This is a genomic window from Janibacter sp. A1S7, from assembly GCF_037198315.1.
In the GTDB taxonomy this organism is placed as follows: Bacteria; Actinomycetota; Actinomycetes; order Actinomycetales; family Dermatophilaceae; genus Janibacter; species Janibacter alittae.
The window spans coordinates 1,707,427-1,763,062 of record NZ_CP144913.1; the positions used below are offsets into that span (position 1 = coordinate 1,707,427).

Here is a 55,636-nt window from a genome sequence, read left to right on the forward strand (position 1 = left end):
GAGCAGTTCAGCCGGGCCAGTGGCCCGGGCGGTCAGGGCGTCAACACGACCGACTCGCGGGTCCAGCTCTCCCTGGACCTGGGGGCCACGAGCGCCCTGACCGAGCGCCAGCGCCAACGGGTCCTGGCCCGCCTGTCGTCCCGACTCGTCGGAACGGTGCTGACCATCGATGCGGCAGAGCACCGTTCCCAGCGTCGCAACCGCGCCGCCGCCAGGGAGCGGATGGCCGACCTCCTGCGCGAGGCGCTGGCCCCTCCTCCCCCACCGCGACGCCCCACCAAGCGCACCCGGGGCTCCCAGCGTCGCCGGCTCGACGCCAAGCGGCGGCGCTCCCGGATCAAGGCCAGACGGGCGCGGCCCACGGACGAGTAGGTCGCAGCCGGCCCGGCGCCCGCGACGGCACAGTTCCTGACGACCCGAGAGACCACGGACAGTGACAACAGCCGATCGGCGCAGGAGGATGGGCCCATGAGGATCGTCGTCGCAGGAGGTACCGGCGTCATCGGATGCCACGTCGTCGCCGCGGCTCGCGACCGTGGTCACGAGACAGTCGTGCTGACCCGGTCCACCGGGACGGACCTGTATGCGGGCACCGGCCTCGACGAACGCCTGACGGGGGCGGAAGCCGTGATCGACGCCACCTCCGTGCAGACCGTCTCGGCCCGCACGTCCGTCGACTTCTTCCGCACGGTCACCCAGCACCTCGTGACCGCGGGTCGTCGCTGCGGCGTCCGCCACCATGTCGTGGTGTCGATCATCGGGGCGCAGGAGGCCCCCTTCTCCTACTACGCCGGCAAGCAGGCCCAGGAGCACCTCGTCCTCGACCAGCCGAGCGGCACCGTCGTGCGGGCGGGACAGTTCCACGAGTTCGTGCGTCAGACGATGGCCCGGACCAAGGCGGGACCGATCTACGCCATCCCCAGAATGCGCTCCCAACCGGTTGCGGCGAGCGAGGTCGCCGGCCTGCTCGTCGACGTGGCGGAGCAGGACCCCCAGGGCCTCGGTCCCGAGATCGCCGGCCCGCAGGAGCTGACGGTGGCGGACATGGCCCGCCGCGTGATCGAGCACGAAGGGGGGCACGCCCGAGTCATCGAGGTCCCCTTTCCCGGTGGCTTCGGCCGGGCGATGCGGGACGGCACGCTGGTGGCCCGCGCCGGGACCCGGCTGGGCCGACTGACCTTCGACGAGTGGTTGGCGGACCAACGCGGCTGGCGCGGGCGGTAGGTTGCGGCCATGACCGCCAACGCCAGCACGTCGACCCGCATCGCCGTGCTCATCGACGCCGACAACGTCTCCAGCAGGTACGCCTCCATGCTTCTGGAGGAGCTGGCCAACTTCGGTACGCCGACCGTCAAGCGGGCCTACGGGGACTGGACCACCACCCAGCTCGGCGGTTGGAAGGGCGAGCTGCAGCGCAACGCGATCCAACCGATCCAGCAGTTCGCCTACACCGTCGGCAAGAACTCCACCGACTCCACCCTGATCATCGACGCGATGGACCTGTTGTGGCAGGGCCATGTCGAGGCTTTCGCGCTCGTCTCCTCGGACTCGGACTTCACCCGCTTGGCCACCCGGTTGCGTGAGTCCGGCAAGACGGTCTACGGACTCGGCATGCGCAAGACACCGCTCTCGCTCCGCAGCGCCGTGGAGAGGTTCATCGAGCTGGAGAACCTCCAGGAGCCCGCCCGGGAGGAGACCACCCAGACACCGAGCACCGGCACCACCACGGGCTCCTCCGCCGACAAGGACGGGCCGGAGTACACCATCAACCTGCAGTCGGCATTGACCAAGGCCGTCAACGCCACCTCCGGGGACGACGGGTGGAGCACGCTGGGCACGCTGGGCCAGCACCTGTCACGGGCGCACGCCGACTTCGACCCGCGAGCCTTCGGTCACCAGAAGCTGTCCACCCTCGTCGAGGAGCAGCCCTACCTCGAGACGAGGAGCGAGTCGTCCATGATCCAGGTGCGGCTGCGGACCAAGCGGGCCGGAGCCAGCGCATCGACGAAGGCCACGGCACCGGCGAAGTCGACTCCCAAGCGATCCGGGACCAAGAAGAGCGCGGCGAAGACGTCTTCGGCAAAGGCCCCGGACAACCCCTGATCCGAGAGCGGGACCACTCCCCCGACGGACACCGCTTGCGCCTGCGGTCAGACCTCTTCCGCAGTACGGGGTGCGCCTCTAGACTACTCGCTGGTACCCACCCCCTCAGGAGATTCAATGCCCCAGCGTCGTCGACGTCCGAACGGCACCGTTCGGACAGTGGTTGCCCTGTGCCTGGCCTCGGGCATCGCCTTCGCACCACCCGCTGCGGCGACGGTTCCGGCGGACGACCCCTCCCCCAGCACCGCGTGGAGCGCCGACAGCGACGCCGGTGAGGGTGACCACGGCACGCCGTTGAGCGAGCAGAGCCTCGAGGAGCAGGTCGCCGAGGCCGAGCGCCTCTCGACGAGCCTGGCCGAGGACAACCAGGAGATCGCGGCCGCGGTCACGGGGCTGAAGGCATACTCCCAGCGCGTCAACACCCTGCTGCAGCGCCAGGCCGAGGCCCGCGAGAGGTACGAGCAGGCCAAGCGTGACGTCGACGAGGCACAGTCGCAGCTCGAGCACTTCCAGGAGCGGCTCGCCGAGGGCGAGGCGGATCTGCGGGACTGGGCCTTCGAGACCTATACGCGGTCCGGGGGGTACGACGACACGTTGGAGCTCGTCGGGACGCTGACCAGGGAGCGGGAGACCGGCGGCAACAGTGCCGGGGACCTGCGCTACCTCACCGACGAGCGGATCCGCTCCGTCGACGTGGTGCAGCAGAAGACCGACATCCAGGCGGCGCTGGCCAAGAAGAAGGAGACGGCCGTGCGCGCGGCCTCCCAGGCCAAGAACGAGGCCAATCAGGCCAAGGAGGACGCCGACGAGGCGTTGCAGGAGCGCAAGGCCTCCCTGGATGAGCTGCGCGAGAAGCACGCCGAGGACCTGCAGGAGGCCGGACCCGTCGTCACCGCCCTCATCGGCCAGCCGAACGACGCCGCACAGGGCGCGAGTGAGCAGCTGGCCGACACGCTCAAGGACCTCGGACAGGACGTCTCCGAGTTCGAGGGCGCCAAGCCCTGCTCCACCAACACCATGGCCTACCCCAACGGCCAGATCCCGCCGGCAGCCCTGTGCCCGCTCCTCGGTGCCCCGGGCGAGTCGCTGCGGCCGGAGGCAGCCGCGGCGTTCAACTCGATGAGCCAGGCCTACCAACGCGACACCGGACACCTGCTCTGCGTCACCGACAGCTACCGCTCGTACGCCAACCAGGTGGTCACCAAGGCCTCACGTGGGCGCTGGGCCGCCGCCCCCGGCACGAGCAACCACGGCGTCGGCATGGCCCTCGACCTGTGCGGCGGGGTCAACAGCTTCGGTCACCCGGCGCACCTGTGGATGCAGCAGAACGCCCCCCTCTACGGCTGGTTCCACCCGTCATGGGCCGCAGCGGGAGGGTCCCTGCCCGAGCCCTGGCACTGGGAGTTCTCCGGCTGACACCGAGGGTCGAGGGGTCGGGCCCGGCGCGTCCCCGGGTGTGACTGGCGGCGCGAGGGCGGTCAGTGCCCCGGGGTCCCCGAGGGTGCCTTCACGGGCAGCATCACGACGAGCCCGGCGACCAGCACCAGGGCTATCCCCAGGATGCCCCAGTACTGCGTGTTGTCCTCTCCGGTGACCAGTGCTCCCACCCAGATGAAGAGCGCGAACGCGGCCGGCGAGAGGAACGAGACGACCCGACCGGTCGTGGCGTACAGACCGAAGATCTCGCCGCTGTGCCCCTCGGGGATCACCCGAGCGAGGAAGCTGCGCGACGCGGCCTGGGCCGGACCCACGAAGGCCGTCATCGCCAGACCGAGTGTCCAGAAGACGATCGTGCCGCCGTCGTGGAGGAGGAACACCCCCATGCCGAGGACGACGAGGGCGCTCAGCGAGATGACGATGACCTGCTTCGGCCCCAGCCGGTCATCGAGCAGGCCGAAGGCCATGGTGCTCACTCCGGCCAGGATGTTGGCCGCGGCGCCGAAGATGATGACGTCACCGGCGGACATGCCGAACGTGCCGGCAGCCAGCACGGCACCGAAGGCGAAGACACCGGCGAGCCCGTCCCGGAAGAGTGCCGAGGCCCCGAGGAAGTAGACGGTGTGCCTGGACCTGACCCACAGCTGGCGCAGGGACGCCCACACGAGCGTGTAGGAGCTGATGATCCCCACTCGGGGTGCCCGCTCGCGCGGGGAGTCCTTGAGCACGAGGAAGGTCGGCCCGGTGAAGAGCAGGATCCACAGGCCGCACACGAGCATCGAGACCCGGATGTCCATCGCTCCGTCGTCCGTGACGCCGAAGAGCCCCACCTCGGGCTGGATGAAGACGAAGAACAGCAGGAGGAGGACGAGGATGCCGCCCAGGTAGCCCATCCCCCAGCCGAAACCGGAGACCCGCCCGACATTGCCCGGGGAGGCGACCTGCTCGATGGAGGCGTTGTAGTTCACCCCGGCGATCTCGGAGACGATCGATCCCGCTCCGAGCAGCAGCAGACCCAGGACGAGGAAGGACGGGTCGGGCTCGACGAGGAAGAGCGAGGCCGACAGTGCGGCCAGGATCCAGGTCTGGATGCGCAGGTTGCGCACGGTCCGGCCCGAGCGGTCGGAGTTCTGCCCCAGCACGGGCGCGAGCAGCGCCACGAGGAGTCCGGAGATCGCCGTGGCGACGGCCAGCGCCGTCGACGTCGTGTTGGTGCTGCCGAAGCTCTCGCTCGTCAGGTACACCGAGAAGACGAAGGTCGTGATCACCGTGTTGAACGGCTGCGCGCCCCAGTCCCACATCGCCCACGCGACGATGCGTCCACGACCGCCCTGGCCCTGTGCTCGAAGGGCACTCGTGGGCTCGGCTTCGGAGGATGTCGAGGCGGTCACGACCCGAGAGTAACCCGGGAGGGCCGCGCGATGTGCGTCATCGGGTGGTTCGCGCTAGCCTGTGGGGTCGCTCCATGGTCAACCACGTATTGACCGCAGTCCGGCCGAAACCGGGCCTGAAGGAGACGGACCTCACCACCGCAACGACGCGTCGGGTGGAACAACCGGTGCCCACCGGGCGTTGACATGGACGTGAAGGTCCGCGCTGCAGGGGCGTGAACATCGCGAGAGACATCAGGAGACTTGCAACATGGCAGAGCGCACGCTGCGCGGCACGCGCATGGTCAGCTTCAGCATGGAGACGACGGACAACGTCGTCCCGAGCGACCGTCAGATCACGGCCTACCTCTGTGAGGACGGCCACCGCACCGAGTTGCCCTTCTCCGTCGAGGCCGACATCCCGGGTACCTGGGAGTGCCGTTGCGGCAAGCTCGGCAAGTTGGTCGACGGCCCGGAGCCGGAGATGAAGCCGACCAAGCATGTGCGCACCCACTGGGACATGCTGCTCGAGCGTCGTTCCATCCCCGAGCTCGAGGAGCTCCTCGACGAGCGGTTGGCGCTGCTGCGCGCCAAGCGTGGCGAGAAGCCGCGCAAGCGCAGCGCCTGATCTCCCCGGTGCATGACGAAGGGGGTCGCCCGCCGATGGCGGACGGCCCCCTTCGTCATGTCCCGACGCTCACTCGTCGTCGATGATCTCGCCCTCGACGACGTCGTCCTCCCCCGCGGGACGCGTGCGGCGCACCCTCACTTCCCCCCCGACACCAGCGGCCAGCAGGCGCCGCGCGACGGCGACCTCCAGACCGATGCGGGCGATGGGCCGGGTGAAGGGCAGGGCGAAGAGCAACCCGACCACTCCCGTGACGAGGCCGGGCACGAAGAGCAACGCTCCCCCGGCCACGACGAGGATGGCATCGGCGATCTCGCGATTGGGCATCCTGCCCGAGCGCAGCGCCTGCTCCAGTGCCCGCCAGGTGCGTCGCCCCTCCCTGCGCACGAGGAAGGCCCCGAGCGTGGAGAGGGTCAGCACGGCGATCACGGTCGGGAGCACGCCGATCAGTCGGGCCACGCCGACGAAGGCCGCGATCTCGAGGATCACGACGAGGACGACGACGAGTGGGATCCAGCGGATCCTGCGTCGCCGCGGGCGGCTGCCGGGTGGAAGGGTCACAGTCGGTGCCACCTCGGCTCGCGGTCGAGGAGCCGGCGAGCCTGGGCCAGCCGGTGCTGCGCGCCCCACACAGTGATCCGCACGATCGACTCCCGCACGACGTCAGCGTCCATCTTCGAGTCGCCGATCTCCCGCTCGACGAAGGTGATCGGGACCTCGACGACGGTCAGCCCGGCACGAACGGTCCGCGCCGTCAGATCCGTCTGGAAGCAGTAGCCCGCGCTCTCCACGTCGTCGAGACCGATGGTGCGCAGGGTGTCGCACCGGTAGACCCGGTAGCCCGCCGTCGCGTCGTTGACGGGCATCCCGAGGAGGGCCCTGATGTAGACGTTGCCGGCCACGCTGATCGCCTTGCGCTCAGCCGGCCAGTTGACCACCCGTCCCCCGGGAACATAGCGCGACCCGATGACGAGGTCGGCCTGCACCGCGGCCTCGAGCATCACCGGCAGGTGCTCGGGACGGTGCGACCCGTCGGCGTCCATCTCGACGACCGCGTCGTAGTCGCGCTCCAGCGCCCAGCGGAACCCGGCGAGATAGGCCGCGCCGAGACCCTCCTTGACCTCACGGTGCAGGACGAGGACGCGCGAGTCCGCCGCGGCCAGCTCGTCGGCCACCCGGCCCGTGCCGTCGGGAGAGTTGTCGTCGAGGACGAGTACGTCGGCCTCCGGCACGGTGTCACGCACCCGCTCGACGATGCCGGGCAGGTTCTCGCGCTCGTTGTACGTGGGGATGAGGACGGCGATCCGCTCGATCGGCGGACGCGGCTCTCTGGGGCGGTCAGGCACCGGTGGTGACATCCTCGGTCTGCGGGGTGGAGGGACGACGACTCCCCAGCCTACCCGCGAGTCGTGTGCCCACACGACTCGCACCGGCACCGATGAGCAGGAATCCGCACACCCACTCGACCCACGGTCCCATGCGATCGGAGACGGTCAGACCGCTGCGCAGCACCACCTCGTCGACGGGCTGTGCCGCGGTGAACAGCTCGGTCGTGGGAGTCGAGGTCCCGTCGGGGTTGATGAAGCCGGAGACCCCGACCGTCGAGACGTGCGCGACGCTGCGTCCGTGCTCGATGGCCCGGATGCGGGAGATCGCGTACTGCTGCGTCGACTCGGCGGTGTAGCCGAAGGTCGCGTTGTTGGTCTGGACCACGAGCAGGCTGGGTCGGTCCTCGTCCTCGGCGTTGCGCACGGCCTCGCGCATCAACCCGTCGTAGGCGACCTCGAAACAGATCGTGGGGATGGCGGAGAAGGCTCCGTCGTCGCCCTCGATGCGAAAGGCCACCGGCTCGTCCCCCTTCGCGAAGCCGACCCGTACGAGGTCGACCTTGTCGCTGAAGAGGCGGTAGAAGTCACGATGCGGCACGTACTCGGCGAAGGGCACCGGGTGCTGCTTGACGTAGCGCTCCGGCTCGTCGCCACCGGGGCGGTAGAGCAGCGAGGCGTTCGAGACCGCCGGGGCCGGCTCGTCGAGGATCGCGCCGACGATCAGCGGCGCGTCCACGGCCTCGACCGCGCGAGCGACCTGCGCCGCGGCGTCGGGATTGCGAAGGGGGTCGATGTCCGAGGCGTTTTCCGGCCAGATCACCAGGTCGAGGTCGCGGTGCTTCGCCGCCAGCTCCGTGGTCCCGGTCACGTGGTTGTCCAGGACCGCGCGACGCTCGGCGTTGAAGTCCAGACCGGGACTGGGGACGTTGCCCTGCACGAGCCCCACCCGGGCGCTGCTGTCGCCGCTGGTGGGCACCGGCACCGCCCACGACCCGAGTCCGACGAGGACGGCGAGGGTCAGAGCCACCTTCGGCAGGCGACGCGTGACGATGAGCAGGACCACCGGCACGGCCACGAGGGCCACGCTGACGGTGATGAGCGGAGCCCCACCGATCGCGGCCCACCGCGACAGGGGGGAGTCCGCCTGGCTGAAGGCGATCCGCGCCCAGGGGAAGCCGCCGTAGGGGACGGTCCCGCGCACCAACTCCTGCAGCACCCAGAGCACGGGGACGAGCAGGGCCGCGGCGAGGGCATGTCCACGGCGGATCAACGGGCGCTGCGCCCACACCAGCACTGCTCCCATCAGGGCCACGTACAGCGACTCGAAGGTGGCCAGGGCGAACCACGGGACGGCGCCGACGTAGATCCCCGACCAGCTGAGGGTGGGCACGAAGCAGGCGAAACCGGCCAGGAGGCCCAGCAGCGCGCCGAGGCGGGGGCGCACGTCCCACATGGCCACACTGATGAGGACCACTCCCCCGATGGCCGCCACCGCGAGGTCGTGGTCGGGGAAGGACAGCCACAGCAGAAGTCCACCGGCGATGGCGAGCAGCAGGCGTACCGGCGTCAGGCGTGCGAGCAGGGGCAGAGCGCTCACTCCCACGGAGTCGTCAGCACGATCGTCGTCCGCGTGGACACGTGTCCGGCGGCCCGCACCGTGGCGAGCAGCTCCTCGAGGGCCTGCGGCGTGCCGACCCGAACCCGCAGCATGTAGTTGGAGTCCCCGGCCACCGAGTAGCAGGCGTCGATCTCCTCGATGCCACGCAGCCGGTCCGGGATGTCGTCTGGGTCGCGCGGGTCGAGTGGCGCGACGGCGACGAAGGCCGTCAGCGGCGTGCCGAGCGCAGCCGGGTCGACCACGGCCGCGTACCCGGAGATCACGCCGCGCTCCTCGAGGCGTCGCACCCGTTGGTGCGCTGCGGACGTGGACAGGCCGACGGCCTTGCCGAGATCGGTAAAACTCATCCGACCGTCCTGGAGCAGGAGGTCGATGATGCGTCGGTCGGCCGCTTCCATGACAGAACCATATGCGACGCACGTATCGTCGGGGCATGTCCACCCCGGCGAACGAACGCCTGCTCCTGCTCGACTCCGCATCCCTGTACTTCCGTGCCTTCTACGGCGTGCCGGCGCGCACCACCGGCCCCTCGGGCACCCCCACCAACGCGGTGGCCGGATTCCTCGACATGATCGCCACCCTCGTCACCCGGTACCGGCCCACCCACCTGGCGGCCTGCTGGGACGATGACTGGCGCCCGCAGTGGCGGGTCGACGCGATCCCGACGTACAAGGAGCACCGCGTCGCCGAGGACGCCGCCGACGGAGAGGCCGTGCCGGATGAGCTCGAGCCGCAGGTCCCGCTCATCGCCGCAGCCCTGGAGGCGATCGGCATCCCGCGCATCGGGGCCGCCGACTACGAGGCGGACGACGTCATCGGCACCCTGGCGATGCGCTACCGCGGGCAGATGCCGGTCGACGTCGTCACCGGCGACCGGGACCTCTTTCAGCTCGTCGATGATGCGTCCGGGACGCGGGTGCTCTACACCGCGCGCGGTGGCGTCCGGCAGCCCGACGTCATCACCCAGTCGTTCCTGGCAGACACGTATGGCGTGCCGACGGGCGAGGCCTACCTGGACATGGCGGCGCTGCGTGGGGACACCAGCGACGGCCTGCCCGGCGTGAAGGGCATCGGTGACAAGACGGCGGCGTCCCTCATCCGCGACTTCGGCTCGCTGGCCGGGGTGCGAGCGGCCGTGGCCTCGGGTGACCCGCGCATCAAGGGCGCCCGGCGCACGAACCTCGAGGCGGCGTCCGGCTACCTCGACGTGGCGCCGCTCGTCGTCCGGGTCGCCCACGACGTGCCGGTCGGCGACCGCGACCTCCACCTGCCGGCCGACATCGCCGACCCCGGCGCGATGAGCCGGCTCGCCCTCGAGCACGCCCTGACCGGGCCCTTCGACCGGGTGGGGACCGCCCTTCGCTCCATCTGACCGGCGAAGGGGGCGTCAGTCCAGCTGGTCGGCGGCGACGACGCCCCGACGGACCGCGTCGACGGCCTTGCGGGCCACGGTCCGCAGGTGTGGCTGCGGGGCCGCGTCCCCCACCTGACCGAGCAGGTCGACGACCTGCTTGCAGCGGCGCACGAAGTCCCCGGCAGTCAGGTCCGACCCGCTGAGGACCTCGTCGAGCCGGCGACCGCTCGCCCACCGGTGCACGGCCCAGGCGATGCCGCCGTCGGGCTCACCGGTCAGTGGCAGCGCGTGCTCGCTCTCCAGGTCCTCCAGCTCGCTCCAGCGCTGCAGCATGTCCTGCCACGCGTCCGACACTCCGTCGGTGGGCAGCCGCGGGAAGGGATCGTGTTCCTCGCGACGCGGCTCGTGGACGAGCATGGAGACGACGGCCGCCAGCTCGGCCGGATCGAGTCTCGACCACGCTCCCCCGCCCAGGCACTCGGCCGCCAGGAGGTCCTTCTCGGTGTAGAGCCGACGCAGTCGCCCGCCGAGGTCGCTCACGCTCTCGCCGTCGTCGTCGAGGTATCCCAGTCTCGTCAGGACGACGCAGATCCGCTCGAACGTCTGCGCGACGGAGTTGGTGCGGTGCTCGACCTTGCGCTGCAGTGACGAGGTCTCCCGCTTCAGCTTCCACCACCGTTGGGCCCACCGGGCGTGCACCTCACGTTCCGGGCACTGGTGGCAGGGGTGCTCCTTCAGCTCCCGCCGCAGCTGCGCGAGGAGCTCGTCCTCCCCCTTCGCCGCCTCCGTGGCCCTGGTGCGCACGCTCGGGGCCTGCTCGTCGGGCGCCCTGGTCCGCAGCAGGGTCGCGAGGTCGGTCCGCTGCTTGACGGACTTGGGGTTGAATCCGCGCGGGATCGTCAGCTTCCCGAAGGCACTGACCGGCCCGTCGAGATCGGCCGGCACGAGCCGCCGCACCTGCTTGTGCTCGGTCAGCACCGTCGGCGCCGACTCCTCACCCTTGTACGAGCGTGGTGGCGCGATGACGAGCGCGAGGCCGGACCGTCGTCCCCCGATGCGGATGATGTCGCCGACGCGCAGCGCTTCGAGGGAGACGGCGATCTCGGCCCGACGGTTGGCACCCCGGCGGCGCTTGCCCTCCTTCTCCACGTCGGTGATCCGCCTGCGCAGCGCGGCGTACTCGCGGAAGTCACCGAGATGGCAGTGCATCGCGTCGGCGTAGGCGTCCAGGGACTCCTGCTGCTCACGGACCTTCGTGGCCAGGCCGACGACCGCCCGGTCGGCCTGGAACTGCGCGAACGAGGTCTCCAGGACCTCCTTGGCCGTCTGGCGCCCCACCTGGGCGACCAGATTGACCGCCATGTTGTACGTCGGCTTGAAGCTGGAGCGAAGGGGGTAGGTCCGGGTCGAGGCGAGGCCGGCCACGGCCATCGGGTCCAGCCCCCGCGACCACACGACGAGCGCGTGGCCCTCGACGTCGATCCCCCGCCGGCCGGCACGACCGGTCAGCTGGGTGTACTCCGCGGGCGTGATCTCCACGTGCGACTCGCCGTTGAACTTCACGAGCTTCTCGAGCACGACCGTGCGGGCGGGCATGTTGATGCCCAGGGCGAGCGTCTCGGTGGCGAAGACGGCTCGGATGCGGCCGGCGGTGAACAGCTCCTCGACGATCTCGCGGAAGAGCGGCAGCATCCCTGCGTGGTGGGCGGCGAAGCCGGCAGCGATACCGGCCACGAACTGGTGGTAACCGAGGACGTCGAGGTCCTCGCCCTCGAGGACGGCAGCGCGCTCCTCGACGGTGCGACGGTTGCGCTCGCCCTCCCGCTCGGAGACCAGACGGACGCCGCCCGCCAGCAACTGGCCCACTGCACCGTCGCACCCTGCTCGGCTGAAGATGAAGGTGATCGCCGGTAGCAGGCCGTCACGATCCAGCTCACGGATGACCTCGGTGCGCGAGGCCGCTCCGCCGAATCGAGCGCCTCCCGCGCGGGGCCGGCCTCCGGGACCGCTGCTGCCACGCCGGTCGCGTCCGCCGCGACGGTCCCGTCCGCCCCGTCCACCACCACGTCGCATCCGCGGGTCGTCCTCGGTGCCGCGCACCTTGTCACGGATGGCGTCGAGCAGCTCGGGGTTGACCTTGGTCGGTGCCCCGGCCGCGGCGCCCTCCTCGTCGACGAAGAGGTCGTGCACGTCCCGGCCGACCTGCATGTGCTGCCACAGCGGCACGGGCCGCTCCTCCGAGACGACCACCTCGGTGCCACCGCGCACCTCGGCGAGCCAGTCGCCGAACTCCTCCGCGTTGCTCACCGTCGCCGACAGGGAGATCACCTGCACCGAGCGGGGCAGGTGGATGATGACCTCCTCCCACACGGCGCCCCGGAAGCGGTCGGCAAGGTAGTGGACCTCGTCCATGACGACGAAGGCGAGGGTATCGAGCGTCCTCGACCCGGCATAGATCATGTTGCGCAGCACCTCGGTCGTCATGACGACGACCGACGCCTCGCCGTTGACGGAGACGTCGCCGGTGAGCAGACCGACGTTGTCATGACCGTGCGTGGCCACGAGCTCGTGGTACTTCTGGTTGCTCAGCGCCTTGATCGGCGTGGTGTAGAAGGCCTTCTGACCGCGGGCGAGTGCCAGGTGGACGGCGAACTCACCGACGACCGTCTTGCCGGCCCCGGTCGGTGCGGCGACGAGGACGCCGTTGCCGGCCTCGATCGCCTCGCACCCATCCAGCTGGAAACGGTCCAGATCGAAGTCGTAGGTGGCGGTGAAGGCCGCCAGCTCCCCTCGGCCCTTGCGGCGGGAAGCGGCATAGCGTTCAGCGGGCGAGGACATGTCCCCACGCTATGCCAGAACGATCAGGTCAGTGGTGAGGCCTCGTCATCGGACAGGTGCGACCAGTCGGGCTCCTCACCGCGGGCGACGCGTCGCCGGTCGATCAGCAGTGCGATCCCGATGGCGATGAAGTACAGCACGCACAACGGGCCGGCGAGCAGGAACATCGTGAACGGGTCCGGGGTCGGGGTGATGATCGCGGAGGCGACGAAGATCAGCAGGACGGCCACTCGCCAGGACCTCAGCAGGGTCCGTCCGGAGATGATGCCGATGGCGACGAGACCCACGAGGAAGACGGGTAGCAGCCAGGCCAGCCCGAAGGCGAGGATGAAACGGGTGACGAAGCTGAAGTAGTCGCTGGCCTGCTGGATGTTGCTGGACTTGCCGTCGTCCGGGGTGAAGCCGAAGAGGATGATCAGGGCCTTCGGCAGGGTGATGTACGCGAAGATGCACCCGGTGAGGAAGAGCGGGATCGCGGTGAAGAAGACACCGAGGGACATCCTCTTCTCACGACGGGTCAGCCCGGGGAGGATGAACGCCCAGATCTGCCACACCCAGATCGGACTGGAGATGATGACGCCGGTGAAGATCGAGATGCCCAGCTGCGTGGTGAACGCCGAGGTGGCGTTGCCGTAGTTGAGCAGGGCGGCGGCGCTCTCCGGGTTCGAGGCCTTGTACTGGTCGAAAGGCTGCGTCAGCTGCTCGTAGACCCCGGCATAGGCGAAGCCGGCGATCGTGACCCCGTCGTAGAGCACCCACCCGACGACCGCCCCGACGACGATCGCGGTCGCTGCGATCATCAGCCGGTTGCGGAACTCCAGCAGGTGCGCCTTGAGCGGCATCCGCCCTTCGGGGTCCTTGGGCGTGCGGTCACGTCGGGCCATGCGGTGCGTGGACGAAGGGGGTGAGTCAGCCAACCGGGCCGGACTCGTTGTCCGTGCGCGGCTTGGCGTCGTCAGCAGGGGCGCTCTCGGTCGTGGTCGACTCCACGGTGCCTGACTCGCGGGCCGACTTCTCCGCCTCGCGCTGGCGGTCCTCTTCCTTCATCTCGCTGACCTCGGCCTTGAAGACGCGGGCCGACTTGCCGAGGCTGCGCGCCGCATCAGGCAGCTTCTTGAAACCGAACAGCAGGAGGATGACCACCAGGATGAGGACGATCTCCATGGGACCCAGGCTGGGCATGACGGCACCTTTCGCGTTGGTACGTTCACTCACCAGTGTACGGGCCGAGGGTCGGCACACCGCACGACTCTCAGTTCCGATAGGCAGCCAGAGCGGCTCGGGCGTGTCCGGCCACGGAGTCCCGCAGCGACGTCGGCTCCACGACCTCGACATCGCCCCCCAGACGCAGCGCGAGCCGACGCATGAAGCCCTCGGTGCTCGCAGGCATGGTGACCAGGAGGTGGTCGCCGTCCGGTCGGCGATCGGTGACCGGGTAGTACTCCGCGACCCAGTGCGCGCCGGGTGCCAGACGCACCAGGACCGCCACGTCCTCGGCGCCACCCTGGTAGACGCCCGTGCGCAGGTCACGGCCGGTGAGCCCCTCGGGAGGGTCGGCAGGCAGGTCGAGCACCTCGACTGCCTCGATCCGGTCGACCCGGAAGAGTCGCACGTCCGTCGCCCGGTGACACCAGCCCTCGAGGTACCAGTGCCCCTCGACCCGCGCCAGGCGCATCGGGTCGACGTCGCGCTCGGTGCGCTCGTCCCGGCTGGGGACGTGGTACCCCAGATGCACCCGACGTCCCGCGGTGAGGGCATCCCGCAGGTCCGCGAGCACCTGACCGCCCTGCGTGTCGTCCTCGACGACGAGGACCCGGTCGACGCCCGGAATGGCTCCGGCCGCACCCTCGAGCTTGGCCAGGGCACGCTCCACGGCGCTGGACTCCCCCGCCCCGGACGTGGCCAGGGACCGCAGGCCCACGATGAGCGAGACGGCCTCGTCGACGGTCAGACGAAGGGGGCGGGAGATCGCGTCCGCGTTGCTGACGAAGACGCGACCGCCCTCGTAGCTGGCCTCGATGAGCTCGTCCGGCATCGGTCCGTACCCGCACATGAAGAGCAGGTCGAGGTCGGCGCGCAGTTGCTTCTCGGTGATGCCCAGTCCCGCTGCCGCTCGCTCGATCTCGATCCCCTGGCGGCTGGCGAGCCAGGGGACCATCGTCAGCAGTCGCTCGACGCGGTTGGTGGCCGACTCCACGGGTTGACGGGTCATGCCGAGACCTCCCGGTGTGCGCTGATGACGGCCTCGAGCCGGTCGATGACGGCCTCGCGCAGGTCCGCGGGCTGCTCGACGACGACGTCGGGGCCGTGGCTGGCGATCTCGGCGGCGAAGTCGGCCGGGTCACCGTGGTCGAGCTCGACCCGGTCCCACTGCTCGTCGATGGAATCCACGGTACGGGCGCGGCGGCGCAGCACGTGCCCGGTCCCGACACGCACGCGCAGCGCGGCCGCGCTGGACTGCGGTTCCCGACCATCGGTGGCGGCGATCATCGAGACGGGGTCGAGGTCCTCGGGCACCGCCTGTGTGGCCGCCTCACCGGTGGTGGTCACCGTGGAGGTGACGCGCGAGAGCCGGAAGACACGCGGCGCCCCCCTGTCGAGGTCGTGACCGACGAGGTACCACCGGCCGTGCCAGGCAGTCAGGTACCAGGGCTCGACGTGCCGGGGACTGGCGGTCCCCTCCCCCGCCCGGGCATAGTCGAAGCGGACGGTGGCCGTCATCAGGACGGCGTCCTTGAGCGGCTCGAAGGCACTCTCACCACTGCCGAGGTGCGGCTCCAGCCCGACGAAGGGGTCCTCGCTCAGCTCGTCACCGGCAGCCACCTTGCGCCACGCCGTCGCAGCCGTCCCGGCCATCGCCGCGTGGGCCCACGCGCGACTCGCCAGGCCCACCACCGCCAGCTCCTGCGCGGTGAGCTCGATCGGCGGCAGGTCGTAGTCGCGACGGTCGATCCGGTAGCCCTGCTCGTCCTCGAAGACCCCGATCTCCTCGGTGACCAGCGGGATCCCCATGGCGCGCAGGTCGTCCTTGTCGCGCTCGAACATCCGGTCGAAGGCCTCGTCGGACTCGACGCTGCGATAGGCCTCGACCAGGTGACGGATCCGGTGCTTGGGCAGGGGGATCCGCGAGGACAGCAGGCTCATCGTCAGGTTCAGCAGGCGCTCGGCCTTGGCCCGGGGTGTGTTGGGTGCCGCCACATCCGCTCCCTTCGTCACGGCGAGGCTAACCTGCCGACGTGCTGGACCACGCGACGGGCCGCGGCCAGGAGCGTGTCCTCCTCGCCGCGGCCCGTCCTCGACCGTCATCCGGCCGGGTGCGCGGGGTCGTCAGCCGGCCTTGACCAGGTCGACGACGAAGATCAGGGTCTCGCCACCCTTGATGACGTTGCCGGCGCCCTGGTCGCCGTACCCGAGGTGGGGCGGGATGGTGATCCTGCGTCGACCGCCCTCCTTCATCCCGATCAGGCCCTGGTCCCAGCCCTGGATGACCTGCCCGACGCCGGCGGTGAAGGCCAGCGGTGCACCACGGTTCCAGGAGGCGTCGAACTCCTCGCCGGTCGAGTGGGCGACGCCGACGTAGTGCGCCTGGATCGGCGAGCCGGGGGTCACCTCGGCGCCGTCACCGACGCTGATGTCCTCGACGACGAGCTCGTTGGGCGGGGTGTCACCGGGGAAGTCGATCTCCGGCTTGGTGGTGTTCGGGTCGAACGGCATGTGGCGGTTCCTTTCGTGGTGGTGCGGGCAGAGCCTGGGAGCGGCGCTCAGGGAGCGCCGAGGATGTCGACGGTGAAGACGAGCGTGGCGCCACCCTTGATCGACCCGTCGGGAGTGCCCTCCTTGCCGTAGCCCTCCTCCGGCGGGACCACCACGAGCAGGCGGTCACCGACCTTCGCGCCCTCCACGGCCTTGTCCCAGCCGGGGATGACGGCGTTCTGGCCGACCGGGAAGGCGAAGGGCCCGCGCCCGTCCTTCATGGACGAGTCGAAGACCTTCCCGTCCTTCCAGGTCACGCCGGTGTAGGAGACGTAGACGTAGTCGTCCTTGGCGATCTTCTCGCCGTCACCCTCGATGAGCTTCTCGACGACGAGCTTCTTCGGCGGGTCCTCGCCCTCGGGGATGGTGATGTCGGCGGGGGCGTCGGCCTTCCAGTCGACCGTCGGCAGACCGTCCTTCGGCTCGACCTCCTTGCCCTGGGCCTTGGCCGGGAGCTCGCCGCGCACGTCGTAGACGAGGACGAGGTTGTCCTTGCCGTCGATCCCCAGCTGCGGAGCGCCCTCCTTGCCGAAGAGGTCCTCGGGCGTGAGCACGGCGACACCACTGGATCCGATGGGCTGGTCCTTGATGGTCTTGACGAGCCCGGGCAGGGACTGCTTGTTACCCAGGTCGAGGACGATCGGTGAGCTGGAGTAGGTCTCCGACCCGTCGATGGCCTTGCCGTCCTTGGCGGAGAACATCGCGAGGTCGACCGTGGCGTAGGCGTCGTCCGGCAGCTCCTTGCCGTCGCCCTCGTCCAGGATGGTGCGGGTGGTCTGGGAGACCTCGAGCGGCTTCTCGGGCAGCTCCACGGAGGGGCCCTTCTTGCCGTCGGCCTGCGTGACCTCGATCTCCTCGACCTTGTCGAGGTCCTCCTCCTTCGGCTCCGCGAGGGTGGGCGTCGCGTCCTGGGAGTCGGACGCCGACTCGCTGGACCCCGTGTCCGACGAGTCGCTCTCGGAGTCGCCGCCACAAGCGGTCAGGAGCATCAGCGATGCGAGCGATGCCGCAACGGCGGTGGTCAAACGGGGACGGGCCTTGGGCACGGTCAACCTCATCGGTGGGGTAGGAAGTGGTTCGCGCACACCCTAACCAGCGATTCTGGGTGTCCGCTGACCCGAGGGCCCCTGGCGAGCGCTATGTGGCGGCCATCATGTCGATGAGGCGCTGCACCCGCTCGTCGACGGAGCGGAAGGGGTCCTTGCACAGCACGGTGCGTTGCGCCTCGTCGTTGACCTTCAGGTGCACCCAGTCGACCGTGACGTCACGCGAGTGCTCGCGCGCGGTACGCACGAAGTCCCCGCGCAGTTTGGCGCGCGTGGTCTGCGGCGGGGTGGCCATCGCCGTGACGATCTCCTCGTCCGTGACGACCCGCGCGATCCGACCGGCCCGCTGGAGCACGTGGTGCACTCCCCGAGCCGGGTCGATGTCGTGGTAGGCGAGATCGAGCTGGGCCAGTCGCGGGTCGTCGAGGTCGAGTCCGTGTCGTGTGGCGTAGGCATCGAGCAGGCGGTACTTGATCACCCAGTCGACCTCCGTGTCGACGAGCGAGAGGTCATCGGTCTCGACGGCCTGCAACGTCCGCCCCCACAGGTCGAGGACCTGTGCGGTCAGATCGTCGTCGATGCCCTCCCGCGCGGCGTAGTCCGTGGCCCGGGCCAGGTACTCGCCCTGGATCTCCAGCGCGCTCATGCGGCGGCCGTCGGCGAGGGCCACCGGAGTGCGCCCGGTCCGGTCCAGGCTGATGTCGCGGATCGCCCGGATCGGGTTGTCCAGCGTCATGTCCGGCATGGCGACGCCGTCCTCGAGCATGCGCAGCACGAGGTGGGCCGAGCCGACCTTGAGCAACGTCGTCGTCTCGGTCATCGTCGAGTCGCCGACGATGACGTGCATGCGGCGGTAGTGCTCGGCATCGGCGTGCGGCTCGTCGCGGGTGTTGATGATCGGCCGCGAGCGGGTGGTTGCCGAGGAGACGCCCTCCCAGATGTGGTCGGCCCGTTGGCTGACCGAGAAGGTGGTTCCGCCGCTGCCCTTCATCAGCTTGCCGGTGCCGGCGATCAACTGGCGGGTGATGAGGAAGGGCAGCAGGCCCTCGGTCACGGCGGCGAAGTTGTCCGTGCGCGCGACGAGGAAGTTCTCGTGGCAGCCATAGGAGTTGCCGGCCGAGTCGACGTTGTTCTTGAAGACGTAGATGTCACCGGCGACGCCCTCCTCCGCCAGGCGCGCCTGGGCGTCCTCGACGAGGTCCTGCACGATGCGCTCCCCCGCCCGGTCGTGGGCGACGAGGGTGCGCAGGTCGTCGCACTCGGCGGTGGCGTACTCGGGGTGGCTACCGACGTCGAGGTAGAGGCGGGAGCCGTTGGGCAGGAAGACGTTGCTCGAGCGTCCCCAGGTGACCACCTTGCGGAAGAGGTAGCGGGCCACCTCGTCCGGCGTCAGTCGTCGGTGCCCGTCGGTGACGGCCGTGATCCCGAACTCGGTCTCGATACCGAAGATGCGTCGCTCCACGTCTGCAGGCTAACCCTCGCCCCGCGGCGGCCCGATGAGCCGGCGGAAGCACCGGCGCGGCCGGTCACGCTCGAGCACGGCGATCTCGAGCGCCTCGGGCGGGACCCGCGGTCCCGGCACCTCCCCTTCGCCGTGGTTGGACAGCACCCCCACGGCCAGGTCGAAGGCCTCGGTCAGGTCCATCCCGCTGCGCCAGCGCGAGCGCAGGGTCTCGTTGAGCTGCTCGCTGGCACCGCCGATGACGACGCACCCGGCCTCGTCGGAGACCGACCCGTCGTAGGTGAGCCGGTAGATGCGGTCGCTCTCGGGCGTGCTCCCGACCTCGGCGACCACGATCTCGACCTCGTAGGGCTTCTGGTCCTCGGTGAAGACCGTGCCCAGGGTCTGGGCATAGGCATTGGCCAGCCCCCGTGCGGTCACGTCGGAGCGGTCGTAGGAGTAGCCACGCAGGTCGGCGTACCGGATGCCGGCGACGCGCAGGTTCTCGAACTCGTTGTACTTGCCGACCGCCGCGAAGCCGATGCGGTCGTAGATCTCACTGACCTTGTTCAGCGACCGGCTGCTCGGGTTGTCGGCGACGAAGAGGATGCCGCCGTCGTAGGCGAGGACCACGACCGAGCGACCGCGGGCGATCCCGGCCCGGGCGAAGTCCGCCCGGTCCTTCATCACCTGCTCGGGTGAGACGTAGAAGGGGGGTTGGGTCACCGGGCACCTCCCGGATTGCCGCGACGGGTCTCCAGCACGGTCGCGACCGCGTCCTCGAGGGCGGCCTCGTCGAGGAAGGTGACCCCGTCGGCACCCACCACGCCGACGGTCGGCCAGATGCGCCGGTGCACGTCGGGCCCGCCGGTCGCGGAGTCGTCGTCGGCGGCGTCGTAGAGCGCCTCGACGGCGACGCGCACCGCCTCGTCCCGGCCCATGTCGGGCCGCCACAGCTTCTTCAACGCACCACGCGCGAAGGCCGCTCCCGAACCGACGCTGTGGTGCCGGTGCTCCTCATAGCATCCGCCGGTCACGTCGTAGGAGAAGATCCGACCGGTGCCGGTGTCGGGGTCGTATCCGCCGAAGGCCGGGACGACGGCCAACCCCTGCATCGCCAGACCGAGATTCCCGCGGAGCATGGCGGCCAGCCGGTTCGCCTTGCCCTCGAGGGACATGTGCGTGCCCTCGATCTTCTCGTAGTGCTCCAGCTCGACCTGGAACAACCGCACCATCTCGATCGCCACCCCGGCCGTGCCGGCGATCCCGACGAGCGAGAGGTCGTCGGCGGCGAAGACCTTGTCCACGTCCCGGTTGGCGATGACATTGCCCATCGTGGCGCGCCGGTCCCCCGCCATCAGGACACCCTCGGGCCAGGCCAGGCTGACGATCGTCGTGCCGTGCGGCGCCTCGATCGCGGGCGTGCCGGGCAGGGAACGACGGCCCGGCAGCAGCTCCGGCTCGTGCTGCCCGAGGAACTGCGTGAATGAGGCCCCGCCGGCGGTCGTGAAGGCCTCCGGCAGCCTCCCGTGGGACAGCGTCCGACTCACTGGCCACCCTTCTGGACGAAGCCCTTGACGAACTCCTCGGCGTTGGACTCCAGGACGCCGTCGATCTCGTCGAGCACCGAGTCGACGTCCTCGTCCCGCGCGGCGTTCTGCGCCGCCACCCGGGTCCCCTCGTCGACGGGACCCTCGTCACCGCCACCGGAACGCTCGGGACGGGTCTGCTCCTGCGCCATGACTGCTCCTTCTCGTCGCGACCGGCAGCTGCCGGCAACCGGTACCTGCGAGCCTATGCCCCGAGCCCGGTCACGAGGTCGTCGACGTCGTCGGTGGCCAGCAGCGACTCCGTCTCGTCGCGACCGTGGGCGAGCGGGTCGAGCATCGAGACGCGAGCGATCCGACCGGCCCGCGGCAGCCGGAGCACCAGGCTGTCCCACGACGCGGACACGACGTGCTGCCCGAGACGCTCGACGACACCCCCGCGCAGCCATGCCCGGGTGTCGGCCGGCGGGGTGGAGACCGCCGCACGGACCTCCTCGTCGTTCGTCAGCCGGGTGATCCGGCCGGCCCTCTCCAGCGTGTGGAAGATGCCCTTCTCGGGGCGCACGTCGGAGAACTGGATGTCGATCGCGGTCAGCCGTGGGTCACCCCACGCCATGCCGTCCCGCTGGCGGTAGCGCTCGAGCAGGTTGAGCTTGGCGACCCAGTCGATGTCGGCCACCGCGTCCATCGGGTCGTTCGCGAGGAGACCGAGGATCCGCTCCCAGTGGGCGAGCACCTCGTCAGTGGCCGGGTCGCTCCCTTCGCGCTCGACGAAGGCGGTGGCCATCTCGAGGTACTCGGTGAGGATCTGCACCGCCGTGAGGTCCCGTCCGTCGCGCATCCGCACCGTCGCCGTGCAGGTGGGGTCGTGGGAGATGACCTTCAGGGCCTCGACCGGGTGGAGCACCTCCAACCCACGATCGATCGCGTCCGCCTCGATGAGGGCGAGCACGAGCGAGGTGGAGCCCGTCTTGACCAGGTTGGCCACGTCCGCCTGGTTGGCGTCGCCGATGATCACGTGCAGCCGGCGCCAGGTGTCCGGATCGGCGTGCGGCTCGTCCCGGGTGTTGATGATCGGACGCTTGAAGGTCGTCTCCAGACCCACCGGGGCCTCGAAGAAGTCACTGCGGGAGGAGATCTGGTACCCGGCGTGCTCGCTCTCCTGACCGATCCCGACCCGTCCCGCACCGCACATGACCTGGCGGGCGACGAAGAAGGGGGTCAGTCCGGCGATGATCCGCTCGAAGGGGGTCCTGCGGGTGACGAGGAAGTTCTCGTGCGTGCCGTACGAGGAACCCTTGCCGTCGGTGTTGTTCTTGTACAGGTTGATGCCGGGCGGGGTGGCGGCCAGTCGCTGCACGACCTCGCGCATGACCAGCTCCCCCGCCCGGTCCCACACGACGGCATCCCGCGGGGAGGTGACCTCCGGACTGGAGTACTCGGGGTGCGCGTGGTCGACGTACAGACGGGCCCCGTTGGCGAGCACGACGTTGGCCAACGTCGGGTCCTCGATGTCCGTCAGCTGGGACAGGTCCGCCCGGGACCGGGGCACCTCGAAGCCGCGGGCGTCGACGAGTGGGTGCTCGTCGCTGTAGTCCCACGCACCGTGGGCGGCGCGCAGCCCGTGCGCCCGCGCATAGGTGGTGACGACCTCGCCGGAGGCGGCCATCGGGTTGGCCTGCGGCTGCCCCGGGACGGAGATCCCGTACTCGGTCTCGACTCCCATGACCCGTCTGACACTCATGGCCACAGGGTAGGCGCCCACCCACCGTGGTCGAGGGGGCAGCGTGTTGAATGGGGGCGTGGACGACCAGACGTGGCTGCCCGTGGGCACGAGGATCCTCGACTTCCTCACCCGTTTCTCGGTCACCGCCGACGAGATGACTGCGGATCGGCTGTCGAGGATGCGCAGCGCGGTGCCGATGCGCCCGCCGTACACGTGGGTCGTCGGGACTCCGCACCGTGGCGTGCGCAGCGAGGACCACCGGATCACCGTGCGCGACGGCCACGAGCTGACGGTGCGCGTGCACCGACCGGCGTCCGCCGAACGGCTGCCGCTCCTCCTGCACTTCCACGGAGGCGGCTTCGTCATCGGGCACGTCGGCATCTACGACCCGTACCTCACCCGGATCGCCGCAGCAGCCCGAGCCGTCGTCGTCACGGTCGCCTACCGGATGGCGCCCGAGTACCGGGCGCCGCAGGCTGCGCTCGACTGCCGGGACGCCTGCACCTGGGCGCTGGACCATGCCGAGGAGATCGGCGCCCGCACCGACGCCGTCGGCGTCACCGGGGACTCGGCCGGCGGCAACCTCGCGGCCGGGATCGCCCAGCACCTGCGGGACGAGGCCTTCGTGGGGCTGCGTCACCAGGCCCTCGTCTACCCGGCTCCGGACCTGACCGAGCGCGAGCTGGACGACCTGCAGACGCTGGACCAGCGCTACCCGATCCTCACCCCGGCCATGCTGCGCAGCTTCCGTGGCCTCTACCTCGGTGACGACGCGGACGACCGTGACCCGGTGCTCTCCCCCGCCCACGGCGACCTGACCGGCCTGCCACCGGCGCTGGTGCAGACGGCCCAGCTGGACCCCCTTCGCCCCGATGGTGCGGCCTACGCCGACGCCCTGCGCGCCGCAGGGGTCGAGGTACGGCAGACGAACTACCGTGGCGCCCCGCACGGATTCCTCAACTTCCCGGGGCTCGCCCCCGCGGCGGAGCCCGCACTCCAGGAGCTCGTGGGCGAGCTGCGGCACCACCTGCACGAGGCGGATCGATGAAGCGCCCCTACCCCGGCCTCGCCCCGATGATGGGCCTGGTGACCGTCTTCCTCGACACCGTCGGACGCGTGTCGATCGTCGATGCCACCCTCGAGGACATCCAGCGGTCCCGGGCGCAGGTCTACCCGACCTCGCCCCCCTTCTCCTGGATCACCGGTCCAGTCCGTTCGGACGTCGCGATCGACGAAGGGAGCGCCCCCGCGCGGGACCGGGCGGCCATCCCCCTTCGCTGGTACACGCCGTCCGGAACCGGCTCGCCGCGACCGCTCGTCGTGTACTTCCACGGTGGGGGCTGGGTGCAGGGGTCCACCCGGATGTACGACCCGCTGTGCAGCCACCTCGCGGCCGAGCTCGACGCCGTCGTCGTCAGCGTCGACTACCGGATGGCGCCGGAGCACCGCGCGCCGACGGCCGCGCACGACGCGATCGACGTCACGCGGTGGTTGCGCGAGAACGCCGACCACGGCGTCGACCGGGACCGGATCGCCCTGTGCGGCGACTCCGCCGGAGGCAACCTCTCGGCCGTCGTCGCCCAGCAGCTGCGCGGTCTGCGCACCGCCGACGGTGAGCCGGTCATCCGCCACCAGGCGCTGATCTACCCGGCGACGGACATGACCATGGCCTCGCCGTCGATCGCGGAGCACTCGCAGGGAGCGGTCCTCACCGAGGCCAAGATCCTCGCCTTCCGCGCCCTCTACATCGGGGACGCCGACGACGCCGTGGAGTTCACCGACCCCCTCGTCTCACCGCTCTTCGGCGACGTGGCGGGCGTCGCGCCGGCTCTGGTGCAGACCGCCGACCTGGACCCGATCCGCGACGACGGCCTGCGCTACGGCGAGGCCCTGCGCCGGGCCGGAGTCCCCGTGCGGGTCACCAACTACGTCGGGCAGCCGCACGGGTTCGCCAGCGTCCCCGGGATCGCACGATCGGGTGCACAGCACCGTGCAGAGCTCGTCTGCGAGCTGCGTCGGCACCTGGTCCAGGAGGACTGACCCGGTGACTCGTCCCGGACCGGCCCTCCCGGCACCCGGCACCCGTGCTGCCGTCGCCCTGGGGCTCGACGTCGTCATCGTCGCGGCGTTCACGCTCGTGGGCCGACGTACCCACGAGGAGCCGCTCGACCCGGCCGGGTGGTGGCACACCGCCTGGCCGTTCCTCGTCGGCCTGCTGATCGGATGGTCGCTCGTCGTGCTCGCCCGACGGGCGTGGCCCACGGGGACGGTGGAGGGGATCCCGGTGTGGACCACGACGGTCATCGTGGGCATGGTGCTGCGGGCGCTGGCGGGCCAGGGCACGGCCCTGCCCTTCGTCATCGTCGCAACGCTCGTCCTCGGCGTCACCCTGCTCGGCTGGCGTCTGGTGGCGGGACGACTCGCACGAGCCTGAGCAGGTGCGACGGCCGCGGCGCTCAGAGGTACTGGCCGGTGCGGTGCCCGGTGTCGATCGAGCGTCCCGGCTCGGCGGCTCCGGACTTGCCACCGATGAGCGTGCGGACGTAGACGATGCGCTCGCCCTTCTTGCCCGAGATCTTCGCCCAGTCGTCCGGGTTCGTCGTGTTGGGCAGGTCCTCGTTCTCCTTGAACTCCGCCACGCAGGCGTCCAGGAGGTGTCCGACGCGCAGGCCTTCGGTCCCGGTGGTGAGGAAGTCCTTGATCGCGGCCTTCTTCGCCCGGTCGACGATGTTCTGGATCATCGCCCCGGAGTTGAAGTCCTTGAAGTAGAGGACCTCCTTGTCGCCACCGGCGTAGGTCACCTCCAGGAACTGGTTCTCGTCGGACTCGGCGTACATCCGCTCGACGACCGCGTCGATCATCTCCGCGACCGTCGCATCCGGGTTGCCGCCGTGCTCCCCGAGGTCCTCCGGGTGCAGCGGCAGGTCGGGGGTGAGGTACTTGCTGAAGATGTCGCGCGCGCCCTCGACGTCGGGACGGTCGATCTTGATCTTCACGTCCAGGCGCCCCGGACGCAGGATGGCCGGGTCGATCATGTCCTCCCGGTTCGTGGCGCCGATGACGATGACGTTGTCCAGTCCCTCGACGCCGTCGATCTCCGCGAGCAGCTGCGGCACGATCGTCGTCTCCACGTCCGAGGAGACCCCCGACCCGCGGGTGCGGAAGAGACTGTCCATCTCGTCGAAGAAGACGACGACCGGGGTCCCGTCGGTCGACTTCTCACGGGCACGGTGGAAGATCAGCCGGATGTGCCGCTCGGTCTCGCCGACGTACTTGTTGAGCAGCTCCGGGCCCTTGATGTTGAGGAAGTAGGCCGTGGCGCTGTCCTGCCCCGTGCGCTCGGCGACCTTGCGGGCGAGCGACGAGGCGACGGCCTTCGCGATCATCGTCTTGCCGTTGCCGGGCGGGCCGTAGAGCAGCACGCCCTTGGGTGCCTTGAGCTGGTGGCGCTCGTACAGGTCGGCGTGCAGGTAGGGCAGCTCCACGCTGTCGCGGATCGCCTCGATCTGCGTCGAGAGGCCACCGATGTCGTCGTAGCCGAGGTCGGGGACCTCCTCGAGGACCAGGTCGGCCACCTCGGCCCGCGGGATGCGCTCGACGGCGATGTTGCTGCGCTGGTCGACGAGCACGGCGTCCCCGACACGCACCTGCTTCTCGGTCACCCGGCTGCCGCGGCGCACCACCCGCTCCTCGTCCTGACGCATGATCACCAGGAGCCGGTCCTCGTCGAGGACCTCCTTGACGACGACGACCTCTCCGGCGACGTCCTCACCATGGACCGAGACGACGTTCATCGCCTCGTTGAGGCGCACCTCGCGGCCGACCCCCAGCTCCTCGACGTCCACGGCCGGGCTGACCGCGACGTGCATCTTGCGTCCACCGCTGAGCACGTCGACGGCCCGGTCCTGCGCGTGCACCTCCACGATGACCGCGTAGGAGGCGGGCGGCTGGGCCAGTCGCTCGAGCTCCTCGCGGAGGGTGACGAGCTGTTGACGCGCGTCCTTGAGGGTGCGCACCAGGCGCTCGTTCTGCGAGGCGACGGTCGCCGACTGCGACTTCTGCCGGGCGAGGTCCGCCCGCAGGTCGCGCAGCTCACGCTCGTGCTGGGGGGTCGGTTCGGTGGTCATCGACGTCTGCTCCCTTCCCGCCGGGTGAGGCGGTGTCCTACCCAGTCTCCCCCGATCGCTCACCTCGGCGAAGGGGGGACCACCCCTCGGGCGAGCTTGCGCATCCTCTTCGCGGAGGCCACCCGCTCGCCGAGGGCCTCGGAGGTCCACTCGGCGTCGTCCGCGCCCGCGGGTGCGTCCGCTGGAGCGGAGTCGCTCCCGTTGCCCGCGGCCTCCTCCTGGGCGGCGTAGCCGCGACCGGGGCGGCGCTTGCGTGGCGGCGGGGTGACGCCCGGAGCGAGCCGTCGCGTCGAGATGAGGAAACCGGTGTGACCGTGCATGCGGTGCTGCGGGCGCACGGCGAGCCCCTCGAGGTGCCAGCCGCGCACGAGCGACTCCCAGGCCTCCGGCTCGGTGAAGGTGCCGAAATCGCGCATGGCCTCGGCGACCTTGCTCAGCTGCGTCGCGGTCGCGACGTAGCAGATGAGCACGCCGCCGGGCGTCAACGCGTCGGCGACGACCTCGAGGCACTCCCACGGGGCGAGCATGTCGAGCACCACCCGGTCGACGCTGCCGGGCTCGACCGCGTCCGGCAGTGACTCCACGAGGTCGCCGACGGTCACGGTCCACGCGGGGTGGTCCTCGCCGAAGAAGGCCTGCGCGTTCGCCCTGGCGATCGTCGCGAAGTCCTCACGACGCTCGAAGGAGTGCACCCGGCCGGTGTCACCGACGGCGCGCAGCAGCGACATCGACAGCGCACCCGAGCCGACACCCGCCTCCACGACGCTCGCGCCGGGGAAGACATCGGCCATCTGGATGACCTGGCCGGCGTCCTTGGGATAGACCACGGCAGCGCCGCGCGGCATCGACATCACGTAGTCGGACAGCAACGGACGCAGGACCAGGTACTGCGTCCCGGCCGTGTTCGTCACCGTCGAGCCGTCCGGCTCGCCGATGAGGTCGTCGTGCTTGACGTGGCCGCGGTGGGTGTGGAACTGCTTCCCCGGGGTGAGCGTGATGGTGTGCATCCGCCCCTTCGGGTCGGTCAGCTGCACCCGGTCCCCCTCACGGAAGGGACCACGGCGATAGGCGGATCCGGTGGCACTCATGACGTCCGAGTCTAGGTGCGGGAGAGGGCGGCATTGACCCGCGCTGCCCGCGCGACCCCGTGCAGTTGTCCGTCCGAGGTCACCGCGACGATCGACGAGCCGGAGGACTGGAAGGCGCGAACGAGGTCCAGGGCCTCGCTCCCCGGTCGCAGCTCGGTGGTCCAGGCCGCCGGCGCAGGGGTGGTCACCGCCGAGACCGGGGTGCTCGCCACGGCGCCCGGGGGAACCGAGCGCAGCGCGTCGTGGTCGATCAGGCCGATCGGCGTCCCCGCGGCGTCGACGACCACGGGCAGGGCGCGAAGGGAGGTCAGCTCGGTCAGGGGCCGGTCGTCCCGGATGGCGGCGGCCGGCTCCAGGACCGTCGCCACGTCCAGGCCACGCAGGGTGCCCAGCGCCTCCCCCTGGGCGATCGCACTCGTCGCCCCGGACCACAGGAAGGCGCCGATGAGAGCGGTCCACAGGGTGATCGACAGGTCCGGTGTCGCGCCGCGCGCCAGGGGCACGCCGATGATCGCCAGGACGATCACCACGACCAGCACCCGGCCGGCCCAGCCGGCGATGACCCGGGCACGCGACTGGTCACCCGTGGCCGCCCAGATCAGCGACTCGACGACCTGGCCACCGTCGAGCGGCAGGCCCGGGAGGAGGTTGAAGAGCGCCAGCGCGCCGTTGACGAAGGCCACACCGCTGAGCAGGGTCACCACGACGTCGGACCCGGAGAGCACGACCCCGCCGAAGGCGAGGGCCGCGATGACGCCGTTGGTCAGTGGACCGACGATGGCGATCGTCGCCGCGCTCCGGGCAGTGCCGTGCGAGGCGTCGAAGGCGGTGTGCCCGCCCCACAGGTCGGCGACCACCCGGTGCACCGTGTGCCCGAAGGCCCGCGCCGCGACCGCGTGCGCCGCCTCGTGGGCCAGCACGCTCAGCAGCAGGGCCAGCGCGTAGACGGCGGCGATCGCGTACCCGGTCACCGCCCCGAACCGGGCGGCGGTGCCCGGTCCGATGATCACGATGATGATCACGCCGAGCAACAGCCACGACCATCCGAGGTAGACGGGGATCGAGCCGATCGTGGCCAGACGGATCCCACGCGGGGGCGGTTCGATCGGCTCGGCCATGACCCTGACCCTAGGCGAGCGTCGCACGTGCGGATAATGGAAGCTCCCGTAGCCCTTCGATGACAGGATCCATCCGGTGACTGACAGCGCCCTTCGTCCCGACGCCACCGAGTCCCTGCAGGAGGCCATGCGCGCGCAGGTCCTGCTCATGGACGGCGGCATGGGGACGATGCTCCAGCAGCAGGGGCTGTCGGAGGCCGAGTTCCGGGGAGAGCGCTTCGCGGACTGGGCCAACGACGTCCGGGGCAACAACGACCTCCTCTCGCTCACCCAGCCGGCGATCGTGAAGGACCTGCACCGTCAGTACCTCGACGCCGGCGCCGACCTGATCGAGACCAACACCTTCAACGCCCAGCGCATCTCCCTCGCCGACTACGGGATGGAGGGGCTGGCCCGGGAGATCAACGTCGCCGCCGCGCGGCTGGCGAGGGCGGCCGCCGACGAGGCGATGGCCGCCGACCCGTCGCGTCCGCGCTACGTGCTCGGGGCGATGGGGCCGACCGTGCGCACTGCCTCGATCTCCCCCGACGTCAACGACCCGGCCCATCGCAACATCACCTTCAGCCAGCTCGTGGAGGCGTACCGGGAGCAGGCCCTGGGTCTCGTCGAGGGCGGCGCCGACGTGCTGCTCATCGAGACGATCTTCGACACGCTCAACGCCAAGGCCGCGATCTTCGCGATCGAGACCCTGTTCGAGGAGCAGGGGCGCCGCTGGCCGGTCATCGTCTCCGGCACGATCACCGACGCGTCGGGGCGCACCCTCACCGGGCAGACCACCGAGGCCTTCTGGAACTCCGTCCGGCACGCGCAGCCGGTGGCCGTCGGCCTCAACTGCGCGCTCGGCGCCGAGGAGATGCGCCAGTACCTCGTCGAGCTGGGCAGGGTCGCCGACACCTTCGTCTCGGCCTACCCCAATGCCGGGTTGCCGAACACCTTCGGCGAGTACGACCAGGACCCGCAGTACATGGCCGAGCTCGTCTCGGAGTTCGCCACGTCCGGGCTGGTCAACATCCTGGGAGGCTGCTGCGGCACCAGCCCGGAGCACATCGCCGCCATCGCTGCCGGGATCGAGGGAGCCGTCCCCCGCGTCCCCGTCGAGGTCGAGCCGGCCCTGCGCCTGTCCGGGCTGGAGGCGTTCAACGTCACCAGCGAGTCGCTCTTCGTCAACGTCGGTGAGCGCACCAACGTCACCGGGTCGGCACGCTTCCGCAAGCTGATCGAGGCCGACGACTACCCGACCGCCCTGTCGGTGGCCCGCCAGCAGGTCGAGAACGGCGCCCAGGCCATCGACATCAACATGGACGAGGGGATGCTCGACGGAGTGGCCGCGATGGGCACCTTCGTCAACCTCGTCTCCTCGGAGCCGGACATCTCGAAGGTTCCGTTGATGATCGACTCCTCGAAGTGGGAGGTCATCGAGACGGGCCTGCAGCGCGCCCAGGGCAAGGCGATCGTCAACTCCATCTCGATGAAGGAGGGCGTCGAGCCCTTCGTCGAGCAGGCGCGCCTGTGCCGCAAGTACGGTGCCGCCGTCGTCGTCATGGGCTTCGACGAGGAGGGGCAGGCGGACAACCTGCAACGCCGCACCGAGATCGCCCAGCGGGCCTACACGATCCTCACGCAGGAGGTCGGGTTCCCCGCCGAGGACATCGTCTTCGACCCCAACATCTTCGCCCTGGCCACCGGTATCGAGGAGCACGCTGCCTACGGCACCGACTTCATCGAGGGTACCCGTTGGATCAAGCAGAACCTGCCGCACGTGCTCGTCTCCGGAGGGGTGTCCAACGTCTCCTTCAGTTTCCGCGGCAACAATGCCGTGCGCGAGGCCATCCACGCGGTCTTCCTGTACCACGCGATCCGCGCCGGCATGGACATGGGAATCGTCAACGCCGGTGCCCTCGTTCCCTACGACACGATCGACGCCGAGCTGCGCGAGCGGATCGAGGACGTCGTCCTCAACCGGCGCGAGGACTCGACGGAGCGCCTGCTGGAGATCGCCGAGGAGTTCCGCGCTGATGGGCAGAAGGCCGAGGAGGCGAGCGAGGAGTGGCGCGGGCTCCCCCTTCGCGAACGCATCACGCACTCCCTCGTCAAGGGGATCGATGACCACGTGGTCGAGGACACCGAGGCCCTGCGCCAGGAGATCGAGGCCGCCGAGGGTGAGCCGATCGAGGTCATCGAGGGGCCGCTCATGGACGGCATGGGGGTCGTCGGGGACCTCTTCGGCGCCGGCAAGATGTTCCTGCCCCAGGTGGTCAAGTCGGCCCGGGTGATGAAGAAGGCCGTGGCCCACCTCATCCCCTACATCGAGGCGTCGAAGAAGCCCGGTGACGCAGACCGCTCCAAGGGGATGGTCATCATGGCCACCGTCAAGGGCGATGTGCACGACATCGGCAAGAACATCGTCGGGGTCGTCCTCCAGTGCAACAACTACGACGTCATCGACCTCGGCGTGATGGTGCCGACGCAGAAGATCCTGGAGACCGCGCGCGAACACGACGCCGACATCATCGGCCTCTCCGGGCTGATCACGCCCTCCCTCGACGAGATGGTGGGCGTCGCCTCGGAGATGCAGCGCCAGGGGTTCGACATCCCGTTGCTCATCGGTGGCGCCACGACCTCGCGGGCGCACACGGCCGTCAAGGTCGACCAGCAGTACGACGGTCCCGTCGTCTGGGTCAAGGATGCCTCCCGCTCCGTCCCGGTGGTCAGCCAGCTGCTCTCACGGACCGGCAAGGAGCCGCTCCTGACGGAGGTCGCGGCCGACTACGACGCCCTGCGCAAGCGGCACGCGGCGAAGAACAACGACCGTCCGAAGCTGACGTACCAGGAGGCCCTGGAGGCACGCACGCCGATCGACTGGGGACAGGAGCAGGCCCACCTGTCCGGCGTCTCCCCCAGCCGCGTGGTCTTCGAGGACTACGACCTGGCCGAGCTGCGCGGGTACTTCGACTGGCAGCCCTTCTTCAACGCCTGGGAGCTCAAGGGCTCCTTCCCGGACATCCTCAACAGCCCCACGACCGGCGAGGTGGCCCGCAAGCTCTACGACGAGGCGCAGGTGATGCTCGACCGGATCATCGAGGAGAAGTGGCTGACCGCGAAGGGGGTCATCGGGCTCTTCCCCGCGAACGCGATCGGCGACGACATCGAGATCTACACCGACGAGTCCCGCTCCGAGGTCGCGCACACGCTGCACATGCTTCGCCAGCAGGGCAAGCACCGACCGGGCGTGCCCAACCGCAGTCTGGCGGACTTCATCGCGCCCAGGCAGACCGGCCTCAAGGACTGGATCGGGGCCTTCGCCGTCACCGGTGGCCTCGGCGCCGCGGACAAGATCGCTGAGTTCAAGGCCGAGCACGACGACTACAACGCGATCCTGCTCGAGGCACTGGCCGACCGCTTCGCCGAGGCCTTCGCGGAGCGTCTCCACGAGCGGGTGCGCACGCAGTACTGGGGCTACGCCGCGGACGAGGACCTGGACAACGCGGCCCTGATCAAGGAGCGGTACGCCGGCATCCGACCGGCGCCGGGCTACCCGGCCTGTCCCGACCACACGGAGAAGAAGACGTTGTGGCAGCTCCTCGACGTCGACGAGATCGGTATCGAGCTGACCGAGGGGATGGCCATGTGGCCGGGTGCAGCGGTCTCCGGCTGGTACTTCGGCCACCCCGATAGCCAGTACTTCGTCGTCGGTCGCATCGCGAAGGACCAGGTCGAGGACTACGCCCGGCGCAAGGGCTGGACCATCCGCGAGGCCGAGCGCTGGCTGGGACCGAATCTCGGTTATTCACCGGAGTGAGGCCGGCGGCCACCCCCCACGCGCAGCAGCCCACTGCGCGGCCGATTCCCGGTGGGGAACCGTCGTGCATGTGCGGGCGCTCGCCCGGGAGGTGGCCTACTCCGGCTCAGTCGTCACCGAACACGTTCCGAAGCGCCTCTTCCTGGTCGCCGGTGAGATTCGTGAAGATGAGTTCGGAAGGCTCATGTCCGGCGAACTCCTCCTTCACCCGGTCCAGGACCGCATCGCTGCTCATCAGGAACAAGGCCGACGTACCCGGTGTGACCTGGTCGCGAACCCTGTCGATGAAGGAGTCGTCGATCCCGACATCCGACAACGAGCCGGCGAGTGCTCCCGTCGCAGCACCCACGGCGGCCCCCAGGAGTGGGACGAAGAAGATGAGGCCGAAGAGCAGGCCCCAGAACGAGCCCCCGAGCGCGCCGGTCCCTGTCGTCGACGTGCCTTGGCGGGTCTTGGGCTTCTTCTTGCCCTCCTCCCAGGAGACAGTGGCGACATCGATAACCGTCAGGAGATTCTTCTTCGTGAGGTCCTCCAGTGTTCGGACTGCGTCCTGGGCACCGTCGGTGTTGTCGAACTTCCAGACAGTGAGGGTGGGCTGGGCCATCGACGTACTCCTACCATCTGGCGTCGCCAACGGCGACGCGGGGCGTGTGCGACCCCAGCCTGCATGAGGAGGTGGAATCCCCTCATCACCCGTTATAGGTGAAATCAGGCTCATTCACGGTCTCGATCAGGCGATGCGCGCGAGGCGATCGCGGCGTCGATCGAGGGGAACATCCGGGGCTCTGCACCCTCCGGATCGGCCTTCGCCAGCACGTCTCGTACCTGCCCGATGTTCGCGGCAAGCGCGAGATCCGCACCCATCCGACGCAGGTCCGTCCTCAGTTGCGCGAGCATCTCAGCAGCGGTGATGTCGATGGAGGGAGTCGTTCGACCGTCGAGCACCACGAGGTCGAGGGCATCGTGGTCACGAGCCAGCTCCCGCACGGCGCTGCGGACATGGTCGGCATTGGCGAAGACGAGTGGCCCCTCGACGCGAATCACCAACACGCCCGGGGGCGCGGCGAAGTCCGGATTCCGGCTGATGTCGACCCACGGGGCATGCTGCGCGGTGTCGGTCGGAGCCAGCTGCGCCAGGTGCGGATCCGACGTACGCGCGAGCAGCAGGACCAACGAGACGGCGATACCGATGGCCAACCCCGGCAGGGTGTCGAACACCAGAACTCCCGCGACCGTGGCAACAGCCGCAGAGAAGTCGGCGCGCGCCGTGAGCGAGTACGTCTTCGCCACCGAACCTGCCCGGAATCGCCACAACCGACGCAGGGAGGCCACGTCCACCAGTTCGATGACCGCCGCGATGACGATGGCCGCGAGACACGCTTCGGGCAGGTTCTCGAAGAGTCCGGTCAGGAACAGCAGAGTCAGCAGCGTCAGCACCGCCGTGGTCACTGTGGACAGCTGGGACTTGGCTCCTGCGGCTCCGTTGACCGCCGTCTTGGACAAGCTTCCGTTGACCACCATGCCGGACGCCATACCGGTTCCCAGGTTGGCGACGCCCAAGCCAAGCAGTTCTCGGTTCGGGTCGATGTCGTAGCCGGCCTTCGCGGCATAGGTCTTGGCCGCACCCAGCCCCTCGGAGAACCCAACCAGCATGACCCCGACCCCGCCGGCCAAGAGGGCCGAGACGTCCGATGCCGTGATGGCGGGCAGGCCGAGTTGCGGCAGGCCCGAGTCGATGTGTCCCACGATCTCGAGCCCATGATCGTCCAGGCCGAACATCGCCACCACACCGATTCCGGCCATCGCCACCAGGAGCGAACCGGGCACCAGCGGCAGGAACCGGCGCAGGAGCAGCAGGGTCACCAGGCTCACTGCACCGACCGCCAGGGCCAGCGGTTCGGTGTCGCCGAGGTGCCGGACCAGGTCCCACAACTTCTCGAAGAAGTTGCCCGACCCCTTGTCCACGCCGAACAGCGAGGGCAGTTGTCCGACGATGATGGTCAGCGCCAAGCCGATGATGAAACCCTTGAGCACCGGTTCGCTGATGAAACCTGCGAGAAAGCCCAGCCGCAGGGCCCCGGCCACCACCGCGGCGATGCCCGTCGCCAGGGCCAGAGCGGTCGACAACGCAAGATAGGCACCGTGGTCCCCTGACGGCGCGACCGTGGCGATCACTCCGGCGGAGAGGGCCGCGGTAGCTGACATCGGTGCCACCACCAGGTGTCTCGACGAACCGATGAGGGCGTACAGCACCAGTGAGGGAACGGCCGCGTACAAACCGACGACCGGATCCACCCCGGCGATCGTGGCGTAGGCGAGGGACTCGGGAACGAGCACGGCCCACACCGTCAGTCCGGCGATCAGGTCCGGCCGCAACCACGCGCGTCGGTAACCTCGAAAGGAGACGGCCAGGTCCAGTGACACCTTCGTCAGCCCCTTGCTGGTTCGTTGCGCTTACCGATCTCGCTGGCCATCAGGATCAGCACGATCGGAAGGGTCAGGGCAGCGACCAGGGTCTGGACGACCACGTCACCCCCGAGGGACGCAGCGATCACCAGTGCGGCGGAGATGTTGCGCTGGGCAGCCGCGAGACCCAGCACCATCCGGTCCCCGCTCTCGTGTCCCAGTCCACCAACCCATCCGGCGGCGAGTCCCACCACGATGATCAGCACGGTGCCGATGAACACCCACGACCCGACCGACGCAAAGACCTCGCGCCACGTCACCAGGAGCGCGGAGACGATTCCCACGGAGAGGCCGACCGTCGAAGCCTGGTTGCACCCGGCGACCACGGCATCCGCAGCGTGCGGGTAGCGAGCCCGGACCAGGAGTCCCACCGCCAGCGGAACGAGCATGAACAGGATCAAGGACTGGGCGATGTCCCGGGCCGAGACCTGCGCGCCGTCAACCGCGAGGGGGACGACGAGTGGCGCGAAGGCGACCGTCACGACCATCAGCAGCACCATCGTTCCGACCGCCAGCGGCTGGCTTCCGTGAGAGAGCTTCGCCAGAGTCGGCAGGAAGGGGGCCCCGGCGCAGCAGCCGACGAGGATCACGGCGGTGCTGGTCGCGTCCCCCATCGGCAGTAGGCGGCCGATCGCGATGGCCGCCGCCGGAACCACGATGAAGTTCGCGACGAGCGCCCCCACCACGAGCCGTGAGTCGCTCAGTGGTGCGGTGATCTCCCGCAGGCTCAGGCTCAGACCCATCCCGAGCATCCCGGCCACCACGAAACTCAGGATCCCCACCTGGGTGATCACGGTCAACACTTCTGTCATGGACGCGAATCTAGTGTTCGCGTTCCTCGCCAAGCATCACCCGATTCGGGTGGGCTTGGGATCACGCCCGGAATGGGCGTGGTCCTGACCCCAGTTCGTCCATCACCCTGTCGGGCATGCGGTGGCTGCGCTGCCCCGGGCTCGCGAAGATGACGAGCTCGTCGCCGCTGGCCCACGTGCCCCCGTCCTCGTGCCGGCCCGTCGCCAGGAGCCCACGGCGGCAACCTCCGGCGTCGTAGGCTGGGGAACGTGATCGAGATCGAGGACGTGCCTGAGCTCCATGACCCGGTGATGATCCTCGCCTTCGAGGGGTGGAACGACGCCGGCGAGGCCGCCACACGGGTCATCGAGCACCTCATCGAGCTGTGGGGCGCCGAGACCGTGGCCGCGATCGACCCCGAGGACTACTACGACTTCCAGGTCACCCGGCCCCGACTCACCAACCAGGGCCACGGACGCGGTATCCACTGGGACACCACCCGCGTCCTGCTCGCCTCCCCCGACAGCCTCGGTCGCGACGTCCTGCTCGTCACCGGCGCAGAGCCCTCTTTCCGCTGGCGGGCCTTCACCACCGAGCTGCTCGACCTGGGAGTCACCCACGGCGTCGGGACGGTCATCTGCCTGGGTTCGCTCCTGGCCGATGTCGCGCACACGCGACCCATCCCGGTCTCCTCCTCCAGCCCCGACGAGATGACCTCGTACCGGTTCGAGCTCGAACCCTCGCAGTACGAGGGCCCGACGGGCATCACCGGGGTCGTCGCCGACGGTGCTCACCAGGCCGAGATGGTCTCGATCTCCTCGTGGGCCGCCGTCCCGCACTATGCCGCCCAGGTCCCCTGCCCCAAGGCGAGTCTGGCCCTGATCGGGCAGCTGGAGGACCTGCTCGACACGGTCATCGAGCACGGCGAGCTCGAGGAGGAGTCGCGCGCGTGGGAGCGGGGCGTCGACGAGCTCGCCACGAGCGACGAGGACATCGCCGAGTACGTCTCCGCGCTGGAGAGCGCCCAGGACACCTCCGAGCTGCCGGAGGCCAGCGGGGACGCGATCGCCAAGGAGTTCGAGCGCTACCTGCGTCGGCGTGGCGAGGACACCAACGGCCCCGGCTGAGCGCCGAACCCCGGCTGGATCACAGACGCACGCCCAGTAGCGCGTCCACCGCCCGGGCGAGGTCCCCGGGCGCGCTGGTGACATCGCCCCCGGAGCCGAGGGACTGCGCGCACCACGTGTCGACCGCGACAAGGGCGCTCGGCGTGTCCAGGTCGTCCGCGAGGGCGGCCCGCACGGCAGCGATCGTCGCCGCGGAGTCGGGTCCCCCGTCGGTCGACATGGCCGAGCGCCACCGCTCAAGGCGCGCCTGCGCGGCGGCCAGCAGCTCGTCGGTCCACTCCCACTCGGTGCGGTAGTGGCGGTCCAGCAGCGCCAGTCGGATGGCCCGGGAGTCGACACCGTCCTCGCGCAGGGTCGAGACGCGTACGAGGTTGCCCTTGGACTTGCTCATCTTCTCGCCGTCGTAGGCCACCATCGCCTGGTGGGCCGTGTGCGTGGCGAAGGGACGGTGGCCGGTGATCGCCTCGGCCTGGATGACCGACATCTCGTGGTGCGGGAAGACGAGGTCGGTACCGCCGCCCTGGACGTCGATCCGCTCCCCGAGATGCTCCATGGCGATCGCCGTGCACTCGATGTGCCAGCCGGGTCGCCCGGGGCCGAGCGCTCCGCCCTCCCACGCGGGCTCGCCGGCTCGTTCGCCGCGCCAGAGCATCGGATCGAGCGGGTCCCGCTTGCCGACGCGCTCGGGGTCGCCACCACGCTCCGCGGAGAAGGCGAGCATCGTGTCGCGGTCGAGGTGGCTCAGTTCCCCGAGGCCACCGGCCGCCGCGAGGTCGAGGTAGGTGTCGCGGATGCCGTCCTCGACGACCTCGTAGGTCACGCCGCGGTCGACGAGAGCCAGCACCGTCTCGATGATCGTCGGCATCGACTCGATGACACCCATGAAGTGGTCCGGCGCGATGACGTCGAGAGCGGTCATGTCCTCGAGGAAGAGGGCGATCTGCTCCTGCCCGAGGTCCCGCCAGTCGATCCCGTCGCGCTCGGCGCGCTCGAAGAGGGGGTCGTCGACGTCGGTGACGTTCTGCACGTAGGTGACCTCACGGTTGCCGTCGCGCAGGGCGCGGTTGACCAGGTCGAAGGTCACGTAGGTCGCCGCGTGGCCCATGTGCGTCGTGTCGTACGGGGTCACGCCACAGACATAGAGGGTCGCGCCGCCCTGCGGTTCCACCGGTTCGACGCGTCGGCGCGCCACGTCGTGGAGGCGAAGGGGGACGGGGTCACCGGGGACCAGGGGAAGGTGGGGGGACGGCCAGGCTCTCACGCGGGACAGCCTACGAGGTGGTGGTCACAACGGTGGCCACGGGATCGCGGGCCACCCGGGCGAGGGCTGCGGATGGCTCCCGGCTGCCAGAAGGTCCTTCGTGCGCCGCCGCAACGCCGTCAGCTCCTCGGAGGTGATCAGGGCGAGCAGCTCCGATTCGACCGCATCCTCCTCCAGCGCTGTGGCCAGCCGCTGCAGGCGATGGGCGTCCTCCTCGGTCAGTACATCCCCCGCCCAGCCCCACAGCACCGTGCGCAGTTTCGGCTCGGCGTGCAGGCTCACCCCGTGGTCGATCCCCCACAGCCGATCGCCCTGCACGAGGATGTGCCCGCCCTTGCGGTCGGAGTTGTTCAGCACCGCGTCGAGCACGGCCATCGACCGTAGTCGCGGGAGATCGGGGTGGGAGAGGACGACGGGAGCACCCCCGTCGTCCTCACCGGCGAGCACGACGAGGTTGCCCTCGGGCACCGTCTCCAGCGGCGTCACCACGACGGGGCTGGGCGTCTGCACGCTCGCCCGGCCGATCCACCGCTGCACCGATCCGGGACCGAGCGGTCCGTCGCGCAGCAGGGTTTCCGGGACGAGATCGAAGCCACCGAGCGCATCGATCCGCGCTGCGGCCACCTCCCGCGCGGCGAGGGAGCCGTCGGGGAAGTCCCAGAGGGGCCGCTCCCCCGCGATCGGCTTGTACGCGACCGTCACCGGCGCGAGGTCGTCGCGACGGATCTCCGCGACCGTCACGATGTTGCTCGCCGACGGGTGACGTCCGAGGACGACGAGATCACCGTCGTCGAGCGCGTGGTCCCGACCCATCGCGGTCAGCGCTTGTACCCATTGGCGCGGGGGCAGATGTGGCCGTCGGCGTCGACCGGGCCACCGCAGAAGGGGCAGGCCGGACGGCCGGCGCGCACCACGGTCTCGCACCGCCGGGCGAAGGCCCGCGCCTGTGCCGGCGAGAGCGACGCGCGCAGCGTGTTGACGACCGAGCCGTCCTCGACCTCATCGGGATCCTGGTCGTGCGCCTCGATGATGACGACGTGCCGGTCCTCGTCCCACGACAGGGCGAGGGCACTGACCCGGAAGTCCTCCTCGATGGGCGTGTCGAGAGGCGCGTTGTCCGCTGCCGCGGCGGCGGCTGCGATGGTGGCCTCGAGCCCGGCGACCTGGTCGAGCAGCTCGCCGACGCGCTCCGCGAGCACCTGGGCGTGCACCTTCTCCAGGGCCAGCTGCACCCGACGCTCGCCGTCGCTGGCCTGGAGGAAGAAGGTCCGTTGCCCGGGCGGACCCACCGTGCCCACGATGAAGCGATCCGGCGGGTTGAACTCGACGAGGCTCATGACTGCGACCCTAGCCCGGTGCCGCCCCCGACCGTGGCGTCGCCCGCGCTCGACGCGTCCTTCGGGATCGCCGGCTGCAGCGTGGAGGTGCCGGTGTCGTTGGTGCGCAGGAGCATGGGTCGCGTGTCCGTGAAGTGGATGACGGACATCGACGCGGGGTCGACGTGCAGACGCTGGAACTGGTCCAGGGGTGTGCCCACAGCGTGCGCGAGCACGGACTTGATGATGTCGCCGTGGCTGAAGGCGCCCCACACCGCATGCGGTCCGTGCTCGGCGGTGACCGCCGCATCGATCTCCGCGACGGCCGCGACGGCGCGCTGTGACATCTGCGCGATCGACTCGCCGGGGTAGTCGTCGCTGCTCGGGAAGGTCGCCTCGCTCGGTCGGTCCTGCACATCACGCCAGAGGGGCTCCTCGGCGAGCTCCTTGATCGGCCGGCCGGTCCAGGCGCCGTACCGGCACTCACCGATCCCCTCGTGCACCTCCACCGTCAGCCCGTGGGCCGCTGCCAGCGGCTCGGTCGTCTCCAGGCACCGCTGCAACGGGCTGGACGCGAGGTGGACGAAGGGGGTCCCCGCCAGTCGGTCCACGAGGGCCGCGGCCTGATCGCGGCCCGTGTCATCGAGACCGATGCCCGGCAGCCAGCCGGCGAGCACGCCCTGGGTGTTGGCCGTCGAGCGGCCGTGTCGGATGAGGATGCAGTACGCCACGTACGCCACCCTAGGCGCGGCACCTGCGAGGATGCTCGGGTGATCGTCGACCAGGCCCGTTACCGCGACGGTCGGCGCCTGCCCTGCGCCGACATCGGTGAGGAGCTCGCGGCCATTCGCGCGGAGCGCTCCGGGGACTTCCTGTGGATCGGGATGAAGGACCCCTCGACCGAGACCTTCGCCGCGGTCTCCGACGGGCTGCGCCTGCACCCGCTGGCCATCGAGGACTCGGTCACCGGGGACCAACGGCCCAAGATCGAGCGCTACGGCGACGGGCACTTCGTCGTCCTGCGCCCGCTGCGCTACGTCGAGTCGACGTCCGATGTCGAGTCCGGCGAGCTGATGCTCTTCCTCGGGGAGAACTACATCGTGACGATCCGACGGGGGGCGGCCACTCCCCTCGCCGGTCTGCGCAGTCGTCTCGAGGACGCCCCCGACGCCCTGGAACGCGGCCCCTGGGGCGTCTTCCACGCGATCATCGACCTCGTCGTCGACAGCTACCTGGCGATCGAGGACGAGCTGCAGAGGGATCTCGAGGACATCGAGTCCCGTGTCTTCTCGCAGGAGGAGCAGGTGGGCAGCGAGGAGATCTACACCCTCAAGCGCGAGGTCCTGGAGTTCAAGCGGGCCGCACTCCCCCTGCAGCGACCGCTCACGCTGCTCGTCGGATCCGCGACCCCGGTCCCCGGGGAGGAGTTGCGCCTGCTCTTTCGTGACGTGAACGACCACCTGTCGCTCGTCATCGACAACACCGAGTCACAGGACCGGCTGCTCACGGACGTCCTCAACGCCCACCTGGCTCAGGTCGGTGTGCAGCAGAACCAGGACATGCGCAAGATCTCGGCGTGGGCGGCCATGGCGGTCCTGCCGACGATGATCGCCGGCATCTACGGGATGAACTTCCAGCACATGCCCGAGCTGGACGCCAGCGTGGGCGTCGGGGGTCGCCAGATCTACTACGGCTACCCGTTGGTCCTGCTGCTGATGGTCTCGGCCTGCACCGTGCTCTACCGATCGTTCAAGCGGTCCGGGTGGCTGTGAGCCGGTCGGCGCAGCACCGGCCCACGGGTGGTCCCTGACGCCTACCCGCGTGGGATGCTGGAGGCAAGGGATCGGCGCGTCATGGCTCGAGGAGGGCGGCCGATGGCCACACCGCTCTTCACCAGGGGATTCATCGCCCTGTCCGTCTCCGAGTTGGGCTACTTCACGGCTGCGGGCATGGCCGTGTTCGCCCTGCCGCTCTACGTGACCGGGCCGCACTTGGCCGGCGACGAGGTCGGTGCCGGCCTGGCCGTGGGGATCTTCGCCATCTCGGCACTGGCGCTGAGACCGGTCGCCGGTCGGTTGACCGACACGGTGGGGCGGCGGCCACTGCTCCTCGGCGGGGCGATGGTGGCGACGGCGTGCTTCGGCCTGCTCCCCCTCACGGACAGCCTGGCGCTGGTCCTGGTGGTTCGACTGCTGGCCGGTCTCGGGGAAGCGGCCTTCGTCGTCGCCGGGTTCGCGGCCCTGGCGGACCTCGCGCCACCGGAACGAATGGGTGAAGCACTGTCGTACAACTCACTGGGGCTCTACCTCGGCATGGCCCTGGGACCGGTGCTCGCCGAAGCCCTGGTGCGCGCAGGTGGGTTCACCACGGTCTGGGTCGGTGCGGCCGGGATCACCGCTCTGGCCGCCGCGGTCGCCTCTCTCGTCGGCGAAACCCGCGTAGCGGCGGCACCGGAGGAGGTGGCGCCCGGCTTCATCCACCGGCCTGCGCTCGCGGTCGCCCTCGGCTTCCTCGCCTCGCTGGCCGCGATGGGTGGCTTCATCGCGTTCGTGTCGCTGTACGCCACGAGTCTGGGGCTCGAGAACGCCAGCATCGCGCTGTTCGTCTTCGGCGGCGTCGTCGTGCTGTGCCGGACGCTCCTGGCCCGGGTCCCGGACCGGGTGCCACCACTCACGCTCGGTGCTTCGTCCCTGGGAGCGATCGCGCTCGGGCTGATGATGGCCGCAGCAGTGCGTCACCCACTGGGACTGCTCGCGGGGATCGTCGTGATGGCCGTGGGAGTGGCATTCAGTACCCCCGCGTTCTTCTCGGCGATCTTTGCGACGGCGACGCCGTCGGAGCGCGGTGTCGCTTCCGCAACAGCGACCGCCGCCATCGACCTCGGGTTGGGCATCGGGCCGATCGCCCTCGGCCTGGTGGCGTCGGGGTGGGGCATCCCGTGGGCCTTCGCCGCAGGGAGCGCCATCGCCGCACTCGGAGCGGTCTGGATCCTGACCCTGCGCCAGCGCGCCGATCAGCGGGAGGTGTCGTCCTCGTCGTAGTCCTCGTCATCGAGCCCGCCGTAGGACTGGTCCTCATCATCGTCGTCGTACTCGTCCGAGTCGTCATCGTCGTCGGAGTCCTCGTCGACCATGAACTGCTCGTCCACGACGACCAACGGTGTCATCTCCCCCGTGGCGTCGTGGAGGGCATCGTCGTAGGCCTCGAAGGCGTCGGCGAGGTCCTCGTAGGCCGCGACGACGGTGGGGTCGTCCTCGCCGCGGCGCTGGGACGAGGCCTCGAGGTGTCGCTCGAGGGCGGCGATCAGCTGGTTCAGGGCGGGGCGCGGGTCGCTCATGGGGACGACGCTACCGCCATTGGGCCACAATGGTGCCGATGCCCGAGTACGAGTTCCGCACAGTCGTCTTCCCACGGGGCGCCGCACGCGCCGCGATCCGTCAGGAGCTGGCCGACCACGCCGAGTACGGCCACTGGGAACTGCACCGCACGGTGGTCTACCTCGGTGGCGTCGAGAAGGCGTGGTTGCGCCGCAAGATCATCCGCGTCCCGCGACCGGACCACCTGCCCGTGAGGGTCCGCTGACGCCTCAGCAGTCCTCGACGAGGCGCCGGAGCACCTTCGCGCCGAACTCGAGCGACTCCAGCGGCACCCGCTCGTCGACGCCGTGGAACATCGGCGCGAAGTCCAGGTCCGCGGGCAGGCGCAACGGTGCGAAGCCGTAGCCGGTCACGCCGATCGTCGACAGGGCCTTGTTGTCGGTCCCACCGGAGAGGCAGTACGGCAGGATCGCCGCCCCGGGGTCCTCGGCAAGCAGCGCGGATGTCATCCGCTCGACCAGGGCGCCCTCGAAGGGCGACTCGAGGGAGGTGTCCAAGTGGCCGACCTCGACGTCGACGTGCTCGCCGGCGAGCTCCCTGATCGTTGCCATCAGGTCGTCCTGGTGGCCAGGCAGGAAGCGGCAGTCGAGAGCGGCCGTGGCGTCCTGCGGGATGACGTTGTGCTTGTACCCGGCATCGAGCATCGTGATGTTGGCGGTGTCCTGCAGGGCGCCGCGCACGAAGCCGGCGGCAGGCCCGATCCGCTCCAGCAGCTCCTCTGCGTCCTCGTCGCTGTAGCCCACCCCGGTGACCTCGGACAACCCGTCGAGCAGCCCGCGCACCGACGCGATGAACTCGCGCGGCCACTTGTGCGCATCGATGCGGGCGATGGCCTCCGCGAGGTGGACGATCGGGTTGTCACTCGTGGGGACCGAGCCGTGGCCGGCGGTTCCCCTGGCCCGCAGGTGGAGCCAGGCGATGCCCTTCTCCGCGGTCTGGAGCAGGTAGGCCCGGCGGGGATCCCCCTTCGCGTCCTCGACGGTCACGCTGTATCCACCGACCTCGCTGATCGCCTCGGTGACGCCCTCGAAGACCTCGGGGTGCTCCCGGACCATGAACTGGCTGCCGAGCACTCCCCCGGCCTCCTCGTCGGCGAAGAAGACGAAGAGCAGGTCCCTCGGCGGGACGGTGCCGGTACGTGCGAGGTGACGGACGTTGGCGAGCATCATCGCGACCATGTCCTTCATGTCCACCGCGCCGCGGCCCCAGAGGCAGCCGTCCGCCTCCACTGCTGCGAAGGGGGGATGCGTCCAGTCCTCGGCGTGGGCCGGGACGACGTCGAGGTGCCCGTGGATGCACAGGGCGCCCCGATCGCGGTCGGCGCCGGCGACGCGCACGGCGACCGTGGTGCGACGCTCCCGCGACTCGAAGACCTGCGGCTCCAGCCCGACCTCGCGCAGCAGGCCGACGACGTAGTCAGCGGCCTCCCGCTCGCCGGGTCCGTCCTGGCCGGGGCCGTAGTTGCTCGTGTCGATCCGCAGCAGCTCGCGGCAGATGTCCACGACCTCCTGCTCGGGCGCCGTGGGGGCACCTCCCGCTTGCGGGGGAATCTCGCTCATGCCCGAAGGCTAGTTGGTGCGGCGCCCGGCGTCGCGGTCGGCGTCAGTCGATCCCGGGCGTGAAGGTCTCGGGCAGGTAGGGATCCGCCCACGCGGCGACCAACTGGGCGACCCGGCGGGAGTCGACGGCACGTCGCAGCAGGTGGTCGGCACCGTCGAGGGCGATGAAGGACTTCGGGTGTCGGGCCGAGCGGAAGATGTCCCGGGCGTTGTCCAACTCCACGACCTCGTCCTGCGGCGAGTGCATGACCAGCAGCGGCCGCTCGAGGCCCGCGGCCGCACCCATGGGATCGAAGGCCTGCAGGTCGTCGACGAAGGCCTGGGATACCTTCAGGTGCCGGCCCCCCAGGACGACATCGGCACGACCGTCGCGCTCGACCTCGTCGAGGACCTCCTCGAAGAGGTGGGTCACGTGGGCGGGGTCGGACGGCGCCCCGATCGTGGCCACGGCGGCCACCTCTGGGATCCGAGGAGCAGCCGGGATCACGGCAGCCCCGCCGAGAGAATGGCCCACGAGCAGTTGCGGGGCACCGTGCTCGGAGCGCATCCAGTCGGCGGCGCGGACGATGTCCGCGACGTTGGAGGAGAAGGTGGACTCCGCGAAGCGGCCACCGGAGTCCCCCAGGCCGGTGAAGTCGAAGCGCAGCACCGCCAGACCCCGCTCGCACAGCTCCCGCGCGATCCGTCGGGTGGCGTGGTGGTTGCGTCCCCCGGTGAAGCAGTGGGCCACCAGGGCGTAGCCCTCGGGTTCCTTGTCCGGACGATCGAGGGTGCCGGCGAGGGCCTCACCCCCTGTCCCGGTGAAGGTGATCTCGTCGGAGTGCATGGACGAAGGATGCCAAAGAGGGTCACAGGTCCGCAGCGAGGCGCCCCGACCCCTTGGCCGTCCCGCACGAGAGGTGCACTATTTGCAGCATGTGGTCACGCCCCCTTCGCCGTCGTCGACGCCGCGCCGCAGAGCCCGAGCCGACCCGTACCCCCGTGCGGCTGACCTCCGAGACGCGGCTGACCGCGTCGCTGTCCTGCGAACGCACCTGGTACCTCATCGACATCGCGACCGGCGCCGGACTCGACGGCGCCGAGCACGGCCATCCGCTGACGCTGCCGACCGGGCACGAGGTGACCGTCACCGGTCACGACCGTCCCTGGACCCTGACGTGGCGGGATCCGCACCCGGGCGTCGGCACGCTGGACAGCGGTGGGGCGATGGAGCTCAAGGAGTGGATCGACTCCTCGACGACGATCAGCCTCAGCCACTTCGTCGTCCTGCCGGAGGGCAGCTCCTGGCGGGCCGTGCGCACCCACCAGGAGCTGCTGGACACGCGAGCCAGACTCCACGCCCGTGCCTGGGTCGACCGGCTGGCCCGTCACGGGGCCGCCACCGTCGGGAGCGTCTGAGCCACCTGGTGCCGGCGGGCTCCACCCGCATACGAACGAGACCCCCGGCGAACCGGGGGTCTCGTTCGTGTGTGTCCGAGGGGGGACTTGAACCCCCATGCCCTAATACGGGCACTAGCACCTCAAGCTAGCGCGTCTGCCAATTCCGCCACCCGGACGAGTGGTGCTGACCGGCGGCGGGGGCCACCGGGGCAACGACGTGAAACTTTACACGGCGACCCGCCGGCGATGAAATCCGGGACGGGAGACCGGGCGGACGCAGCATCTCCTCGACCGACTCGCGGGAACCTCCTAGGCTCGGGAGCATGGACTTCACGCGACCGACCGCACCAGACCCCTACGAGATGCTCCCGGCCACGGCCTCCTTCGACGTCACCAGCGAGGACTTCTCCGACGGCGGGACCCTCCCGGACGCCCAAGTCGCCTCGGGCGGCAACCGCAGCCCCCACCTGTCGTGGTCGGGTGCCCCGGAGGGCACCAAGAGCTTCGCCGTGTCGTGCTTCGACCCGGACGCCCCGACACCGGCCGGCTTCTGGCACTGGACCGTGGTCGACCTGCCCGCGGCCACGACCTCGCTCCCGGCGGATGCCGGCGGCGAGGGTGGTGCGAACCTCCCCGAGGGCGCCTTCATGACCACGACGGACAACGGCACGCGGGACTTCGGCGGGGCCGCCCCACCGGAGGGCGACATGGTCCACCGCTATGTCTTCGCGGTGCACGCCCTGGACGTCGAGCCGGGTGGCCTGGGCATCGACGGCAGCGTCAGCTGCACGGTCGCGGCCTTCACCTATCTCGGTCACACGCTCGGCCGTGCCGTCATCACCGGGACCTACCAGTCCTGAGGCAGGGCCTGCGGGTCAGCGCACCCGCAGCTCCCACGCGGCCACGGCCCCCGCGGCCGCGACGTTCAGCGAGTCGACGACCCCGGTCATCGGGATGGTCACGGTCAGGTCGACCCGACCGAGGGTGCGACGGGCCAGCCCATCCCCCTCGGTGCCCAGGACGAGCGCCAAGCGATCGGGTGGATCGGCCGAGAGCTCGTCGAGCCCGATCGCGCCGGGCGCCAGCGCGAGCGCCGCGACAGTGAAGCCTGCTGCGCGCAGGTCCTCGATCCCGCCGGGCCAGGTCTCGATCCGCGTCCACGGGACCTGGAAGACCGTGCCCATCGAGACCCGGATCGCCCGTCGGTAGAGCGGGTCGGCGCACCGCGGCGTCACGAGGACGGCATCGGTGCCCAGTGCCGCGGCCGAGCGGAAGACCGCACCGACGTTGGTGTGGTCGACGGCGTCCTCGATCACGAGGACGCGACGGGCACCGTCGAGCACCTCGGCGAGCGAAGGGAGCTGCGGCCGGTGCATCGACGCCAGCGCCCCGCGGTGCAGGTTGTACCCGGTGATCCCCTCGATGACCTCCGCCGTGCCGGTGTACACCGGCACGGCCTTCGCCTCGGCCTCCTCGACGACGTCGGCCAGGTCGCTCAACCACCGCTCCCCCATGAGGAAGGCGCGCGGCTCGTGCCCGGTGGCGAGGGCGCGGCGGATGACCTTCTCGCTCTCGGCGAGGTAGAGCCCCCCGGCAGGTTCGAGGAGACGGCGCATCCTGACGTCGGTGAGGCCGACGAAGTCACGCAGGCGCTCGTCCCCGGGGTCGGTGATGGTGATCGGCACGGGAGCAGGCTAGATGTACTGACCCGGGACGTTGGTTGAGTGATTGCGATCCGCTGATCTGATCAGTGGCGCGGAAGGACCTCCTGCGGTGGAGTGGAACTGCCAAGTCATCACTGCCACTCACAGGAGGCCCTCATGTCCCACGCTAATGCCGCTCTGACGGTGCGTCACCGGCTCAAGGTCGCCCAGCTCGCCGTCGATCAGGGAGTGCCGATCAGTGAGGTCGCGGCCCGGTTCCAGTGCTCCTGGGCGACGGTCAAGCGCTGGGCCGACCGGTATTCAGCGGGTGAGTCGATGAGAGACCGCTCGAGCCGGCCGCACTCGCTGCCGGCCAAGACGTGCCCGTCGACGACCAAGCGGATCGTGTCGTTGCGGCTGCGCAAGCGCCTGGGCCCTGTCCAGCTCGCCGCACACGTGGGGGTTGCGCCCTCGACGGTGCACCGGGTGCTCACTCGGTGCCACCTCAACCGGTTGACGCACGTCGATCGCGCTACCGGTGAACCCGTGCGCCGATACGAGCACGAGCGTCCCGGCGACATGCTGCACGTGGACGTCAAGAAGTTCGGCAACATCCCCGACGGGGGCGGGTGGCGCTTCGTGGGCCGAGCCCAGGGCGGAAAGAACCGTGCAGCCACCCCGGGCAAGCCGAAGAGCAAGCACCGCAACCCGAAGATGGGCCACGCGTTCGTGCACACCGTCATCGATGACCACTCCCGAGTCGCCTACGCAGAGGTCCACGACAACGAAACCGCGGCCACCGCCACTGCTGTCCTGCGCCGAGCCGTCGCCTGGTTCACCGCCCGCGGCATCACCACCCACAGGGTGCTGTCCGACAACGGATCGGCCTACGTCTCGCACCTGTGGCGCGATGTCTGCGCCGAGCTCGGGATCCAGCACTCCCGCACCCGACCCCGCCGTCCGCAGACCAACGGCAAAATCGAGCGCTTCCACCGAACCATGGCCGACGGGTGGGGATACGCCCGCTGCTACACCTCAGAGACCCAGCGACGCCAAGCTCTGTCAGCATGGCTCCACGAGTACAACCACCATCGTCCCCACACCGCCTGCGGGAACAAGCCGCCCATCACCCGCTTGATCAACCTGTCGGGTCAGTACAGCTAGATCAGGGTGCGGATGATGACGCCGAGGCTGGCCACGACGCAGAAGGCGAGCACGACGCGTCGCAGGGCCCCGGCGTCCAGTCGTGCACGCACCGGGCCCGCCGCCAGGTGCCCGGCGACGACGCAGGGCCACCACGTCAACCCGGCCCGTAGCTGCTCGGCGCTGACCTGCCCGGCCAGGGCCAGCCCCGCGAGACTCACACCGGTGCCGACGATGAAGAACACGGCCAGGGTGGCGCGCAGACGGTGCGGCGGCTCGTGCTGCATGGCCAGGGCCATGAAGGGCCCACCGATCGAGGCTGCCGTCCCGGACACGCCGCTGATCGCCCCGGCGGCCAGCATGCTGCCCCGTGTGGGACGCACGTCCACGGCCCGCACCGAGACGGCCACCGTGACCAGGATGAGCACCCCGACGATCAGGGCGATGGCGTCGGCGGACGTCACGGCCACGATCACGACACCCAGCGGAGTCGCCAGCAACCGGGCCGCGAGCGACCAGCCCAGCGGTTGCCAGGAGACCACCCGTGGTCCGCCCGCGAGCTGGACGCACGGCAGGAAGATCGCGCAGACCATCAGCGACACGGGCATCAGCTGCGGCTCGACCACGACGATCACCGGCGCCGAGACGACCGCGATGCCGAATCCGATGGAGGACTGGACGAAGGCCCCGGCACCGACGGCCAGACCGAGGGCGAGGATGGTCGGGTCGAGCCAGCCGATCATGGGAAGAAGACGAACTTGATCAGGCCGACCACGCCGACGACGACGATCACGGCGCGCAGGACGTTGGGGTGCAGTCGGCGGCCGAAGCGAGCGCCGAGCACTCCCCCGACGATCGCGCCGACGGCGACCAGTCCGGCGATCCGCCAGTCGACGAGGTCGGGCTCGACGACGATGAAGACGAGCGACGCGACGGCGTTGACGATCGTGCCCAGGACGTTCTTCAGCCCGTTGAGTGCCTGCAGGCGCTCGGTCGACAGCGCTGAGAGCAGACCGATGAGGATGACGCCCTGTGCTGCCCCGAAGTACCCGCCGTAGACACCGGCGAGCAGGACCCCCGCCATGAGGGCCACGAGGTGCCAGAGCGGCACCGTGCCGCCCTCCCGGTGCTGACGCCTCGACCACGCCGACAGCCGCGGGCCGAGGACGACGAGCACGATGCCGACGGCGATCAGCACCGGGACGATGGCCGCGAAGGCGTCAGCCGGCAGGACGAGCAGGAGCAGGGCGCCGATGATCGCACCGACAACCGACATCGGGATCAGCTGGGCGACCTTGCGGCCCATACCCTTCATCTCGGGCAGGTACCCGAGGGTGCCGCTGATGCCACCGGCGACGAGACCGACCGAATTGGAGATGTTCGCCGTCAGCGGCGGTACGCCGAGGACGAGCAGGGTCGGGAAGGTCACCAGCGTCCCGGAGCCGACGACGGTGTTGATCCCGCCCGCCCACACTGCGGCGAGGACCACCGCACCGATCTCGAGCCAGGACACCCGGTCACCCTAGACCGCGTCGAGTACCGGCGCGGACCGTGTCCGGAAGACCACCCGGTGGGAGATCGGGCAGGTCAGCCCCGCGCGCGGGAGGACCAGCGCTGCCCGTGCTGCTCCAGCACGAGGTCGAGGCCGAAGGTCTCGGAGAGGTTGGCCTCGGTCAACGTCATCCCGATCGGCCCCTGCGCGACGACACGCCCCTCGCGCAGCAGGAGCACGTCGGTGAAGTGCGGCGGGATCTCCTCGACATGGTGGGTCACCATGACCACGGCGGGAGCCTCGAGGTCGGCGGCGATCTCGCCGAGGCGGGCGACGAGGTCCTCGCGGCCGCCGAGGTCCAGCCCGGCCGTGGGCTCGTCGAGGAGCATCAGCTCCGGGTCGGTCATCAGGGCCCGCGCGATCTGCACCCGCTTGCGCTCGCCCTCCGAGAGCGTCCCGAAGGGCCGCTGCGCCAGGTGGGCGACCCCGAGCGCGTCGAGCAGCTCACGGGCGCGCCCGTGATCGAGGTCCTCGTAGGTCTCCCGCCACCGACCCACGACTCCCCACGAGGCGGTGACGACGACGTCCTGGACCTTCTCCCCCTTCGGGATCCGCTCCGCGAGTGCTGCTGAGGACAGACCGATCCGCGGACGCAGGTCGAAGACATCGACCGTGCCGAGGACCTCGCCGAGGATGCCGACGACGCCGCTGGTCGGGTGCATGCGGGCGGCGGCCAGCTGGAGGAGCGTGGTCTTGCCGGCACCATTGGGTCCGAGGACGACCCAGCGCTGCCCTTCCTCGACCTCCCAGTCGACGTCGGCGAGCAGCGTGGTGTCGCCGCGCACCACGGTGGCACCGGCGAGGGCGAGGACATCACTCATGCCTCAGACCCTAACCGTCGGTCCCTATCATCGGTGAGATGCATGAACTGCCTGCCTCCGTCCGTGTCGCCCTGTGGGCCACCCACGCGTGGGCCGGCGGCACGGGGATGCCCGATGCCCTCCGCAGGGCGCTTCCGGACGTCGACCACACACAGGGGCTGCAGGAGCAGCTCGACCTGTGGCGCGATCTCGGCGAGGCGGCCGTGCTCGTCGCACTCCCGGGTCCCGGGCACACCGCCGGTCTGCCCAGGTGCGGCCCCGTCGCCACGCAGGCGGCGGTGGAGGCGGGCGAGGCCCTCTTCGTCCCGGGCCTGGGTGGCATGCTCGTCCCGGAGCACTCGACGTACGGCTCGACCGGCGCCACCGCCCATCGGATCGACTGGGTCGCCCACGACTGCGAGCCGGTACCGGTCCACCGGATCGAGGCGCTCGACCACTCGCAGCTCGAGCGCCACCTGCGCCAGCGGATGCTCGCCGCCGTCGACGACCTCGAGGACATCGGCGGCCGCCCGTGGTCGAGCGATCTGGCCCACGACCTCGTCGACGACCGCCTCGGGGCCGACTGGTCCTTGCCGCCGCGACTCCCCGATCGGGCCCGCAGCGTGATCGGGATGGCCGCGACCCTCTCGGTCGCCGCCACGGTCGGTCTGGAGCACTCCGGGACGCTCTCCGCGGTCCACGAGCACACGCGGGCCAGCGCGCTGAGGTCACTGCACCGCGATGCCGAGCAAGCGCTCGCCGACGCGACGAATGCCGCCTGCGCCACCCTCGCCGGCTGGGTGCCCGTACGGTGACCTGCCGTCAGGAGTTGCCGAGCACCGAGGCGTAGACCTCCATGGTCCGCTCCCCGATGCTCGCCCAGGAGAACTGGTCCACGGCACGCTGTCGACCGGCCACCCCCCGCGCGGCGGCTCGCCGCGGCTCGGCGAGTGCCTCGGTGAGCGCGCCCGCGAGGTCGCGCTCGAACCGCGCCGGATCGAGGGGGGCACCGCTTCCGTCCTGCACCTGCTCGATGGGCACCAGCCACCCGGTCTCTCCGTCGACGACGACCTCTGGGATCCCTCCGGTGGCGGTGGCGACCACGGGCAGGCCGCAGGCCATCGCCTCGAGGTTGACGATGCCCAAGGGCTCGTAGACCGAGGGGCAGGCGAACACCGTGGCCGCCGTGAGCAGGGCGATGACCTCGCGGCGGGGCAGCATCTGCGGGATCCAGACGACGCCGTCACGCTGCTGACGCAGCTGCTCGATGAGCCCCTCCACCTCGGCGAGCAGCTCCGGGGTGTCGGGCGCTCCCGCGCACAGCACGACCTGGACCCCGGCCGGCAGGTCCTTCGCCGCACGCAGCAGGTGCGAGAGCCCCTTCTGCCGGGTGATCCGCCCGACGAAGACCACCGACGCTCGGTCGGGGTCGACCCCGTGACGACGCACGACATCGAGATCCTCACCGGGCTGCCACAGCCGTGAGTCGATCCCGTTGTGCACCACGTGCACCCGCGCCGGGTCGATGTCCGGGTAGCTGCGCAGGATGTCCGCACGCATCCCGGCGCTGACTGCGATGACCGCGGCTGCGGCCTCGTAGGCGGTGCGTTCCACCCAGGACGAGAGCCGGTAGCCACCGCCGAGCTGCTCGGCCTTCCACGGCCGCAGCGGCTCGAGGCTGTGCGCGGAGACGACGTGCGGGAGGCCGTGCAGGAGCGCGGCGGTGTGGCCGGCGAAGTTGGCGTACCAGGTGTGGCTGTGCACCAGGTCCGCGCCACCGCAGTCCGCGGCCATGGCGAGGTCGACACCCATCGTCGTCAGTGCCGGGTTGGCCCCCGCCAAGGTGTCCGGCTCACGGTAGCCGGTCGTCCCCCCTTCGTCCCGGTGGTCGCCGAAGCAGCGCACGCGCACGTCCGTGTCGCCACGCTCGCGCAGGGCGCGACTGAGTTCAGCCACGTGGACCCCGGCACCGCCGTAGATCGCGGGCGGGTACTCCTTGGTCAGGATGTCGACTCGCACCCGCCCAGCGTAGGCCGCGACGCACTACATTCGTCAGCAAGCGAAGGGAGTGCCCGATGCCTGGTGGAAAGCACCCGAAGGTCCTTGCGATCGTCCTCGCCGGCGGCGAGGGCAAGCGCCTGATGCCGCTCACGGCCGACCGGGCCAAGCCGGCGGTCCCCTTCGGCGGGATCTACCGCCTCGTGGACTTCGCCCTGAGCAATGTCGTCAACTCCGGCTACGCGAAGATCATCGTCCTCACCCAGTACAAGTCGCACAGCCTCGACCGGCACGTCAGCCAGGCCTGGCGCCTGGCCTCGCCGCTGGGCCACTACGTCGCCCCCATCCCGGCGCAGCAGCGCCGCGGCAAGAGCTGGTACACGGGCAGTGCGGACGCGATCTACCAGTCCTTCAACGCGATCGTCGACGAGCGTCCTGAGCTCGTCGTCGTGGTCGGGGCCGATCACGTGTACCGGATGGACTTCTCCGAGATGGTCGCCCAGCACCTTCGGACGGGCGCCGACTGCACCGTCGCCGCGATCCGTCAGCCGATCGGCATGGCCGACCAGTTCGGCGTCATGGAAGTCGGTGACGACGCGCGACGCATCACCGCCTTCCGGGAGAAGCCGAGCAACCCGCAGGGCCTGCCCGATGCCCCGCACGAGGTCTTCGCGTCGATGGGCAACTACGTCTTCACCACCGAGGCGCTGATGGACGCCATCCATGCCGATGCGACGTCCTCCGACAGCTCCCACGACATGGGCGGCGACATCGTCCCCGCCCTCGTCGGCCAGGGCAGTGCCTACGCGTATGACTTCGCCGACAACACCGTCCCCGGGTCCACCGACCGCGACCGTGGCTACTGGCGGGACGTCGGCACGATGGACAGCTACTTCGATGCGCACATGGATCTGACGTCGATCCTGCCGGTCTTCAACCTCTACAACTACGACTGGCCGATCAACACCCACCTGGGCGCCTACCCCCCGGCGAAGTTCGTCCACGCCGACGGTGAGCGCGCCGGTGGCGCGACCAACTCGATCGTCTCCCCCGGCGTCGTCGTCTCCGGTGGGCACGTCGACAACTCGGTCCTCTCGCCCGGTGTCTTCGTGCACTCCTACAGCCGGGTCAGCGACAGCGTCCTCCTCGACGGGGTGGACATCGGTCGGCACGCCGAGCTGGACCGGGTCATCGTCGACAAGGGGGTGACGGTGCCTGCGGGGATGCACCTGGGCGTCGACCACGACCTGGACCGGGCGCGTGGGCTGCACGTGACTGCATCAGGGATCACGGTCGTGGGCAAAGGGCATGTCTTCGACCCCCAGATCCGTCCCTAGCAAGCCGGCCACGGGTGCGTTCCCAGCCATCCCCCGAGGGGTCAGGGTTTGATCGCCGGTCGAAGTGGGCATGATGGCCACATGACTTCTCTCGCACAGCATGCCGATCGCCTCCTCTCCCTGCACCGGCAGGACCACCCGGTCGTGCTGCCGACCGTGTGGGACCCGTGGTCGGCGACCGCGATCGTGGACGCCGGCTTCGCGGCGATCACCGTGGGCAGCCACCCGCTCGCCGATGCGCTCGGACGCTCCGACGGGGAGGACCTCGACCTGGCCGAGGCTCTCGAGGTGGTCAAGCGGATCACCGACGCCGTCGACGTCCCGGTCTCGGCCGACCTCGAGTCCGGTTACGACACCCCGGCCGAGGAGCTGGTGGACCGCCTCCTCGAGGCAGGCGCCGTCGGCGTCAACATCGAGGACACCGTCCACTCCGAGGGCCGCCTGAGGGGAGCGCAGGAGCACGCCGACTACATCGCGGCCGTCCGACAGCGCGCCGACGAGACGGGCGTGCACGTCGTCGTCAACGGGCGCACCGACGTCTTCAAGACCACGCAGCCGATCGAGGACCGTCTCGGCGAGGCCATCCACCGGCTCACCCTGATGGAGCAGGCAGGGGCGGACAGCCTCTACCCCGTGGCCCTCCCGGACGAGGCGACCTTGGTGCAGATCCTGCAGGCGGTCAACACACCGCTCAACGTCACCGCCCACCCCGTGGACGGCGCAGTCCCGGCCGGCCTCTCCCTCGCCGAGCTGACCGGGCTCGGAGTGCGCCGAGTGACCTTCGGACCCCTGCTGCAGGCCGCGCTCACCGACCACATCGCGACGTCCCTGGCGCGGTGGCGCGCGTGACCTGCCTCGTCCCGGTGCGTGTGGACGCCACCCCGTGGGAACTCGGCCCGTGCGATCTCCACCCGGGTCACACCAGGACCGCAGCCACGCCAGTCGGCCACGGACGTGCCACCGCGTGAGCGCTCTACCCGGTGAGGGTCCGATCGTCGTCGTCCTGGACGTCGACTCCACCCTCATCCAGGACGAGGTCATCGAGCTGATCGCCGACCACGCGGGCACCCGGCAGGAGGTCTCCGCAGTCACCGAGGCCGCCATGCGCGGCGAGCTCGACTTCGCCGGGAGCCTGCACGCCCGAGTGGCGACCCTGAAGGGACTGCCGGTGGGGGTGCTCGAGCAGGTCCGCGCCGCCGTGCGCCTCACCCCCGGCGCGCGCACCCTCGTCACGACCCTCACCGAGGCCGGCCACGTCGTGGGGATCGTCAGCGGTGGCTTCGTGGAGGTCGTCGGCCCGCTCGCCGAGCAACTGGGCATCGAGACCGTGCGAGCCAACACCCTCGAGGTCGTCGATGACCACCTCACCGGCGCCGTCCTCGGTGAGGTCGTCGACCCGGACACCAAGGCCGACTTCCTCACCCGCCTCGCGGCCGCCGCGGGAGTCGACATGGACCGCACGGTCGCGGTCGGCGACGGTGCGAACGACCTGCAGATGATGGCTGCCGCCCAGCTCGGTGTCGCCTTCTGCGCCAAGCCCACCGTGCGCGAGCACGCCGACGTC

At 70.1% G+C, this 55,636-nt stretch carries 56 protein-coding genes and 1 tRNA gene (2 of these 57 running past the window's edge); 21 read left to right on the top strand and 36 right to left on the bottom strand.

Annotation, left to right across the window (positions count from 1 at the left end; genetic code table 11):
• The 4 genes from arfB to V1351_RS08165 form a co-directional block, all read left to right on the top strand.
• A protein-coding gene (gene arfB, locus V1351_RS08150; protein ID WP_338747661.1) for an alternative ribosome rescue aminoacyl-tRNA hydrolase ArfB crosses the window boundary here: on the top strand, positions 1-372 show its 3' portion. 72 nt of this gene lie to the left of the window's left edge; only the last 372 of its 444 coding nucleotides appear in the window; its start codon lies beyond the left edge, outside the window; its stop codon occupies positions 370-372.
• 96 nt (positions 373-468) lie between these two features.
• Positions 469-1,224, top strand: coding sequence for an SDR family oxidoreductase (locus V1351_RS08155; RefSeq protein WP_338747662.1), 756 nt, complete (start codon positions 469-471; stop codon positions 1,222-1,224).
• 9 nt (positions 1,225-1,233) lie between these two features.
• On the top strand, positions 1,234-2,103 hold the full coding sequence (locus tag V1351_RS08160) for an NYN domain-containing protein (RefSeq protein WP_338747663.1): 870 nt from the start codon (positions 1,234-1,236) through the stop codon (positions 2,101-2,103).
• A 159-nt stretch (positions 2,104-2,262) separates the two neighbouring features.
• A complete protein-coding gene (locus V1351_RS08165) occupies positions 2,263-3,519 on the top strand; it encodes a D-alanyl-D-alanine carboxypeptidase family protein (RefSeq protein ID WP_338747664.1) in 1,257 nt (418 codons plus the stop codon).
• A gap of 62 nt (positions 3,520-3,581) precedes the next feature.
• On the opposite strand, the gene V1351_RS08170 is transcribed toward V1351_RS08165, so the two are convergent.
• Entirely contained in the window at positions 3,582-4,931 is a 1,350-nt protein-coding gene (locus V1351_RS08170; RefSeq protein WP_338747666.1) for an MFS transporter, read from the bottom strand.
• Between the two features lie 250 nt (positions 4,932-5,181).
• Between V1351_RS08170 and V1351_RS08175 the strand changes: the two genes are divergently transcribed.
• Entirely contained in the window at positions 5,182-5,538 is a 357-nt protein-coding gene (locus V1351_RS08175) for an RNA polymerase-binding protein RbpA (protein ID WP_338747668.1), read from the top strand.
• 69 nt (positions 5,539-5,607) lie between these two features.
• On the opposite strand, the gene V1351_RS08180 is transcribed toward V1351_RS08175, so the two are convergent.
• From V1351_RS08180 to V1351_RS08195, 4 genes are read right to left on the bottom strand one after another with little or no spacing between them, the layout of a single operon-like run.
• A complete protein-coding gene (locus V1351_RS08180; protein WP_338747669.1) occupies positions 5,608-6,099 on the bottom strand; it encodes an FxsA family protein in 492 nt (163 codons plus the stop codon).
• Positions 6,096-6,896: a polyprenol monophosphomannose synthase gene (locus tag V1351_RS08185; RefSeq protein ID WP_422388959.1), complete on the bottom strand. Its 801-nt coding sequence runs from the start codon at positions 6,894-6,896 to the stop codon at positions 6,096-6,098. The genes V1351_RS08180 and V1351_RS08185 overlap by 4 nt, the downstream gene beginning before the upstream one ends.
• The gene (lnt, locus tag V1351_RS08190) at positions 6,877-8,463 is read right to left on the bottom strand and encodes an apolipoprotein N-acyltransferase (RefSeq protein WP_338747671.1); all 1,587 of its coding nucleotides are present in this window, start codon (positions 8,461-8,463) and stop codon (positions 6,877-6,879) included. The genes V1351_RS08185 and lnt overlap by 20 nt, the downstream gene beginning before the upstream one ends.
• Positions 8,460-8,882 (bottom strand): Lrp/AsnC family transcriptional regulator, encoded by a 423-nt coding sequence (locus V1351_RS08195; RefSeq protein WP_338747672.1) that lies wholly within the window; start codon positions 8,880-8,882, stop codon positions 8,460-8,462. The genes lnt and V1351_RS08195 overlap by 4 nt, the downstream gene beginning before the upstream one ends.
• Before the next feature lie 35 nt (positions 8,883-8,917).
• Here V1351_RS08195 and V1351_RS08200 point away from each other — a divergent pair, with 35 nt between their 5' ends.
• A complete protein-coding gene (locus V1351_RS08200; protein ID WP_338747673.1) occupies positions 8,918-9,856 on the top strand; it encodes a 5'-3' exonuclease in 939 nt (312 codons plus the stop codon).
• A gap of 15 nt (positions 9,857-9,871) precedes the next feature.
• On the opposite strand, the gene V1351_RS08205 is transcribed toward V1351_RS08200, so the two are convergent.
• The 12 genes from V1351_RS08205 to dop all read right to left on the bottom strand — a co-directional run bounded on the left by V1351_RS08205 (position 9,872) and on the right by dop (position 22,207).
• The gene (locus V1351_RS08205) at positions 9,872-12,676 is read right to left on the bottom strand and encodes a DEAD/DEAH box helicase (RefSeq protein WP_338747674.1); all 2,805 of its coding nucleotides are present in this window, start codon (positions 12,674-12,676) and stop codon (positions 9,872-9,874) included.
• A gap of 23 nt (positions 12,677-12,699) precedes the next feature.
• Positions 12,700-13,560, bottom strand: a complete 861-nt coding sequence (gene tatC / locus V1351_RS08210) for a twin-arginine translocase subunit TatC (RefSeq protein WP_338747675.1) — start codon at positions 13,558-13,560, stop codon at positions 12,700-12,702.
• A 25-nt stretch (positions 13,561-13,585) separates the two neighbouring features.
• Positions 13,586-13,858 carry a Sec-independent protein translocase subunit TatA gene (gene tatA, locus V1351_RS08215; RefSeq protein ID WP_338747676.1) on the bottom strand — a complete coding sequence of 91 codons (273 nt, stop codon included), beginning with the start codon at positions 13,856-13,858 and terminating at the stop codon, positions 13,586-13,588.
• Between the two features lie 70 nt (positions 13,859-13,928).
• Positions 13,929-14,888, bottom strand: coding sequence for a helix-turn-helix transcriptional regulator (locus tag V1351_RS08220; protein WP_338747677.1), 960 nt, complete (start codon positions 14,886-14,888; stop codon positions 13,929-13,931).
• Positions 14,885-15,874, bottom strand: coding sequence for a helix-turn-helix transcriptional regulator (locus V1351_RS08225; protein WP_338747678.1), 990 nt, complete (start codon positions 15,872-15,874; stop codon positions 14,885-14,887). Before V1351_RS08225 ends, V1351_RS08220 begins: the two co-directional genes overlap by 4 nt.
• Before the next feature lie 129 nt (positions 15,875-16,003).
• The gene (locus V1351_RS08230; protein WP_338747679.1) at positions 16,004-16,390 is read right to left on the bottom strand and encodes an FKBP-type peptidyl-prolyl cis-trans isomerase; all 387 of its coding nucleotides are present in this window, start codon (positions 16,388-16,390) and stop codon (positions 16,004-16,006) included.
• 47 nt (positions 16,391-16,437) lie between these two features.
• Positions 16,438-17,475, bottom strand: coding sequence for an FKBP-type peptidyl-prolyl cis-trans isomerase (locus tag V1351_RS08235; RefSeq protein ID WP_338747680.1), 1,038 nt, complete (start codon positions 17,473-17,475; stop codon positions 16,438-16,440).
• Positions 17,476-17,566: 91 nt separating this feature from the next.
• A complete protein-coding gene (gene pafA / locus V1351_RS08240) occupies positions 17,567-18,937 on the bottom strand; it encodes a Pup--protein ligase (RefSeq protein WP_338747681.1) in 1,371 nt (456 codons plus the stop codon).
• Positions 18,938-18,946: 9 nt separating this feature from the next.
• Positions 18,947-19,642: a proteasome subunit alpha gene (gene prcA / locus V1351_RS08245; protein WP_338747682.1), complete on the bottom strand. Its 696-nt coding sequence runs from the start codon at positions 19,640-19,642 to the stop codon at positions 18,947-18,949.
• Positions 19,639-20,466, bottom strand: a complete 828-nt coding sequence (gene prcB, locus V1351_RS08250) for a proteasome subunit beta (RefSeq protein ID WP_338747683.1) — start codon at positions 20,464-20,466, stop codon at positions 19,639-19,641. The genes prcA and prcB overlap by 4 nt, the downstream gene beginning before the upstream one ends.
• The gene (locus V1351_RS08255) at positions 20,463-20,657 is read right to left on the bottom strand and encodes a ubiquitin-like protein Pup (RefSeq protein WP_338747684.1); all 195 of its coding nucleotides are present in this window, start codon (positions 20,655-20,657) and stop codon (positions 20,463-20,465) included. The genes prcB and V1351_RS08255 overlap by 4 nt, the downstream gene beginning before the upstream one ends.
• A gap of 53 nt (positions 20,658-20,710) precedes the next feature.
• The gene (gene dop, locus V1351_RS08260; RefSeq protein ID WP_338747685.1) at positions 20,711-22,207 is read right to left on the bottom strand and encodes a depupylase/deamidase Dop; all 1,497 of its coding nucleotides are present in this window, start codon (positions 22,205-22,207) and stop codon (positions 20,711-20,713) included.
• A gap of 58 nt (positions 22,208-22,265) precedes the next feature.
• Here dop and V1351_RS08265 point away from each other — a divergent pair, with 58 nt between their 5' ends.
• Genes V1351_RS08265 through V1351_RS08275 form a run of 3 tightly spaced genes read left to right on the top strand, consistent with a single transcriptional unit; the run spans position 22,266 to position 24,623 of the window.
• Positions 22,266-23,237: an alpha/beta hydrolase gene (locus V1351_RS08265; protein WP_338747686.1), complete on the top strand. Its 972-nt coding sequence runs from the start codon at positions 22,266-22,268 to the stop codon at positions 23,235-23,237.
• Complete coding sequence (locus V1351_RS08270) at positions 23,234-24,229, top strand: alpha/beta hydrolase (RefSeq protein WP_338747687.1); 996 nt, start codon at positions 23,234-23,236, stop codon at positions 24,227-24,229. The genes V1351_RS08265 and V1351_RS08270 overlap by 4 nt, the downstream gene beginning before the upstream one ends.
• 4 nt (positions 24,230-24,233) lie before the next feature.
• Positions 24,234-24,623 carry a DUF3054 domain-containing protein gene (locus tag V1351_RS08275; RefSeq protein ID WP_338747688.1) on the top strand — a complete coding sequence of 130 codons (390 nt, stop codon included), beginning with the start codon at positions 24,234-24,236 and terminating at the stop codon, positions 24,621-24,623.
• Between the two features lie 22 nt (positions 24,624-24,645).
• Here the strand turns inward: V1351_RS08275 and arc are convergent, their stop codons facing one another.
• From arc to V1351_RS08290, 3 genes are read right to left on the bottom strand one after another with little or no spacing between them, the layout of a single operon-like run.
• Positions 24,646-26,316: a proteasome ATPase gene (gene arc, locus V1351_RS08280; protein WP_338747689.1), complete on the bottom strand. Its 1,671-nt coding sequence runs from the start codon at positions 26,314-26,316 to the stop codon at positions 24,646-24,648.
• A 59-nt stretch (positions 26,317-26,375) separates the two neighbouring features.
• Positions 26,376-27,404, bottom strand: coding sequence for a tRNA (adenine-N1)-methyltransferase (locus V1351_RS08285; RefSeq protein ID WP_338747690.1), 1,029 nt, complete (start codon positions 27,402-27,404; stop codon positions 26,376-26,378).
• 11 nt (positions 27,405-27,415) lie between these two features.
• Positions 27,416-28,522, bottom strand: a complete 1,107-nt coding sequence (locus V1351_RS08290) for a site-2 protease family protein (RefSeq protein WP_338747691.1) — start codon at positions 28,520-28,522, stop codon at positions 27,416-27,418.
• A 127-nt stretch (positions 28,523-28,649) separates the two neighbouring features.
• On the opposite strand from V1351_RS08290, the gene metH reads away from it, so the two are divergent.
• Positions 28,650-32,321, top strand: a complete 3,672-nt coding sequence (gene metH / locus V1351_RS08295) for a methionine synthase (RefSeq protein WP_338752485.1) — start codon at positions 28,650-28,652, stop codon at positions 32,319-32,321.
• A gap of 106 nt (positions 32,322-32,427) precedes the next feature.
• Here the strand turns inward: metH and V1351_RS08300 are convergent, their stop codons facing one another.
• The 3 genes from V1351_RS08300 to V1351_RS08310 all read right to left on the bottom strand — a co-directional run bounded on the left by V1351_RS08300 (position 32,428) and on the right by V1351_RS08310 (position 35,599).
• Positions 32,428-32,925, bottom strand: a complete 498-nt coding sequence (locus tag V1351_RS08300; protein WP_338747692.1) for a DUF1269 domain-containing protein — start codon at positions 32,923-32,925, stop codon at positions 32,428-32,430.
• A 110-nt stretch (positions 32,926-33,035) separates the two neighbouring features.
• The gene (locus V1351_RS08305) at positions 33,036-34,745 is read right to left on the bottom strand and encodes a SulP family inorganic anion transporter (protein ID WP_338747693.1); all 1,710 of its coding nucleotides are present in this window, start codon (positions 34,743-34,745) and stop codon (positions 33,036-33,038) included.
• A gap of 5 nt (positions 34,746-34,750) precedes the next feature.
• Complete coding sequence (locus tag V1351_RS08310) at positions 34,751-35,599, bottom strand: bile acid:sodium symporter family protein (RefSeq protein WP_338747694.1); 849 nt, start codon at positions 35,597-35,599, stop codon at positions 34,751-34,753.
• Between the two features lie 249 nt (positions 35,600-35,848).
• On the opposite strand from V1351_RS08310, the gene V1351_RS08315 reads away from it, so the two are divergent.
• On the top strand, positions 35,849-36,706 hold the full coding sequence (locus V1351_RS08315) for a PAC2 family protein (RefSeq protein WP_338747695.1): 858 nt from the start codon (positions 35,849-35,851) through the stop codon (positions 36,704-36,706).
• A gap of 19 nt (positions 36,707-36,725) precedes the next feature.
• On the opposite strand, the gene mshC is transcribed toward V1351_RS08315, so the two are convergent.
• Genes mshC through V1351_RS08335 form a run of 4 tightly spaced genes read right to left on the bottom strand, consistent with a single transcriptional unit; the run spans position 36,726 to position 40,014 of the window.
• Positions 36,726-37,967 (bottom strand): cysteine--1-D-myo-inosityl 2-amino-2-deoxy-alpha-D-glucopyranoside ligase, encoded by a 1,242-nt coding sequence (gene mshC, locus V1351_RS08320; RefSeq protein WP_338747696.1) that lies wholly within the window; start codon positions 37,965-37,967, stop codon positions 36,726-36,728.
• Between the two features lie 24 nt (positions 37,968-37,991).
• Positions 37,992-38,780, bottom strand: a complete 789-nt coding sequence (locus tag V1351_RS08325) for an SCO1664 family protein (RefSeq protein ID WP_338747697.1) — start codon at positions 38,778-38,780, stop codon at positions 37,992-37,994.
• A gap of 5 nt (positions 38,781-38,785) precedes the next feature.
• Positions 38,786-39,304: a DUF3090 domain-containing protein gene (locus V1351_RS08330; protein WP_338747698.1), complete on the bottom strand. Its 519-nt coding sequence runs from the start codon at positions 39,302-39,304 to the stop codon at positions 38,786-38,788.
• Positions 39,301-40,014 (bottom strand): MSMEG_4193 family putative phosphomutase, encoded by a 714-nt coding sequence (locus V1351_RS08335; RefSeq protein WP_338747699.1) that lies wholly within the window; start codon positions 40,012-40,014, stop codon positions 39,301-39,303. The genes V1351_RS08330 and V1351_RS08335 overlap by 4 nt, the downstream gene beginning before the upstream one ends.
• 39 nt (positions 40,015-40,053) lie before the next feature.
• Between V1351_RS08335 and V1351_RS08340 the strand changes: the two genes are divergently transcribed.
• Positions 40,054-41,055 carry a magnesium and cobalt transport protein CorA gene (locus V1351_RS08340; RefSeq protein WP_338747700.1) on the top strand — a complete coding sequence of 334 codons (1,002 nt, stop codon included), beginning with the start codon at positions 40,054-40,056 and terminating at the stop codon, positions 41,053-41,055.
• Between the two features lie 102 nt (positions 41,056-41,157).
• Positions 41,158-42,324 carry an MFS transporter gene (locus V1351_RS08345; RefSeq protein WP_338747701.1) on the top strand — a complete coding sequence of 389 codons (1,167 nt, stop codon included), beginning with the start codon at positions 41,158-41,160 and terminating at the stop codon, positions 42,322-42,324.
• Here V1351_RS08345 and V1351_RS08350 read toward each other — a convergent pair.
• Complete coding sequence (locus V1351_RS08350) at positions 42,297-42,620, bottom strand: primosomal protein (protein ID WP_338747702.1); 324 nt, start codon at positions 42,618-42,620, stop codon at positions 42,297-42,299. The genes V1351_RS08345 and V1351_RS08350 overlap by 28 nt on opposite strands.
• A gap of 38 nt (positions 42,621-42,658) precedes the next feature.
• Here V1351_RS08350 and V1351_RS08355 point away from each other — a divergent pair, with 38 nt between their 5' ends.
• The gene (locus tag V1351_RS08355) at positions 42,659-42,865 is read left to right on the top strand and encodes a DUF5703 family protein (RefSeq protein WP_338747703.1); all 207 of its coding nucleotides are present in this window, start codon (positions 42,659-42,661) and stop codon (positions 42,863-42,865) included.
• A gap of 4 nt (positions 42,866-42,869) precedes the next feature.
• Here the strand turns inward: V1351_RS08355 and V1351_RS08360 are convergent, their stop codons facing one another.
• Entirely contained in the window at positions 42,870-44,219 is a 1,350-nt protein-coding gene (locus V1351_RS08360; RefSeq protein WP_338747704.1) for a M20/M25/M40 family metallo-hydrolase, read from the bottom strand.
• A gap of 43 nt (positions 44,220-44,262) precedes the next feature.
• Positions 44,263-45,045 (bottom strand): alpha/beta hydrolase family protein, encoded by a 783-nt coding sequence (locus tag V1351_RS08365; protein ID WP_338747705.1) that lies wholly within the window; start codon positions 45,043-45,045, stop codon positions 44,263-44,265.
• Positions 45,046-45,134: 89 nt separating this feature from the next.
• On the opposite strand from V1351_RS08365, the gene V1351_RS08370 reads away from it, so the two are divergent.
• On the top strand, positions 45,135-45,617 hold the full coding sequence (locus tag V1351_RS08370; protein WP_338747706.1) for a hypothetical protein: 483 nt from the start codon (positions 45,135-45,137) through the stop codon (positions 45,615-45,617).
• A 72-nt stretch (positions 45,618-45,689) separates the two neighbouring features.
• Here V1351_RS08370 and V1351_RS08375 read toward each other — a convergent pair.
• Positions 45,690-45,775, bottom strand: a tRNA-Leu gene (locus V1351_RS08375).
• A gap of 147 nt (positions 45,776-45,922) precedes the next feature.
• On the opposite strand from V1351_RS08375, the gene V1351_RS08380 reads away from it, so the two are divergent.
• Positions 45,923-46,459: a YbhB/YbcL family Raf kinase inhibitor-like protein gene (locus tag V1351_RS08380; RefSeq protein ID WP_338747707.1), complete on the top strand. Its 537-nt coding sequence runs from the start codon at positions 45,923-45,925 to the stop codon at positions 46,457-46,459.
• 15 nt (positions 46,460-46,474) lie between these two features.
• Here the strand turns inward: V1351_RS08380 and V1351_RS08385 are convergent, their stop codons facing one another.
• Positions 46,475-47,284: a TrmH family RNA methyltransferase gene (locus V1351_RS08385; RefSeq protein ID WP_338747708.1), complete on the bottom strand. Its 810-nt coding sequence runs from the start codon at positions 47,282-47,284 to the stop codon at positions 46,475-46,477.
• 135 nt (positions 47,285-47,419) lie between these two features.
• Between V1351_RS08385 and V1351_RS08390 the strand changes: the two genes are divergently transcribed.
• A complete protein-coding gene (locus V1351_RS08390; protein ID WP_338747709.1) occupies positions 47,420-48,406 on the top strand; it encodes an IS481 family transposase in 987 nt (328 codons plus the stop codon).
• Here the strand turns inward: V1351_RS08390 and V1351_RS08395 are convergent.
• The 3 genes from V1351_RS08395 to V1351_RS08405 form a co-directional block, all read right to left on the bottom strand.
• Positions 48,403-49,128, bottom strand: a complete 726-nt coding sequence (locus V1351_RS08395; protein ID WP_338747710.1) for a sulfite exporter TauE/SafE family protein — start codon at positions 49,126-49,128, stop codon at positions 48,403-48,405. The two genes, V1351_RS08390 and V1351_RS08395, sit on opposite strands and share 4 nt — an antisense overlap.
• Positions 49,125-49,898 (bottom strand): sulfite exporter TauE/SafE family protein, encoded by a 774-nt coding sequence (locus V1351_RS08400; protein ID WP_338747711.1) that lies wholly within the window; start codon positions 49,896-49,898, stop codon positions 49,125-49,127. The genes V1351_RS08395 and V1351_RS08400 overlap by 4 nt, the downstream gene beginning before the upstream one ends.
• Positions 49,899-49,972: 74 nt before the next feature.
• Positions 49,973-50,758: an ABC transporter ATP-binding protein gene (locus V1351_RS08405; protein ID WP_338747712.1), complete on the bottom strand. Its 786-nt coding sequence runs from the start codon at positions 50,756-50,758 to the stop codon at positions 49,973-49,975.
• Between the two features lie 38 nt (positions 50,759-50,796).
• On the opposite strand from V1351_RS08405, the gene V1351_RS08410 reads away from it, so the two are divergent.
• On the top strand, positions 50,797-51,552 hold the full coding sequence (locus V1351_RS08410; RefSeq protein WP_338747713.1) for a hypothetical protein: 756 nt from the start codon (positions 50,797-50,799) through the stop codon (positions 51,550-51,552).
• A gap of 7 nt (positions 51,553-51,559) precedes the next feature.
• On the opposite strand, the gene glgA is transcribed toward V1351_RS08410, so the two are convergent.
• Positions 51,560-52,756, bottom strand: coding sequence for a glycogen synthase (gene glgA / locus V1351_RS08415; protein ID WP_338747714.1), 1,197 nt, complete (start codon positions 52,754-52,756; stop codon positions 51,560-51,562).
• Positions 52,757-52,812: 56 nt separating this feature from the next.
• Here glgA and glgC point away from each other — a divergent pair, with 56 nt between their 5' ends.
• The 3 genes from glgC to serB all read left to right on the top strand — a co-directional run.
• Positions 52,813-54,072, top strand: coding sequence for a glucose-1-phosphate adenylyltransferase (gene glgC, locus V1351_RS08420; RefSeq protein ID WP_338747715.1), 1,260 nt, complete (start codon positions 52,813-52,815; stop codon positions 54,070-54,072).
• 81 nt (positions 54,073-54,153) lie between these two features.
• The gene (locus tag V1351_RS08425; protein WP_338747716.1) at positions 54,154-54,921 is read left to right on the top strand and encodes an isocitrate lyase/PEP mutase family protein; all 768 of its coding nucleotides are present in this window, start codon (positions 54,154-54,156) and stop codon (positions 54,919-54,921) included.
• 115 nt (positions 54,922-55,036) lie between these two features.
• A protein-coding gene (gene serB / locus V1351_RS08430; protein WP_338747717.1) for a phosphoserine phosphatase SerB crosses the window boundary here: on the top strand, positions 55,037-55,636 show its 5' portion. Its footprint extends 105 nt past the window's final position; only the first 600 of its 705 coding nucleotides appear in the window; it begins with the start codon at positions 55,037-55,039; its stop codon lies off the right edge, out of view.

What these genes read in the sequence shown, in the direction of transcription:
- V1351_RS08230 (WP_338747679.1), bottom strand. Translation starts at nt 16,390, where the DNA reads ATGCCGTTCGACCCGAACACCACCAAGCCGGAGATCGACTTCCCCGGT.
- V1351_RS08405 (WP_338747712.1), bottom strand. Translation starts at nt 50,758, where the DNA reads ATGAGTGATGTCCTCGCCCTCGCCGGTGCCACCGTGGTGCGCGGCGAC.
- arc (WP_338747689.1), bottom strand. Translation starts at nt 26,316, where the DNA reads ATGACCACCGAACCGACCCCCCAGCACGAGCGTGAGCTGCGCGACCTG.
- metH (WP_338752485.1), top strand. Translation starts at nt 28,650, where the DNA reads ATGCGCGCGCAGGTCCTGCTCATGGACGGCGGCATGGGGACGATGCTC.
- V1351_RS08370 (WP_338747706.1), top strand. Translation starts at nt 45,135, where the DNA reads ATGTGGTCACGCCCCCTTCGCCGTCGTCGACGCCGCGCCGCAGAGCCC.
- glgC (WP_338747715.1), top strand. Translation starts at nt 52,813, where the DNA reads ATGCCTGGTGGAAAGCACCCGAAGGTCCTTGCGATCGTCCTCGCCGGC.
- V1351_RS08365 (WP_338747705.1), bottom strand. Translation starts at nt 45,045, where the DNA reads ATGCACTCCGACGAGATCACCTTCACCGGGACAGGGGGTGAGGCCCTC.
- tatC (WP_338747675.1), bottom strand. Translation starts at nt 13,560, where the DNA reads ATGGCCCGACGTGACCGCACGCCCAAGGACCCCGAAGGGCGGATGCCG.
- V1351_RS08185 (WP_422388959.1), bottom strand. Translation starts at nt 6,896, where the DNA reads ATGTCACCACCGGTGCCTGACCGCCCCAGAGAGCCGCGTCCGCCGATC.
- V1351_RS08255 (WP_338747684.1), bottom strand. Translation starts at nt 20,657, where the DNA reads ATGGCGCAGGAGCAGACCCGTCCCGAGCGTTCCGGTGGCGGTGACGAG.
- V1351_RS08200 (WP_338747673.1), top strand. Translation starts at nt 8,918, where the DNA reads ATGTCCACCCCGGCGAACGAACGCCTGCTCCTGCTCGACTCCGCATCC.
- V1351_RS08205 (WP_338747674.1), bottom strand. Translation starts at nt 12,676, where the DNA reads ATGTCCTCGCCCGCTGAACGCTATGCCGCTTCCCGCCGCAAGGGCCGA.
- V1351_RS08220 (WP_338747677.1), bottom strand. Translation starts at nt 14,888, where the DNA reads ATGACCCGTCAACCCGTGGAGTCGGCCACCAACCGCGTCGAGCGACTG.
- V1351_RS08155 (WP_338747662.1), top strand. Translation starts at nt 469, where the DNA reads ATGAGGATCGTCGTCGCAGGAGGTACCGGCGTCATCGGATGCCACGTC.
- V1351_RS08285 (WP_338747690.1), bottom strand. Translation starts at nt 27,404, where the DNA reads ATGAGTGCCACCGGATCCGCCTATCGCCGTGGTCCCTTCCGTGAGGGG.
- V1351_RS08355 (WP_338747703.1), top strand. Translation starts at nt 42,659, where the DNA reads ATGCCCGAGTACGAGTTCCGCACAGTCGTCTTCCCACGGGGCGCCGCA.
- V1351_RS08350 (WP_338747702.1), bottom strand. Translation starts at nt 42,620, where the DNA reads ATGAGCGACCCGCGCCCCGCCCTGAACCAGCTGATCGCCGCCCTCGAG.
- V1351_RS08325 (WP_338747697.1), bottom strand. Translation starts at nt 38,780, where the DNA reads ATGGGTCGGGACCACGCGCTCGACGACGGTGATCTCGTCGTCCTCGGA.
- V1351_RS08390 (WP_338747709.1), top strand. Translation starts at nt 47,420, where the DNA reads ATGTCCCACGCTAATGCCGCTCTGACGGTGCGTCACCGGCTCAAGGTC.
- V1351_RS08195 (WP_338747672.1), bottom strand. Translation starts at nt 8,882, where the DNA reads ATGGAAGCGGCCGACCGACGCATCATCGACCTCCTGCTCCAGGACGGT.
- V1351_RS08310 (WP_338747694.1), bottom strand. Translation starts at nt 35,599, where the DNA reads ATGACAGAAGTGTTGACCGTGATCACCCAGGTGGGGATCCTGAGTTTC.
- V1351_RS08300 (WP_338747692.1), bottom strand. Translation starts at nt 32,925, where the DNA reads ATGGCCCAGCCCACCCTCACTGTCTGGAAGTTCGACAACACCGACGGT.
- V1351_RS08360 (WP_338747704.1), bottom strand. Translation starts at nt 44,219, where the DNA reads ATGAGCGAGATTCCCCCGCAAGCGGGAGGTGCCCCCACGGCGCCCGAG.
- V1351_RS08270 (WP_338747687.1), top strand. Translation starts at nt 23,234, where the DNA reads ATGAAGCGCCCCTACCCCGGCCTCGCCCCGATGATGGGCCTGGTGACC.
- V1351_RS08395 (WP_338747710.1), bottom strand. Translation starts at nt 49,128, where the DNA reads ATGATCGGCTGGCTCGACCCGACCATCCTCGCCCTCGGTCTGGCCGTC.
- tatA (WP_338747676.1), bottom strand. Translation starts at nt 13,858, where the DNA reads ATGCCCAGCCTGGGTCCCATGGAGATCGTCCTCATCCTGGTGGTCATC.
- V1351_RS08290 (WP_338747691.1), bottom strand. Translation starts at nt 28,522, where the DNA reads ATGGCCGAGCCGATCGAACCGCCCCCGCGTGGGATCCGTCTGGCCACG.
- V1351_RS08160 (WP_338747663.1), top strand. Translation starts at nt 1,234, where the DNA reads ATGACCGCCAACGCCAGCACGTCGACCCGCATCGCCGTGCTCATCGAC.
- dop (WP_338747685.1), bottom strand. Translation starts at nt 22,207, where the DNA reads ATGAGTGTCAGACGGGTCATGGGAGTCGAGACCGAGTACGGGATCTCC.
- V1351_RS08410 (WP_338747713.1), top strand. Translation starts at nt 50,797, where the DNA reads ATGCATGAACTGCCTGCCTCCGTCCGTGTCGCCCTGTGGGCCACCCAC.
- V1351_RS08380 (WP_338747707.1), top strand. Translation starts at nt 45,923, where the DNA reads ATGGACTTCACGCGACCGACCGCACCAGACCCCTACGAGATGCTCCCG.
- V1351_RS08330 (WP_338747698.1), bottom strand. Translation starts at nt 39,304, where the DNA reads ATGAGCCTCGTCGAGTTCAACCCGCCGGATCGCTTCATCGTGGGCACG.
- V1351_RS08345 (WP_338747701.1), top strand. Translation starts at nt 41,158, where the DNA reads ATGGCCACACCGCTCTTCACCAGGGGATTCATCGCCCTGTCCGTCTCC.
- V1351_RS08175 (WP_338747668.1), top strand. Translation starts at nt 5,182, where the DNA reads ATGGCAGAGCGCACGCTGCGCGGCACGCGCATGGTCAGCTTCAGCATG.
- V1351_RS08425 (WP_338747716.1), top strand. Translation starts at nt 54,154, where the DNA reads ATGACTTCTCTCGCACAGCATGCCGATCGCCTCCTCTCCCTGCACCGG.